49 protein-coding genes and 2 pseudogenes (1 of these 51 running past the window's edge) are annotated in these 57,671 nt (G+C 64.0%); 30 read left to right on the top strand and 21 right to left on the bottom strand.

The window, feature by feature from the left end; translation table 11 throughout:
* Positions 1-294: 294 nt before the first annotated feature.
* Together C7I55_RS26650 and C7I55_RS26655 are read right to left on the bottom strand one after the other, a co-directional pair.
* Positions 295-924: a cupin domain-containing protein gene (locus C7I55_RS26650; protein ID WP_106516102.1), complete on the bottom strand. Its 630-nt coding sequence runs from the start codon at positions 922-924 to the stop codon at positions 295-297.
* Positions 925-1,199: 275 nt separating this feature from the next.
* Entirely contained in the window at positions 1,200-1,442 is a 243-nt protein-coding gene (locus tag C7I55_RS26655; protein ID WP_106516103.1) for a DUF4279 domain-containing protein, read from the bottom strand.
* A gap of 142 nt (positions 1,443-1,584) precedes the next feature.
* On the opposite strand from C7I55_RS26655, the gene C7I55_RS29370 reads away from it, so the two are divergent.
* From C7I55_RS29370 to C7I55_RS26685, 7 genes are all read left to right on the top strand, one after another.
* Positions 1,585-1,797: an Arm DNA-binding domain-containing protein gene (locus C7I55_RS29370; RefSeq protein ID WP_332888444.1), complete on the top strand. Its 213-nt coding sequence runs from the start codon at positions 1,585-1,587 to the stop codon at positions 1,795-1,797.
* A gap of 54 nt (positions 1,798-1,851) precedes the next feature.
* Entirely contained in the window at positions 1,852-2,730 is an 879-nt protein-coding gene (locus C7I55_RS29375) for a tyrosine-type recombinase/integrase (protein ID WP_408640643.1), read from the top strand.
* 13 nt (positions 2,731-2,743) lie between these two features.
* Positions 2,744-3,676, top strand: coding sequence for a HEPN domain-containing protein (locus tag C7I55_RS26665; RefSeq protein ID WP_106516104.1), 933 nt, complete (start codon positions 2,744-2,746; stop codon positions 3,674-3,676).
* A 40-nt stretch (positions 3,677-3,716) separates the two neighbouring features.
* Complete coding sequence (locus tag C7I55_RS26670) at positions 3,717-4,232, top strand: hypothetical protein (protein ID WP_146151162.1); 516 nt, start codon at positions 3,717-3,719, stop codon at positions 4,230-4,232.
* A gap of 26 nt (positions 4,233-4,258) precedes the next feature.
* Positions 4,259-5,263 carry a hypothetical protein gene (locus tag C7I55_RS26675; protein WP_106516106.1) on the top strand — a complete coding sequence of 335 codons (1,005 nt, stop codon included), beginning with the start codon at positions 4,259-4,261 and terminating at the stop codon, positions 5,261-5,263.
* Between the two features lie 153 nt (positions 5,264-5,416).
* A complete protein-coding gene (locus C7I55_RS29530; RefSeq protein WP_106516107.1) occupies positions 5,417-5,728 on the top strand; it encodes a DUF4160 domain-containing protein in 312 nt (103 codons plus the stop codon).
* A complete protein-coding gene (locus C7I55_RS26685) occupies positions 5,721-6,023 on the top strand; it encodes a hypothetical protein (RefSeq protein WP_106516108.1) in 303 nt (100 codons plus the stop codon). The genes C7I55_RS29530 and C7I55_RS26685 overlap by 8 nt, the downstream gene beginning before the upstream one ends.
* Positions 6,024-6,117: 94 nt before the next feature.
* On the opposite strand, the gene C7I55_RS26690 is transcribed toward C7I55_RS26685, so the two are convergent.
* The 5 genes from C7I55_RS26690 to C7I55_RS26710 all read right to left on the bottom strand — a co-directional run bounded on the left by C7I55_RS26690 (position 6,118) and on the right by C7I55_RS26710 (position 10,732).
* Positions 6,118-6,978 carry a hypothetical protein gene (locus C7I55_RS26690; protein ID WP_106516109.1) on the bottom strand — a complete coding sequence of 287 codons (861 nt, stop codon included), beginning with the start codon at positions 6,976-6,978 and terminating at the stop codon, positions 6,118-6,120.
* Between the two features lie 102 nt (positions 6,979-7,080).
* Positions 7,081-7,851, bottom strand: a complete 771-nt coding sequence (locus tag C7I55_RS26695; RefSeq protein WP_106516110.1) for a hypothetical protein — start codon at positions 7,849-7,851, stop codon at positions 7,081-7,083.
* On the bottom strand, positions 7,848-8,672 hold the full coding sequence (locus C7I55_RS26700) for a TIGR04255 family protein (RefSeq protein ID WP_106516111.1): 825 nt from the start codon (positions 8,670-8,672) through the stop codon (positions 7,848-7,850). The genes C7I55_RS26695 and C7I55_RS26700 overlap by 4 nt, the downstream gene beginning before the upstream one ends.
* Positions 8,673-8,731: 59 nt before the next feature.
* Positions 8,732-9,655 (bottom strand): SDH family Clp fold serine proteinase, encoded by a 924-nt coding sequence (locus C7I55_RS26705; protein WP_199193095.1) that lies wholly within the window; start codon positions 9,653-9,655, stop codon positions 8,732-8,734.
* Positions 9,656-10,015: 360 nt separating this feature from the next.
* Positions 10,016-10,732: a hypothetical protein gene (locus C7I55_RS26710; RefSeq protein WP_106516113.1), complete on the bottom strand. Its 717-nt coding sequence runs from the start codon at positions 10,730-10,732 to the stop codon at positions 10,016-10,018.
* 982 nt (positions 10,733-11,714) lie between these two features.
* Between C7I55_RS26710 and C7I55_RS26715 the strand changes: the two genes are divergently transcribed.
* The 5 genes and pseudogenes from C7I55_RS26715 to C7I55_RS29100 form a co-directional block, all read left to right on the top strand.
* Positions 11,715-12,917: a VOC family protein gene (locus tag C7I55_RS26715; protein ID WP_106516114.1), complete on the top strand. Its 1,203-nt coding sequence runs from the start codon at positions 11,715-11,717 to the stop codon at positions 12,915-12,917.
* Positions 12,918-13,005: 88 nt separating this feature from the next.
* The gene (locus C7I55_RS26720; RefSeq protein WP_146151163.1) at positions 13,006-15,468 is read left to right on the top strand and encodes a pyruvate formate lyase family protein; all 2,463 of its coding nucleotides are present in this window, start codon (positions 13,006-13,008) and stop codon (positions 15,466-15,468) included.
* The gene (locus C7I55_RS26725) at positions 15,461-16,651 is read left to right on the top strand and encodes a Dyp-type peroxidase (RefSeq protein ID WP_158266614.1); all 1,191 of its coding nucleotides are present in this window, start codon (positions 15,461-15,463) and stop codon (positions 16,649-16,651) included. Before C7I55_RS26720 ends, C7I55_RS26725 begins: the two co-directional genes overlap by 8 nt.
* 24 nt (positions 16,652-16,675) lie before the next feature.
* Positions 16,676-18,529, top strand: coding sequence for a phospholipase D-like domain-containing protein (locus C7I55_RS26730; RefSeq protein ID WP_106516117.1), 1,854 nt, complete (start codon positions 16,676-16,678; stop codon positions 18,527-18,529).
* A 35-nt stretch (positions 18,530-18,564) separates the two neighbouring features.
* Positions 18,565-18,642, top strand: a pseudogene (locus C7I55_RS29100) (recombinase family protein); the annotation flags it as partial.
* A gap of 161 nt (positions 18,643-18,803) precedes the next feature.
* On the opposite strand, the gene C7I55_RS26740 reads toward C7I55_RS29100, so the two are convergent.
* The 3 genes and pseudogenes from C7I55_RS26740 to C7I55_RS26750 all read right to left on the bottom strand — a co-directional run bounded on the left by C7I55_RS26740 (position 18,804) and on the right by C7I55_RS26750 (position 23,824).
* Positions 18,804-19,256, bottom strand: a complete 453-nt coding sequence (locus tag C7I55_RS26740; protein ID WP_106516118.1) for a DUF1810 domain-containing protein — start codon at positions 19,254-19,256, stop codon at positions 18,804-18,806.
* 252 nt (positions 19,257-19,508) lie between these two features.
* Entirely contained in the window at positions 19,509-22,400 is a 2,892-nt protein-coding gene (locus tag C7I55_RS26745; protein WP_158266615.1) for a KAP family P-loop NTPase fold protein, read from the bottom strand.
* A 259-nt stretch (positions 22,401-22,659) separates the two neighbouring features.
* A pseudogene (locus tag C7I55_RS26750) lies at positions 22,660-23,824 on the bottom strand (IS3 family transposase).
* 230 nt (positions 23,825-24,054) lie between these two features.
* Here C7I55_RS26750 and C7I55_RS28400 point away from each other — a divergent pair.
* The 15 genes from C7I55_RS28400 (at position 24,055) to C7I55_RS26820 (ending at position 37,944) form a co-directional block, all read left to right on the top strand.
* Positions 24,055-24,213, top strand: a complete 159-nt coding sequence (locus tag C7I55_RS28400) for a hypothetical protein (RefSeq protein ID WP_158266616.1) — start codon at positions 24,055-24,057, stop codon at positions 24,211-24,213.
* A 543-nt stretch (positions 24,214-24,756) separates the two neighbouring features.
* On the top strand, positions 24,757-25,713 hold the full coding sequence (locus tag C7I55_RS26755; protein ID WP_332888446.1) for a nucleotidyltransferase and HEPN domain-containing protein: 957 nt from the start codon (positions 24,757-24,759) through the stop codon (positions 25,711-25,713).
* Positions 25,714-25,845: 132 nt separating this feature from the next.
* Positions 25,846-27,870: a conjugal transfer protein TraG gene (locus C7I55_RS26760; protein WP_106516121.1), complete on the top strand. Its 2,025-nt coding sequence runs from the start codon at positions 25,846-25,848 to the stop codon at positions 27,868-27,870.
* A gap of 7 nt (positions 27,871-27,877) precedes the next feature.
* Positions 27,878-28,282: a CopG family transcriptional regulator gene (locus C7I55_RS26765; RefSeq protein ID WP_106516122.1), complete on the top strand. Its 405-nt coding sequence runs from the start codon at positions 27,878-27,880 to the stop codon at positions 28,280-28,282.
* On the top strand, positions 28,279-29,280 hold the full coding sequence (trbB, locus tag C7I55_RS26770; RefSeq protein ID WP_106516123.1) for a P-type conjugative transfer ATPase TrbB: 1,002 nt from the start codon (positions 28,279-28,281) through the stop codon (positions 29,278-29,280). Before C7I55_RS26765 ends, trbB begins: the two co-directional genes overlap by 4 nt.
* A 2-nt stretch (positions 29,281-29,282) precedes the next feature.
* Positions 29,283-29,618, top strand: coding sequence for a TrbC/VirB2 family protein (locus tag C7I55_RS26775; protein ID WP_106516124.1), 336 nt, complete (start codon positions 29,283-29,285; stop codon positions 29,616-29,618).
* Positions 29,615-29,875, top strand: coding sequence for a VirB3 family type IV secretion system protein (locus C7I55_RS26780; RefSeq protein WP_106516125.1), 261 nt, complete (start codon positions 29,615-29,617; stop codon positions 29,873-29,875). The genes C7I55_RS26775 and C7I55_RS26780 overlap by 4 nt, the downstream gene beginning before the upstream one ends.
* On the top strand, positions 29,869-32,307 hold the full coding sequence (gene trbE, locus C7I55_RS26785) for a conjugal transfer protein TrbE (protein ID WP_106516126.1): 2,439 nt from the start codon (positions 29,869-29,871) through the stop codon (positions 32,305-32,307). The genes C7I55_RS26780 and trbE overlap by 7 nt, the downstream gene beginning before the upstream one ends.
* A 5-nt stretch (positions 32,308-32,312) precedes the next feature.
* Positions 32,313-33,059 (top strand): P-type conjugative transfer protein TrbJ, encoded by a 747-nt coding sequence (gene trbJ, locus C7I55_RS26790; RefSeq protein ID WP_106516127.1) that lies wholly within the window; start codon positions 32,313-32,315, stop codon positions 33,057-33,059.
* Positions 33,060-33,170: 111 nt separating this feature from the next.
* Positions 33,171-34,478, top strand: a complete 1,308-nt coding sequence (trbL, locus tag C7I55_RS26795) for a P-type conjugative transfer protein TrbL (protein WP_106516128.1) — start codon at positions 33,171-33,173, stop codon at positions 34,476-34,478.
* Positions 34,478-35,275: a conjugal transfer protein TrbF gene (gene trbF, locus C7I55_RS26800; protein WP_106516129.1), complete on the top strand. Its 798-nt coding sequence runs from the start codon at positions 34,478-34,480 to the stop codon at positions 35,273-35,275. The genes trbL and trbF overlap by 1 nt, the downstream gene beginning before the upstream one ends.
* 158 nt (positions 35,276-35,433) lie before the next feature.
* Positions 35,434-36,120 carry a P-type conjugative transfer protein TrbG gene (trbG, locus tag C7I55_RS26805; RefSeq protein WP_408640642.1) on the top strand — a complete coding sequence of 229 codons (687 nt, stop codon included), beginning with the start codon at positions 35,434-35,436 and terminating at the stop codon, positions 36,118-36,120.
* Entirely contained in the window at positions 36,117-37,337 is a 1,221-nt protein-coding gene (locus C7I55_RS26810; RefSeq protein ID WP_106516131.1) for a TrbI/VirB10 family protein, read from the top strand. Before trbG ends, C7I55_RS26810 begins: the two co-directional genes overlap by 4 nt.
* A gap of 3 nt (positions 37,338-37,340) precedes the next feature.
* The gene (locus C7I55_RS26815; protein WP_106516132.1) at positions 37,341-37,568 is read left to right on the top strand and encodes a DUF2274 domain-containing protein; all 228 of its coding nucleotides are present in this window, start codon (positions 37,341-37,343) and stop codon (positions 37,566-37,568) included.
* Between the two features lie 142 nt (positions 37,569-37,710).
* Positions 37,711-37,944 carry a helix-turn-helix transcriptional regulator gene (locus tag C7I55_RS26820; protein WP_106516133.1) on the top strand — a complete coding sequence of 78 codons (234 nt, stop codon included), beginning with the start codon at positions 37,711-37,713 and terminating at the stop codon, positions 37,942-37,944.
* A gap of 296 nt (positions 37,945-38,240) precedes the next feature.
* Here C7I55_RS26820 and C7I55_RS26825 read toward each other — a convergent pair whose 3' ends face one another.
* From C7I55_RS26825 to C7I55_RS26840, 4 genes are all read right to left on the bottom strand, one after another.
* A complete protein-coding gene (locus tag C7I55_RS26825; RefSeq protein WP_106516134.1) occupies positions 38,241-38,636 on the bottom strand; it encodes a response regulator transcription factor in 396 nt (131 codons plus the stop codon).
* A gap of 615 nt (positions 38,637-39,251) precedes the next feature.
* Positions 39,252-41,552, bottom strand: coding sequence for a hybrid sensor histidine kinase/response regulator (locus C7I55_RS26830; RefSeq protein WP_106516135.1), 2,301 nt, complete (start codon positions 41,550-41,552; stop codon positions 39,252-39,254).
* Positions 41,553-41,956: 404 nt separating this feature from the next.
* Positions 41,957-44,491 (bottom strand): PAS domain-containing protein, encoded by a 2,535-nt coding sequence (locus C7I55_RS29105; RefSeq protein ID WP_233222440.1) that lies wholly within the window; start codon positions 44,489-44,491, stop codon positions 41,957-41,959.
* 790 nt (positions 44,492-45,281) lie between these two features.
* Positions 45,282-46,151 (bottom strand): sensor histidine kinase, encoded by an 870-nt coding sequence (locus C7I55_RS26840; RefSeq protein WP_233222435.1) that lies wholly within the window; start codon positions 46,149-46,151, stop codon positions 45,282-45,284.
* A 119-nt stretch (positions 46,152-46,270) separates the two neighbouring features.
* Between C7I55_RS26840 and C7I55_RS29110 the strand changes: the two genes are divergently transcribed.
* On the top strand, positions 46,271-46,408 hold the full coding sequence (locus C7I55_RS29110; RefSeq protein ID WP_233222441.1) for a helix-turn-helix domain-containing protein: 138 nt from the start codon (positions 46,271-46,273) through the stop codon (positions 46,406-46,408).
* On the opposite strand, the gene C7I55_RS26850 is transcribed toward C7I55_RS29110, so the two are convergent.
* The 7 genes from C7I55_RS26850 to C7I55_RS26880 all read right to left on the bottom strand — a co-directional run bounded on the left by C7I55_RS26850 (position 46,376) and on the right by C7I55_RS26880 (position 54,607).
* Positions 46,376-46,828 (bottom strand): DUF1810 domain-containing protein, encoded by a 453-nt coding sequence (locus C7I55_RS26850; protein WP_106516137.1) that lies wholly within the window; start codon positions 46,826-46,828, stop codon positions 46,376-46,378. The two genes, C7I55_RS29110 and C7I55_RS26850, sit on opposite strands and share 33 nt — an antisense overlap.
* 999 nt (positions 46,829-47,827) lie before the next feature.
* The gene (locus tag C7I55_RS26855) at positions 47,828-48,184 is read right to left on the bottom strand and encodes a hypothetical protein (protein ID WP_106516138.1); all 357 of its coding nucleotides are present in this window, start codon (positions 48,182-48,184) and stop codon (positions 47,828-47,830) included.
* Positions 48,185-48,420: 236 nt separating this feature from the next.
* Positions 48,421-48,717 carry a thioredoxin domain-containing protein gene (locus tag C7I55_RS26860; RefSeq protein ID WP_106516139.1) on the bottom strand — a complete coding sequence of 99 codons (297 nt, stop codon included), beginning with the start codon at positions 48,715-48,717 and terminating at the stop codon, positions 48,421-48,423.
* Between the two features lie 153 nt (positions 48,718-48,870).
* Positions 48,871-51,024: a TonB-dependent receptor gene (locus tag C7I55_RS26865; protein WP_106516140.1), complete on the bottom strand. Its 2,154-nt coding sequence runs from the start codon at positions 51,022-51,024 to the stop codon at positions 48,871-48,873.
* Positions 51,025-51,187: 163 nt separating this feature from the next.
* The gene (locus C7I55_RS26870) at positions 51,188-51,541 is read right to left on the bottom strand and encodes a hypothetical protein (RefSeq protein ID WP_146151165.1); all 354 of its coding nucleotides are present in this window, start codon (positions 51,539-51,541) and stop codon (positions 51,188-51,190) included.
* 349 nt (positions 51,542-51,890) lie between these two features.
* A complete protein-coding gene (locus C7I55_RS29340; RefSeq protein WP_106516142.1) occupies positions 51,891-54,056 on the bottom strand; it encodes a M10 family metallopeptidase C-terminal domain-containing protein in 2,166 nt (721 codons plus the stop codon).
* A gap of 29 nt (positions 54,057-54,085) precedes the next feature.
* Positions 54,086-54,607, bottom strand: a complete 522-nt coding sequence (locus C7I55_RS26880) for a hypothetical protein (protein WP_146151166.1) — start codon at positions 54,605-54,607, stop codon at positions 54,086-54,088.
* Positions 54,608-55,283: 676 nt separating this feature from the next.
* On the opposite strand from C7I55_RS26880, the gene C7I55_RS26885 reads away from it, so the two are divergent.
* Positions 55,284-57,365 (top strand): TonB-dependent siderophore receptor, encoded by a 2,082-nt coding sequence (locus C7I55_RS26885; protein ID WP_233222436.1) that lies wholly within the window; start codon positions 55,284-55,286, stop codon positions 57,363-57,365.
* A 163-nt stretch (positions 57,366-57,528) separates the two neighbouring features.
* On the top strand, positions 57,529-57,671 hold the start of the coding sequence (locus tag C7I55_RS26890; RefSeq protein WP_106516144.1) for a M14 family metallopeptidase. The gene runs 1,666 nt beyond the window's last position; only the first 143 of its 1,809 coding nucleotides appear in the window; its start codon is at positions 57,529-57,531; the stop codon falls past the right edge of the window.

A 57,671-nucleotide genomic window follows, 5' to 3' on the forward strand; every position in this document is an offset into this window, starting at 1 on the left:
ACCTGCTTTGCCAGATCCAGCCCAATCGTAGTAACATCGCCCATGGACGCCTCCCTCAAGTGGCAGTTTGACACTCCACTTTGGCACATAGATGCCGTCGGGGGGCGTCCACCCCATCACCCTCCCCGGCTGTTGCCGGCGCGACCGCCGGGGACGGTGGCGAATGTCAGCTCTCGCGCGGCAGGCTGACCTTGGCAGTGTGCATGCGCCAGATCGGGAGCTACGACGTGCTCCGACCCAAACCGGACTTTGGATTACCGCTCGCTAAGAGGCGCATCAGTTGTGCGCGAAAGCTTATTGGCAGAAGTCGGTGCCCGCCCAGTCGCTCGTCAGCTTCATCCACGGCTCCCCTTCTGGTGCCAAGATCACAACAAGGCTGCGCCTCCCCTTGGGCGCGGCCTGCAGGTGTGCACCTTTCGGAACTATGTAGCTCTCACCCGCCTGGATCTTTTGCCGATCAGTTGGCGTCTCCGTGCATTGCTCGCCGTCGATCACGTAGAAGGCTTCCGGGCCCGAGTGGCTGTGAGCTCGCGTTCGCATACCGGGAGTGAACCAGGATTCCATGAACCGAGCGACGATCGGCCTTCCAGGTGCCATTGTGAACGGCCCTGCAACGTGGTGCGGAGGTAAGGCCGCCTCGTTCTTCTCTGACGATAGGATGTAAAGCCACCAGCGGCCGTGGGCTCGAACGGTGGCACTCCACGGACGCCCATTAGCGCTCGCGTTCGCCGCGTCTTCGCTCGCAGCGGGCACGATATGCCAGTAAAGCGTTGCTGGAGGCTTATCGATTGTCACCTGCGTCGTGAAGAAGCAGCCGGACTTACCGACATTCTCCCGAGCAGGCGCGGTGCATGCGCCGGGGACAGGAGGCGTCCCCTGTAGGGCGAGAACCGCGAGCACGCCAAAACCTGCACCCAGCATCATGGTCCCTCCAGCTCAGCGAGAGCAACATCTCATCGATACCCGACGCCCGCAACGCCTGATCTCACGAACTCACCCCCAAGCGGCTACGACCGCTTCTCCTTGCGATTCAGCTGTCTCCAACACTCAGCGGAGCTGCAACGACGAAGGTCAGTTTTCGTGCGACGGTATGACGTTGGCGCCGCCGCGTGTTCAGATCGGGACGGTGGTCCGGGTCCGACCCAAGTCGGACGTCGGGACGCCGCCCGGGACAGCGACAGGCGTCCAGCAGCGGACGCTTAGGCAGGCTCGTCCAAACCGTAGATGTCGAGATCAAGAAGAAGGCCACGGTCACCAAGGCGCGCCAGCGTTTCGGAACGCAGGGTCAAGCCCTCGTTCCCGCTGGCCAGGAACAATCCACAGAAAACCCGCCCACGAAACCGCTGTGAAAATGAGCGCCACGCGGGAAGGTCGAAAGATAAGCTGTCGAGGAGATCGGTGATCTGGCGGTCCAGATCACCAGGCTGACGCCGCTCCGCCATTTTGCCCCTCAGGGGGCATAGCCAAAACCCACCTAACCTGCTATAAAGTAGCGGAAATTAGCGGATTTCTTGTCCCGCAGCGTCCCGCGAAATTCCAGCAGACCCCACACAAAGTGTGGGGTAAAGTGTGGGGTAAAATGGCATGGGGAAACTCACAGCACTGAGGGTGAAGGCGGCTTCAGCCCCGGGCCGTTATGCGGATGGGGACGGACTCTTTCTTGAAGTCTCCGAATCTGGCTCTCGTCGCTGGATGTTGCGGGTGCAAGCCAATGGCAGGCGACGCGATATCGGACTGGGTTCCTTGAAGGGCGTGTCCTTGGCCGCTGCCCGCGGCGTTGCCGCGACCATGCGCTAGAAAATTGCGGACGGGATCGACCCCGTCGCTGAGCGGAGGCAGGAGCGCCTGATTATCCCGACGTTCAAGGAAGCCGCTACGCTCGTCTTTGAAGAACACAAGCCCGGCTGGAAAAACGGGAAGCACCAAGCGCAGTGGTTCTCGACGCTTGAGAATTACGCTTTCCCCAAGCTGGGGCGCCGGCTCGTTAGCGACATAGAGGGGCCGGTCATCCGTGACGTGCTGGCGCCTATCTGGCTCAGCAAGCCTGAGACCGCGCGCCGTGTCCGCCAGCGAATCGCCACGGTTCTCGACTGGTCGTACGCGAAAGGGTTCAGGGCCACGGAGGCGCCGATCCGGTCGCTTGCCAAGGGCCTCCCTCGCCAGCCGAAGAAGGGAAACCACTTCGCGGCCATGCCATATGAGCAGGTCCCCGAATTCATTGCACGCCTGCGGGAGCGCGAATCCGTAGGTCGCGTTGCCCTTGAAGCGCTGATCCTTACGGCCGCTCGATCTGGAGAGATCCGGTGTGCAGTATGGGACGAGTTGGATCTCGCCGAGGGACTTTGGACCGTTCCTGGTTCGCGGATGAAAATGGGCCGCCAGCATGTCGTCCCCCTTGCACCGCAAGCGATCGACGCCTTTCGGCGGGCGCGGGGCTACGCCAGCGCAGCGAGCGATCTAGTCTTTCCTGGGCAAAGGCGGAAGAGGCCGCTGTCCGATATGACGCTGTTGAAGATCCTGCGCGATATGGAACTGGACGTCACCGTGCACGGGTTTCGTTCAGCGTTCCGGGACTGGGTGGCCGAGCAGACGAACTATCCGGGCGAGATCGCGGAAGTCGCTCTGGCTCACTCCGTTGCTAACAAAGTTGAGGCGGCCTATCGGCGCACCGACTTTCTTCGGAAGCGAACGCTTCTGATGAACGACTGGGCTGCATATTGCTACGGGTAGTCCGCTCAGAAACGTGGAGCAGTCCGCCATCTACGGCAACCGTTGCCTGCCGGAGACGCCCGCTGCGGGGTATCTCTCCGGTGAAGGTATCATCGTTCATTCGATCGACGAGGTGAACCAGGCGCTGAAGCGCTGCGAGTATTTGTGGGTGGACATCGCCCGCGACGGGATCGCGCTGTACGAGCTTCCGAAGCGCGAGCTTGCGACCCCGATGCCGGCTTCACCGCAAGACGCATATGAGATGGCCAGCGGATTTTTCAGTGCTCAGCTCGCGGCAACTGATCGCTGGCCTAAGCTTGCCGACGTCTCCCTCGCTGAGCAGAAAGCGGACGCCGAATGGGCTAAAGCCGCCGCGTTCAATCTTCATCAAGCGGCGGAAACGGCCTGCGCTTGCTTCCTCTTGGTGCGGACGTTGTACTTCCCACGCTCGCACAACATCAAGTTTCTGCGGTCGCTGGCGGAAGACGGTGAGCCGCGCCTTATCAAGGCATGGCCGCGCGCAACGAAGCTGGATCGGCGCAGGTTCGGGATGGTGAAGCGTGCCTATGTCGAGGCGCGATATTCGGCGAACGATGAGATCGGGCGCGACGATCTTGAAGCGCTGAGCGATTGCGTGCGGCGGTTGCGTGACCTAGTGGAGGAGGTGTCGTGCGCTCGATTGGAAGGTCTATGGAATGCGGCAGATCCTGGCGCAGTCCTCCCGGAGCGCAGCTGGCATGTCTGGAAGCGACAGCGAAAGCGGCGACGTCCTGCCTTCTTGGGGCATCTGGATCGATGTGGAGGGCTTCAGCAATCTGTGGTCCGCCGGCGATCTCGCGCTGCGAGGCCTCCAGCATCTGACGCGCATGATCTTCGCGATCGGGACTCGCTGCTATCCCGAGGATCCCGACCGGCTTTTCGCGCACCAGATCGGGGACGGCTTCTATATCGCCAGCGACTTCCATGAGGCTTCGCTTGATCGGTGCGCCGCTATTGCGGTTGCGCTGATGCGCGGCATGACCGCGGCAGGCTGCGTTGCGCGCGCGGCGATCGCCGAGGGCGACCTCGCGGACTATTCAGGCTGCCGTCCGCCCGAGGTGCAGAAGCAGGCGGTCCGCGACGGTGACGACGACGTCATCTCCCTAGGCGAGGGCATCATGACTCTCCAGGCAGTCATGGGCCAGGGCATCATCAATGCGGTGACGCTGGACAAGCTCACGGACACCAAGGGCGCCATCCTGACCATTGCTGCCGCCAAGAAGGCGCGGCTCTCGCCCGCATTTCGCACCGCGCCGCTCGAGGCAAATTCGGAGGTTCTGGCGATCGATTGGGTGCATTCGAGCGCTCCGCTGATCGACCGCGTCGCGTCTCAGTCCGGGCTCGGAACGATCGATCCAGCGGTCTTGGAGGATCGTCTTCGAACCTACGTGGCCACGCACCGCCTGAAGAGCAGCTGGAGCACTCCGACCTTCCGGTACGCAGGTCTTAGGGAGAAGGCGGCATCTGAACCGGAGATTTCATAACGGTATTTTTTTTTTGGGGGGGGGCAATGATGAAGGCATTGGAGAAGGGCAGCGAAGTTACCGCCATGCTGGGTGCATGGAAGCGCGCTTTCGCAACGGGGGCCGAGGTCATTGGAACGATGGGTGGCCAGAAGGTATTCTGGCACGAAGCGTTCGGTATTTGGGGCATGTTCGGAACGACAGGCGGGAAAGAGAATATCGTACGCCCCTGGAACGCGTTCGGGCAGAAGCCGCATGATTTCCGTGGCAACATCATCGTCGAGATCAACATGCCGCCCCGTGGGATTGATCAGAATCTCCAGGCGATGTTCGCGCAAGACAGCGCGGGCCGCCGTTGGCTTTTGCATCAGGGACGCATGAGCGTTGCCGGGGCGCGGGTCACTGAGGCCGATTTCATTGCGGCGACGGGGCTCAAACCAACCAAGGTCACATTCAGCGACGGCACGTCGGGCGCCTACCACAAGATCGCCAATCTGAGCGCTTCAGCCATAATCATCCAGGAGCAGATTGCAGCTTTCATCGCGCATTGCTCCAGGGCGCGGCTCGTCAAGCTGGCGAAGGGTGAAGCCGTGGCCGACCTGACACAGGTTGAGGCCTGGGAGCGAGGCCTGAGCCCGGAATTGGTTGGCACCTTCGCGTTCGCGCCGCGGGCGGGCGGAACCGGGCGCCGCGTTCATGGCGAAATCTGGCGGGCACTTGCGGCCGAACTGAAGCGCCGCAAGACGCCGCATTCGAACGATCGGGTCTCGCAATACGGCCCGGACCTTTACACCTATGCCAGAGGGCCGAAAGTCCTGTTCGAGATCAAATCGGGATGCGGCGCGAACGACATCTTCGAAGCTGTTGGGCAGCTCCACATCTACGACCGCCTGCTGGGAGGTGGATACCGCAAGGTGCTGGTGGTGCCGGAAGGCATGGGCAAGGCACTGCATGGGCCGCTTGCCAGCTTGGCGATCGCCACGGTCGAGTTTCAGCGGAGTAGCGGAAAGATCATTCTCGCCCAGAAACCGCTGGACAAATGCCTTGCCTGATCCTTGAGCTTCGATTGCGGGAAACTGCATACGAACCCATTTCAAGGCCTCGGAGGGTAAGTTCCTTGACCTGCATAATTCCCGTTTCCACTGGCCGCCGAGCTCGAAGAGAGCCTTAACGCGGGGCCGATCATCGATGACCTCGGCCGGCGCATGCTGACGGAGGAGCAGTTCGCGCGCTTTAGTGGGCTGTCGATCCAAATCTATTCCGACGAGCACCCGCCGCCACATTTCCACGTGCGCCACGCGGGTGCCAATGTGTCGTATGCTCTCGACACCGGGTGCCGCCTCCCCGAGATGAAGGGGCTGGAGAAATTCGACTGTAACATCTCCAGGTGGTGGGAGGATCATAAGTGCGAGCTAATCTTGATGTGGAACCGACTGCGGCCTTCCGATTGCCCGGTTGGTCCCGTTCACGTGCCTAAGGAATGCCTCACAAATTTGAAGGAAGGTCACGATGATTGAACTGCCCGAACTCGCCCGCGCGGCCATAGAAATCCTAGCTGCCAATCCGGCGCAGAGGGACGTTGAAATCGATACTGCCGCCTTCACTCGTGCTCAGGTTTCCGAGTTGATCGATACGGTGTTCGAGGAGGGCGCCGCCGCTGGCATCGCGATCAAGGGGGTGGTGGTTGATCCAATGCAAGTTCCGCTGCCGGGCGATGCGGAGTTCATCAACGCATTTCGTCGCGACGGTCGGCTGGTCTTCCTCGACATCAATGTCGACGACAAGGTGATCGTTAAACGAGCAAAGCCGTGATCGGATCCGACGCCAAAGTAGCGGAAGGCGGCGAAACTTACGCCCGCCGGCAGCCCGCGGGCGATGATCGTACTAGCTAAGGCTGGGCACCCCGTCATTCACCCTGCGATGGCCTGTCGCTCGACGATGAAAGGTGATCGAAGTCTAAGGAGTCGGTCTCACGGTAGCGCGCGGCCGTCATGGTGTCGTAAGCCACTGCTTGGCCCCGCAGGTTCTTGAATGCGCCCGTAGGCACAAACCTATCGATCAACTCGTCAACGAGCTTTTGTGCATTATCTGGAATGGCTGCAGCCTCCGGGAAAACGAAGAGGATCAGGACGTTGGGCTCGGCTGCGTCCCAGTCGGGGCTGTAGGCACGGATATCATCCGTGAGGCCAAGGAAGTTACCCATGGGGCTGTCTTTGCCATGGCGCTTGGTCACTTGCTGAGAAATCCGCGCCAGCGCCTTGTTGAAGTCGTCCGGGAACGCAAAGCGAAGGTGCTTCCTTGCGAGGGCTTCGGCGAATCGGCGGCGATCGTCCTCGCTGGGACATCCTATGATCCGTGCCTCCGGCGGGAGCGCAGCCAGCAGAGGCTTCTCAATGACCATCACACGATCGAGGTCTGCGACTAGGCCATGTGCTTCGAGCGCGGGCACGTACGCCCTGTGGGTGCTCTTACGAAACGCCGCCGGATTGCTGGTGTCGGAGGCGATGAGGGGCGCTACTTCGACATAGGGTCGCCGCTCTGAGTCTCGAACGATGTCGCACGTTTGGCTCAACACTGCGAAGCCAGGGACATCGGTCATCACATCTAGGAGGAAGTCAGTTTGGTCAGCTCCCTCTGCTTGTAGTCGCGCGTCTCTCGACACCGGGGTGGCGGAATGGGCGAACGAGACGAATGGAACCGCCAAGCCAAGGACCACATCCCCTTGCCGCCAATCCTTCATCTTAGCATCGACATCTTCCAGCCGCATGCCGCCCCCGTCCGGCCGGAAGGTTGTTCCGGTCGGGAGCGGCTTTGAGGCTTCGTCAGAACCCTCGTCTGGTGCGGTGGCTGAGATGTCCTGCGCTCCCGTTTACGGACGGCTCCGCCTCAGCCGGCGCGCGCTGGGCGTGCCGACGGGCAGGGCCTCAATATCCGGGGCAGGTGACAGCCGCGCAACGATGTCATCGCGAAGCCCGCCCGGGTTTGGCTTGTACTTGGATTTACCTTTTACGCCTGTCGCCATCGCGACGGCAGCCTCAAATCGCTCCTCTGCCAGCAGATCGTAGGCACTGACGGTGCCAGTCTGCCGATCAAGAAGGCGGCGGCGCGTGGTCTGCTCATCGCCGGTGGCAATACGGTCAACGACATCCGCAAGGCTGCGCAACCGGCGCTCGTTGCCGCTGCTGATGGCATCCCCCGCCCGCCATTTGTGTAGTGCGCGACGGCTGATCTGAAGAAGTGGTGCGATTTCCTCGAACGTCAGGCCAGACCGAGACCGGATACGATCAACAAGATCTTGCGCAGCAGTGCGCACGTGATCGTTGTCGGCGCGCGTCACCTGCGCCTCAGATGCCTCAACCGTGACTTCGGCTCGAAAGACATTTCCCCGGGCTGCCGCAACTCCGTCGTCGCCCGATCGTGACCTAGATGTCCGTGCCGTGTCAGTGTAGTTGCGCAGGCGCGCATCCGTGAAGCTGATCAGCGGAGACGTTGAACCTGTTCCGCTCCCCCCCTGAACCAAGATGCCTTGGAGGTGGCGGCGGATCGATCCCATTTGATTGAGCATCAGTTCTGGCGACGGAGTTGTTGCATTTGCGGAGAATGCGATGGCGTCGCCGAATACGCCAGTGGTCGTCTTCATGGTTGTCCTCCGTAGAGGGTTAAAAACTCGTCGGTGACCATGTACCGGAACACCGAATAAGCTCGCTCAGCGAGCATATTGAAGCGGTCGGCCATATCCTGCGCATCAAACGGATGATACCCCGCTGTCGACACGTCAATATCCAACACCCAGCTGGGTTCTCCCACGGGTTCAAGGACGACGGGATCAAAAGTCCCTTGGGGTGGCAGCATGCCCCAGCGAGCGATCACTGCGCTGTCCTCGGCGCTCATCGAGGCCTCGCTGATCGCGTGAGTTACATACTCGCGCAGGGGGGGTATCGCGACTCCCATGAGGTTTGGCTGCACGATCTCATGCAGCCTCTCGTAACCATCTCCCACCACCCGTGTTACGTATCGAATACCTAACCTCTCACCTACGCCAGGTTCGAAATGGCGCTCAACGGCGTCCAGTACTCTAGAGAAGCGAGCGATGAAATCCGACCGCTGATCGTATTGGCGTGTTTCCAGAGTGACAGCATCAGGAGAGAGGGTCACGGTCCAGCCTCCACTCACGTCAGTGAACCGCCATACCGTCACCGCGTTCGCTTGTACGTTCGGTCCATTCGGGGCCATTTCAATGTGGAAGGCCCTACCTTCGTCCTGCCTGAAGACGGGATACTCGGCCCGAAGGTCCGCCTGAAACGGGGCCACATGTGCCTTGTCCTCGATGAAGAGGACGTAAGGAAACTTCACCTGGGCGAGGACCCGGGCAAGGGGGGCGCGCACGAGCAGGACCTCCGAAGGTGGAGGTCCGCCGAGCGGCGTGGGCAAATTGTGGATAACTGGCTCCATCGGCTTCATGTGAACTATAGTGTGAACTGAAGGTTCCTGCAAGGGTCCGACCTAGTTCACATCAAAATTCACACTGGCTTGGTGACTGGCTCGATCTCCAATCGCCCATTGGCGCGCAAGGCGTTGCTGAGCTTACGACCCTCGAAAACCTTCACAAGCTGCTGATTGCGCAGGTCGTGGGCATACATGCAGCGTAGCAGCCAGATGCATTGCCAGAGATGATCATCGAGAGGGAGGAGCTTGATGCGTAGCCCCAAGGCGGTCGCCTCCTCCGCATCGATGACTGAACCATGCGAGTGGAAGTGATCGCGTCCAGCAAGTTTGTCGACTATCTCGCTGATTTCCGCGTCCGGTCGGCCCCGCAACATGCCGGTCTCCAGAAGGGTGGTTGCGAGCTTTTTAGTTTGCGCGATTGCGTCCTCGGCGGTCCGACGCAGGAGGGGGTCCACATCATCTCCCACCAGAAGATGAGCCGAGAAGCGCATTTGCGGGGAAACCGTGAGAATGGGATCGATCGGCCCCAGCTCCGAGGTGATGCCCATCAGGACCTCGGCCGACGCGAGGGCTAGGAGCGTGCCATTGCTCTTGGCGCGCCTCGGAACGATCACGCGCAGGTCGGGCGCACAACTGCGTAGCAGTGCCACCAGTTTCTCGGTTGCGTCCGTCGAGCCGCCGTCCGTTTCCAGAAGCAGATCGGTCGGCTCCGGCGCGCTCGAGCCTAGAAGCTCGGCCAGATACGCGTCGTCCGACGAGGTGATTTGGACACCCTGATCGCCACTTTCGCAGTCCGCGAAATAGACCAGCAACCGTCGACCGGTGAGCTCCTCGATGTCCCGGATGAGCAGCTGACGAAGATAACGATCCTTCTCCGCCACCCAGAAAAGCGGTGATTGCTGTGGCAGCCGCCTACCACGGGGAAAATAATCTCCGTTCGAGCGCAGCCCCTGATTGTCTGGCGCGCTCTCACCGCCCGGACCCGCTGGGTCGTTCACGAACCTGCTTACCTCTGGCCGCTTCTTATTCCGATGATTTGTGCTGCTGCGCGCAGGTCCATCGGAGCGAATGAGGGCTGGCTGCGAACGTGCGGATCGTGCCTCACGATGGTGGAGCGGGAATCCACCAGGCACGAGTAGTCGACCAAGACCCATTTTCCGCTTGGCGGCGGGCCCTTCTTGATCTCCATGCTGTCCTCCGCTGCTCCCTCGCCCCATACTCGGATCAATGCTAAAACCGGGTAAAGAGCGATCCCCTCTTCGTGTTCCACGCTGAGTGCGCCAGATGCGGTGCCCGGTCAAGAGTCCGACACATCTCGCTCCGATAGGGATCGATCTTCGTATGCACCTCAGAGAAGTCTATTCCTCAAGGTCTCCACCGTTCATCTCCGCGACGATCATTCGGGGCCCGTCTTCCCACAGCCGAAAATCGCCATCGGCTGACGCCGTCAGCGTCGCCACGAGCTTACGAGCACCTCCCCTTGGGACACGAGTGCGAGGGACATGAGGCTCCAGACCGTTGGTGACTTGACGGAAAACGTCGCTGACCACCTGAAGGACGTGGTCAGCAGTGGGCCCTCCATTCTGCTCTACGAACGCGTGGAAGTCGGGCAGCGTGCTTGCCAGCCAGTCCACGTCCAACCGGATCACGTCGGAGATGCCGTTCGAATTTAGGGAAGAGAATGGTAGGCCATCGGCGGCAGTCGGATCGAAGGTGCAGCTGCCCTGAGCCTCAAGAAGGTCCTTCAAGCCGGTTTCGAATTCCTTGGCATCATACCGCGTTTCAAATAGGTACTCGGCGAGAACGTCCCAGTCTCCGGCAAGCAGCAGCGGGTCGCTGACCAATTCGTATTTGACGAGGTCGTCCTGTTTGCGCTCCTGCAGGAAACCATTGTTCAACGACGAGATCCTGTCCTGGATGGCAAGCGGGTTCGCGTTCGAGAAGCCGATCTTTGCGATATAGTGCTGCCCAACGGAGTGCGCCCATCGGTTCGCGTCCTTGCTAAACGCTAGATAGACAAGTGGCCACCCGCCTCTGGTGAGCGTCCGAACTGCATTAGCGTCATCCACCTTCATCGCATGCTCCTCAGGGATCGAGACCGAGGCACTGGTGGCGCCGATCTGCGGCAGGAGCTCTCATTATAGCGGAAGAAACCAGAGCTAGGTCGCCGATCAGGACCACGCTGCGGCGTGGCTGGGCATGCTGCACTCCGCTGCTGAATGACCGATTGGGTGCCGAACGGCACCCGGAAAGTCGCGAACAGCCGGGCGATGCCGGTGCGCGGCTGCTTGAGTCCCCCGAGGGAAGGCGATTCGGGGTGAATAACCCGCTAAAAACCATCTAGCACGAGGGCGGTTTCCGGCATTATCGTCCCAAAGCCTCCCGGACTGGCTCGCCCACTCGCCTTGGATGAAGGTTGCGCGGTAGGCCAGCCGAATGAGCGAGCATCAACACCTACACCGCGCAGCGCTGATCACGGTCGGGGAGTTTGCTGAGCTAGCTAGGCTATCTCGGAGGCAAATCGATCGCCTCCGCAGCGGGCGGCCAACGGGTTTCCCTCGCGAGTACGAGCTTGGCAGCGGCGACAGCAAGAATCGCCGTTGCCCCCGCTTCAAACTGTCTGATGTCGAGGCATGGCTTGAGAGCCGCGCACTTTGGTAGGCCGTCATCGGCTCCGGCGGTCGTCCGGGGAGGGCGTTGGCACCCCGCTTCCGCGGCCGTGGGAGTGCACAAAGATGTGGCCACATGTGTCGGTGATCGAGGGTAACGTCCGGTTTCAAAGACCGGCGCAATTGCGGCATCCGACGGCCCTGAATGGGACTTACCCCTCATTCACATGCCGGGAGCGAGCGCCAGCTCCGCGACGAACCGATCCTCAGAGGTGCTTCGGTGCGGTAAGACTCCTGATTCTCGGGCGACTGACCCTGCAGAATGAACTTAGAAGGAGCATGATCGCGTTCAACCATTTTTTGAAAGCAGAAATACTTTGCATTATGGGCAAAACGCGATAGGCTAACCGGTGAATCGATACACGCTTCGATTTACCCGGGGGGGACTATGGCAAACGGTGGCGATCAAAGCTTCTATTTCTTCGACATAGACGACAATCTGCTGTTCCTGCCGACCAGTATCTACCTATGGAATGCAGAGACCAAGACCGAAAAGGTCGTTGGCTCGGGAGAGTTTGCCGCGATTCAGAATTCGCTTGGGAGGCCCGGCCCGTGGCAGTCTTGGTCAATATTTGATGGCACTTTCCGCGATTTCCGGGATGATCCCGCGCTGCCCGTCGAGCAACAGACGTTCATCCGCGATCTTCGCGCTGCGCTGGACGGCGTAGCACCATGGCAGGGGCCATCTTGGCCGCTGCTGGTGCACGCCGCGAACAAGAACCGCGCCATCGCGATGGTTACGGCGCGGGGTCATGCTCCAGCGACGATCGAAGCCGGCCTTGCCCTCTTGGTCGCCCGTGGCTTGCTTGTTGCAGTCCCGCCGATCCTCGGTATCTACACAGTCTCCAATCCTGACGTACGCAAATTGCTTGGAGCCGATGATCCAGCGATGACTGTGCCGTCGGTCAAGAAGCGGGCGATCAGACACGCGGTCGGTCTCGCGCTCGAGCGTTATGGTCCGGACCTTCCGCACCGCTTCGGGATGTCCGACGACGATCCGAATAATGTCGTGTTGGCGATTTCGGCAATGCGCGATTGCAAGCAGGACTATCCAGACAAACGCTTCTTCGTCATCAACAGCAATCACGACGAATATGTGAAGCTAGAGATCTTCCCGATGGCACACCCCGTGACGGGGCCCGCCGCAGGTCAAGCGCTTCTTGGGGGCACTCCTGAAACGCACGCGCCTTTGGCGCCAAGCCTGGGGGGCAACGCTTCAATCTACGTTACGGATATGGATCGGGCGGTCGACTTCTACACGAGAAAGCTCGGTTTCCCGCTCAAGGTTCGCGTCGGAACGGAATGGGCCGAAATCGACGCGGGCAAAGGTTTGGTGATCGGAATTCATCGCGCGCGTCCGCCTGAGACCGTCGCCGCGGGCACGCGCGGAGCGATCAATATCGAGCTCGCAGTGACCCGGTCGCTCGACGACATCGTCGGCGACCTCAAGGCACGTGGCGTCACCTTCAAGGGCGAAATCCTGAACTATCCGGCAGTGCGGATAGCGACCGTGCTCGATCCCGACAACAACGAGATCCTGCTCGGCCAAGTGCTCGACGCAGGCAAAACGGTGCAACCCAGTGCATCATAGTGATGTCGCCTATTGGCGCTATTTGCAGTCGCTTCCGCGTGGCCACGAGGATCTGCCTTCGCCACGCGCGTGCAAGTTGCTCCTGCGGATGTTTGAGCGCTGGAAGGGCCGGCCGGGCTGGCTTGTCGAGGAGCAGGTCGGCCATCTCTTCCGGGGACGCGACGACCTGCCGGAAGCGGATCGCGAGGCGCTGGCAGCCCAACCTGTTATCATCCGCAAGGCACTTGCCGTGCAGCGCATGCTCGAGATCATACTCGACCCTGAGATCGCGGCCTCGTCCGGATCGTCAGAGATCCTCGCCGACGAACTCATCATCGGCACTCTCCCGCCTTTCGCAGTTGGCCAGGGCAAGGAGTTCGTCCGGTATCTGACCAAAGATGAAGAACTGCGTGGCGCGCTCACCTTCCTCAACGAGCTCTCCCCGATGGGACATATCGTCCCCAATCATAAGCTCGTTCTCGACCGGGGACTCGATGCGATGGCGGCGGATGCCCGGGCGCGCGCGGCGAACGATGGCGCATCCGAGCGGGAGCGCGCTTTCCACGAGGCCGTGGCGATCACGCTCGAAAGCGTGGGCGCCTATGCAGCGCAACATGCTAAGATGGCGCGCGAGGCCGCGGCGAAACTGGCGGGCGGCGATCCACGGCGCGAAAGCCTCGAGCGCGTCGCTTCGTGCCTTTACGTCGCGCCGCGCGGGCCTGCCCAAAGCTTCCACCAGGCGCTCCAAGCAATCTATATTCTCCATTGCGCGCTGCACTGGACCGTCGAGATCGTGCCGATCGGCCGCCTCGACCAGCTGCTCGATCCCTATCTGCAGCGCGACCTCGACGACGGCGCTCTGACTCTTGAGGACGCACAGGAGCTGATCGACTGTTTCTGGATCAAGCTCGACGAACGCGTGATCCTCGACAACCGGCATGCGGAAAATCGCTTCACAGCGTCGGATGGCGTGCTGACTGGGTATCTCGGATCGTCTAACTACGACCAGGGCGGCTTGCTCAACCAGTGGATGCAGCAGGTCACCATTGGTGGACTGCTGCCGCAGGATGGTGCGCCCGTCGACGCCTGCAACGCAGTGACGCGCCTGTGTCTGGAAGCGGCCCGTCGCCTGCCGCTCAACAGCCCGACTCTCGATCTGCGCGTCCATTCCGGGACGCCACGTGACGTGCTCGATCTCGCTGCGAGAGCTTTGATGAGCGGTGGCGCGCATCCGGTGCTGCTGAACGACGACATCATCGTTCCTGCGCTGGCCGAGAATAGTGCTGCCCCTATCCCGCTGGCCGCCGCGCGCAACTATGCCTGTGATGGCTGTTATGAGACCATGATAGCGGGTGAGAGCGAGTTCAGCTTCGGGTTTGTCTCTGCGCTCGACCTGATCGAGAAGGCGCTCAACCGCGGCGCCGGTCTCGCGGGCGCGGGGCCGGTCAATCTGCGCGGCACCAAGGACAGTTGGCGCAGCAAGCCCGCCGCGCTGATCGCCGATATGGTCGAGTTCCGCGCGATCATGCGTGAGCATCTGATGCTCGCCTGTCACCGCTACTTCACGAGCCTGACCAGCCTCTATGGCAACAAGGCCGATTTTGCGCCTTCGCCCTTGCTCTCCGCGCTGATCAGCGGCTGTGTCGAAAAAGGCCGCGATCTGACCGAGGGAGGATCAAACTATCACATCTTCTCGCCGCTCCTCGTCGGGGTCAGCAACGCGGCGGACTCGCTGTACGCGATCGAACGGCTGGTCTTCGTCGAGAAGGCCTTCACGCTCGAGGAGCTGACCACCTGTCTGGTTACCGATTGGGGGCACAGCATGCTCGCCCAGGCCGGGCGCGTCACGCCCGCATTCGGCCCCAACCTGAGCGTTGAACGGATCGAGCAGATCCGGCAGACCTGTCTTGCGCTTCCGAAATTCGGCAATGGAACCGATGCGGTCGACAGGCATGCCTGGTGGCTCATGGAAACCTTCGTCTCCTGTATCGATGAAGCGCGCACGCATCCGCTGCAGGCCGCCAACATCGCGCGCCTCGCCGAAAAATACGGCACCGCCGACCATCCGTTCGTGATGAATATCGCGCCGGGCGTCGGCACGTTCGAACAATATGTTGGAGTCGGCTCTTGGAGCGGCGCGACGCCTGATGGACGGCGTTCCAGGGCGCCGGTCGCCTCCGATCTGTCGGCGGCACCGGTCCCCAATGATCTCCCCTCATGTGTCGGCGGCGACAAGATTGAACATGCGCGGCAGTTCAGCCTGGCTGACAGCATGCGCAGTTATCGTCACGAGGTGATGACCCGCTTCGGCGATGGCGCACCCGCGGACTATGTGCTGCCGGAAGATTATCCGGCGGATAAGCTGGGGAATGTGCTCGCGGCTTTCGCGGGCGGCACAGGCGGGTCGATCTGCACCTTCACCGTCGCCGATCCGGCGACCTTCGCCGCTGCGCAGGCGAACCCCGAGCGCTACAATCTGGTCCGCGTCAGGATGGGCGGCTGGACGGAGTTCTTCGTCGCATTGTTCCCCGACCATCAAGAGCAGCACAAGAGGCGGCCGATCTATGGCTGAAACCATCCTAACCCCGCCGCTGCCCGATTATGGGGGACCGCATCAGCCCGGCATCACTGACCCGGTCTGGCCGGCTACTGCGCCGGAAGGCGTGGGAGAGGCGCAGTATGATGCGCTTTATGCCGGTCAGCTTGAGCGGCAGCGCCATCTTCACGTCATAACGGCAGACGTGGCGTCACGCACGCGCGAGGACCTGTCCGACCTGCTCTGCGAGCTGACCAAGTTCGCCAAGCGTCAGATGGCCAAGCTCCCACCCAAGGATACCCAGCGCCCCTATGACGCGCCCGTCGTAACCCGGCGTGTGACGGTGACGGTCGGGTTCGGCGCAACCTTGTTCACGACTCTTGCCGGCGATGATCGGTTCAATTTGGCGGCGCGCCGGCCCGCGTCGCTCAAGGTAATGCCCCAGATCGACGGAGACGAGGGCTTCCATCCGCGCGACCACGCCACCGATCTCGTGATCCTGGTCTCAAGCGACGATTATTATGTAAACGAGTATATCTTCGGCCGGCTCTATTATCGCGGCGTCCATCCGGACATTCGCGTTCGCAGCGTCGAGCGCGGCTATGCCCGTCCTGACAGCCGAGAACCTTCCGGCTTCGAGGACGGAATCACCAATCCACGGGACTGCACCGCGCCATCGTCCATGCACGACGTCGTCTATGTCCGCGCGGAGGACAGCGAGCCAGACTGGTGCGCGGGCGGCACCTACCTCGCTTATCGTAAGATCCGGCGCCGGATGAAGCGCTTCTTCGACCTGTCGCCCACGGCGCAGGAGTCGGTCTTCGGCGTCGAGAAGAAGTCGGGCACCCGCCTGGAGCCTCTCGACGCGCATTCACATGTTGCCAAGATCAACCCGCGCCGGACCAACCATCTCGATCTCTTCGACATGGACGACCTCGAGCGCCGCTTTCTGCGCCGGCCCTATTTCTTCGACGACGGGCTGGACGCGGCGGGCGAAGAACTGCGCGGGCTCCATCATCTGAGCTTCGCCCGGAATTTGGGAGCACAATATGAATGGCCAGTGCTGATGTGGCAGACCAATCCTGACTTCCCGGTTCCAGGCGCGGGGATTGATAATCTCTACGGGACTGGCGGCGCGTCCAATATCGCTGGCGGCTACTATTTTATGCCCGCTGCGGCGAGCGGAGACGATCATTTGGGCACACGACTGGGGCTTTAAGCGCGAACACGGGGGCGACATACGATGCGGTTCAAGTCTGACAAAGTCGGCGATTTCCAGGTTTATGCTGTCTCCGGGACCAACACGGTTTCTTTTGGCATCGATTTCGATTCAGATAAGATTGCCGACCTAATGGGATTCGCGGTCGAGCGGCACGACCTGGAGAATGACGAACGTTATTACATGTACGGCTTCAAGGTCTTCGAGTCGATCTACCCGCACCCTGATGAGGCCTTGGTCGTAACCACCTTCGACCAACCCGTGCAAAGCTTCGTGTGGGACGATTTCACCGCCAAGGATGGTCAGGAATACGTCTATTATTTTCATCCTCTGAAGGGGTCATCCAAGAAATTGGACCGCTCGCTTCCGCCGATCCCGATCAGGATCGAGACCGAAAAGACTTTTACGAACGGCACGCATGACGTTTTCTTCAACCGCGGGGTCGCTAGCAGCCAGGCTTATGCGCGCAGGTTCGACAACAAGACCCCGGAGCAGCTCAAGGGCCAGAAGCGCGAAGAGGCCCTGCAATGGCTGAGCCGAAATCTCGACGAAGCGCTCCACGAGTTCATCAAACAGGCCAAGAAGGGCGACACGATCCTCGGCGCCTTCTACGAGTTCCGCTATCCGAATGCCGCCAAGTGGCTCAAGGAAGCGGTCGACCGTGGTGTCAACGTCCAGTTGGTGATCGACGCCAAGAAGAATGGCGGCCGGATCGACAAGAAGACAGGGAAGCCCGCTCCCGATTTCCCCCGGACGGACAACAAGCAGACGGTCAAGAACGCCCAGCTACCGGCGTCGGCAATCGCGTGCTGGCGTGAGAAGAATGTCGGCGACATTGCTCACAACAAGTTTATGGTTCTACTGAAGGGCTCGGCAAAAAAGCCAGTCCAAGTCTGGACGGGTTCTACCAATCTGTCCAACGGTGGCATCCATGGGCAAACCAATGTGGGTCATTGGGTCCGCGACGCTGCCGTTGCTGAACGGTTTCAGGCCTATTGGCAATTGCTTTCGAAGGACCCCGGAAAGTCGCCGACCGACACGTTCGCGCAATCAAAGGCTGCGATGGGGAGTTTCCGCAGCGACGTGGCCGGCTTGTTGGAGGCACCAACGGACTGGACGACGATCCAGCAAGGAACGACGCCGGTTTTCAGTCCTCGGGCGGGGAGCGCGGTGCTCGACATGTACGCCGATATGCTGGACCGTTCGAGCACCCTCGGCTGCATCACGCTCGCATTCGGAATCAGCGAGGTGTTCAAAAAGCGACTGGTTACGCATACCGCCACTTCCCCGCTGACCTTCCTCATGCTGGAAAAGCGCGATGCGCCACGCAAGGCCAAGCCGGGGACCGCGCCCAAGCCGTTCATAGATCTGAACTGGGAGCACAACATCTACTCCGCCTCGGGGGCTTACATCGAGGACCCGCTCTATCGCTGGACGCGGGAAACCAACGCCAAGAAGCTGCAGCTCAACCAGCATGTGAGCTACATTCACTCGAAATTCCTGCTTCAGGACCCGCTCGGGCCCGATCCGATCGTCGTGACAGGCTCCGCCAATTTCTCAGACGATTCCACCAACAACAATGACGAGAACATGCTGCTGATCCGAGGCGAGAGGCGGGTAGCCGACATCTATTTCACCGAGTTCAATCGGCTGTTCTTTCACTATTATTTTCGCTCCGTGCGTGAGGCAATCAGTGAGCACAAGAAGAAGGGTGAGATCGGTGTTGCCGCGATCTCGACTTCGGATAAGTCGAGCCTGTTCCTTGCGGAAAGGCCGTCCGACTGGACCTCGAAATACAAGCCTAACAGCCTGAAGACGAAACGCGTGAAGATGTTCACGGACATGTCGGGCGCGAGCAATCGGCCCGTCGCACCGTAGCGCTCAAGGCTACCGAGCAGTCGGTCGACACCGACACTGCTGCTAGAAAGGCGTTCCTCGACATGCTCGGCGTCTTTGCCGAGTTCGAGACCAACCTGAGGAAAGAGCGTTAGGCCGAAGGCATCCAGGCCGCAAAGGCGAGGGGTTCTACAAAGGTGGCAAGCACCGGATAGACGCGCAGTCAGTACGGAAGCTTGCGGCTGAAGGGGGCAAGCTAGCCCATATCGACCGCCAGCTGGAAATTTCGCGGGGAACGGTGAACCGGTTCCTGCCTTCAGCTAGCGGAGCCGCCGGGCCAGCGGACTGGGTCCAGCACTCGCAAGGTGGCCTGATCTCGGGAGCCTCCAAACCATCGATCAAGCGTAGCGGTGAAGAGGGGCAAGGGCTGGGCCACCTCGAAAAGGGTCAGTGACGATCGCAGCTTCACCGCATCAACCTCGCCGAACACCGCAACCGGATCGCTGATTGCAAGATTCTGGAGAGCAGCGACGCACTCCAGGTAACGAGGGCCGAGGAGCGGATGCTCAAGGTACGCTCGAGCCTCGTCAATCGAGCGGATGCCGTAGAACTCGGCAAGCTGGCTACGGCCAAGGCCTTCTAGCTGCGGGAAGACGAACCACATCCAGTGGGATCGTTTGACGCCGCGTCGGATCTCCGCCAGCGCGTCGGCGTAGATTGGGGCCTGAGCTTCGACGAAGCGAACGAGGGTCTTAGAGTCAGCAATCATCTTACAATCCCCCTCGGGAAGGCTGATAGAGGGTATTGACCCTATCTCGGCTGCGCTCTCTTGCGATCAAGCCATCCACTGCGGAAACCGTGGATGTTCGATTTGCTCCGCGTTGTGAATGCGCATCGCGCGCGTCATGTTGTGCCCGCCCCCGCCGCGGGAGCATTCGTTATCCGTCGCCGAACCCGTTGAACCGGCCGCTCGGTTCGGCGAGCAGGCTCATGTGGTCGAAAATAATCAGCCGTTTCCTGATCACCAGAACCCGCGCTCGGCGGCGTCGGACAGGCGTTCGCCGCGCGGTTGATTGACCTCGTCGACGAAGAACTCGAACAATTTCGCGTCGCGCGACCAGTTGCTTTCGCTATCGGTCGGCAAGCTCAACTCCTCTTTGAGCGCGTTGCGCCACGCTGCCGGCGCTTCGGCCCGTTCGGCATGAGCCTCGAGTGCGCGCAGCCGCCTGACGATCAACGGGACGCCGAGTTCCTCCGGCGGCCAACGCGCCTCGTCGGCGCCCCATTGCAGCCAGCGCAACATGTCGGGCCAGCGCAGCGTGAGCGCGATCCACCGCGCATACTGGCCGGCATTGGGCGGGTGCCAGGCCGGCTCCTTGACGCTGCGTGCGGCGCGCAGCGTCAGATAAAAGCGGGCGAGGTTAACCATGCGCTTCATCTCGCGCGGGTTCCCCACCGAAAATTGCGCGATCCGCCGGATGATCGCCCCAACATTGCGGCTTTCGGTGAACGTGGCGATCGTCTCTGGCTCGGGTGCTGGTTGGAGCGGTGTGTCCGCCGAGGGGCCGTCCGCGATTTCGCGGATCACGCTTTCAATCGTGTGATCGGCCGCTGGCGGGACGCTGGGTTGCGGCATCGCCTCGGACCGGGTGGCGGCGATCGCGGGAGCGGGGCTCGCGACGCCCGCCAGCCAGTCGACATACGCGGTGAACGCGCCCGTCTCGCTCGGCGGCAGCGTGAATGGCAACTGCACGAACTTGTCCATGAACCGCCAGCCCAGTGGTACCGCGCGCTCATAGCTTGGCAGCTTCTGGCGGACATCCTCATGCGCCTTTTCGAGTGCGGCGGCGACCATCTGCGGGTCCATGCCGATCACGAAGATGCAGCGATATTCGTCGGTGGCAAGCAGCATGCTGACCCCCTCGACGACGCTGGCGACCTTGCCGGGCGAGCAGCGGTCGAGATCGTCGATGAAGATCACCAGTGGCGCGGAATCGCCGTCCTCGCCCTTGTGCGGCACCAACTCGAGCACGCGCTTCAAATCGGCATGGACATGGTGCAACTCGCCGACGCCTTTGTCATAATCGGGCACCTTGATGACGTCGGCAAGGCTGAACGAGGCGGGCTCCTTCTTGGTCTTGAAGCTGCTGGCTGCGAAACTGATCAGGAACCCGAGTGTCAGGATCGCCTGTACAATCAGCATGTAGATGAAGCCGCTTCCGGACCACAGGCCAACCGCGCGTTGAAGCGCCGGATCGAGCTCCGGCTTCGCCGCGGCGAGGCCGAACAGGCTGAGCATAATCGATCCCGCCGCAACCGCCCAAACCTTGGCCTTTCGCCACCATAGATTGACGATACGGTCGTAGATCCGCTTGCGAACGATCCCGTCATCGATCCGGGCTAGCTGGAGCTTGAGCAGGAATTTCTCGCGTTCGAGTGGCGAGAGGCGCTGCGCGATCTGGCTGACGATTGCGTCCACCAACCCGGCCCAGAGCTGTTCAGTGGTCTCATATTTCCAAGCGTTGAACCAGACGGTCCAACGGCGCTTGGAACGCGCCGCCTGTTCGTCCGGCGTAACCAAGATTTCCTCGCGGGCCTCGAGCAGTTCGGTGACCTTGCCGAGCAGCAGCTTGGGCAGCTTGCGCAGCTCGGCAAGCGGCATCTGCTTATACTTGCCACGCACCTCCTGCGGGTCGAGCGCTTCGCGCACGAGGTGCATCAGCGTCGATTTCCCCCCACCCCATGGTGCCTGAACGCTTATGCTGAGTGGCGCGCGCGTATCCTTGTCGGTCAGGAAGGCACGGATCGCGGTCGCATAGCGCGCATAGTCGAGCTGGTCGTCGCTATTGGCCACATCGTTTTGGAACCGGGTCGCGACCCGACCCAGCCGCGCATCACGATACTCAGCCAGCAGCGCCTCGGGCACGATGCCGGCGTCCTCAAGCAGGTTTCGCAACCTGGTATCTTGGTGTTCGAGTAGCGCGCCGATGACGTGGTCGATTTGAATGGCATGGTCATCGCCGCCAGCGCGGGCATGGGCTTCGACCAGAACCGCGGCGACGTTGTCGGTTGGCGGTAGGATCGTATCGGCGACTCCGCTCGGCCGCCTAGTGTCGCCGAAATAGTGCTTCCATGCGGTATCATATTGATCGGCATACAGTTCCTCGAGCGTGAGCGTGAAGAATTCGGCAGCACCGTCGCGGAATAACGCGGTCTCGGTCACCGGGCCGTGACCTTCGCCAAGCGCGAAGAACAACAGGCTGGTCGAGACGCCCGAGCGTTTCACCATCGGCGCGAAGGTCGAGGCCAGCTCGAGCAGGTCTGTGACCGCCGCTGAACGCGGCATGCGATACGGATTGATTATATTGGCATGTTCGGGGCGGCGCTTATGCGCCAGTGCATCTAGGTCGTCGGCCACGATCACCCGTCCGAGCTTACGCGCGAGAGCCGCGAAGGTCTTGCGCACCGCGCCATCGAGGTCTGGCGGCAATGCGATCACAGTGCGGGCTTTGCCGTTCTGGATCGTTGGCTGCGCCTGCAGGATGGCGGCGGTGATCGCGAAACTCTCTTCGTGGCTGAGGCCGCCAGCGCCAGTGCCCATCAATGGCACCCAATAGGATGCGGCGGACGCAACCTGCGGATCGCTGAAGGCCAGCCCCAAATTGTGTTCGAGCGCCTCGTTGGTCGGGCGGCCGTCTATCGTGACGACATAGCAGATTAGGCCGACACGAGAGTTGCGCAACGCATAGCCCTGAGCGAGTTCGTCGCCGCTCGGGAGCGCCATCGGCAGGTTAAGCTGCGTGAGGATCTGCGAATTGAGCGCGCCGGGCGTGCCGGCCGAATCTGTTGACAGGAAGATCACTTCGGCGTCGGGCGGCGCGTTGGCGATCGCCTGAACGCTATGTTCCCGCATTCCCCGCGGGCTGCTCGCGCGCGCCATCAGTGCCGAAGTCCCCGCTGTGACGCATGCGCCGAAGCTTCCGGCAGCGGCCGGACCGCGTGTCGCGGCGTGCGAATTTGATTGCGCATGATGTGCCTCCCCACGGACCATCTACCAGCATGGCCGTGCGGCGGGAACCGGGGGGCTGCGCGCAGGATGGCTTATAGATCCTAGCCCGCGACCAAATAGCTGGCCTACCTAGCTTCGTTCCGTCTGACGTGACCCCCAACTTTCATCCAGCTGGAACCAGAGACCGGCGGTTGTGATCGCGCATTCGCGAGTGTGAAGCAACGGCCTGCACGCGTGCAGGCCGTTGCTTCTCGATGCCGGCGGCGAAGGCTGCCGGTGTGGCGTAGCCGAGCCAGGAGTGCGGCCGCTCGGTGTTGTAGTCGTCGGTCCATCGGGCGATCACCTCGCGGGCATGACCGAGGCTGAGGAACAGTGTCTCGTTCAGCAGCTCATCGCGCATGCGGCCGTTGAAGCTCTCCACGTAGCCGTTCTGCATCGGCCTGCCGGCTGGATGTAATGCCAGTCGATCCGGGCCTCGCCGCACCAGCTCAGCACCGCGTTCGATGTCAGCTCCGTCCCGTTGTCGCTGACGATCAGCTTGGGGGCACCGCGTTCCGCAACCAGGTCGGCCAGCTCGCGCACCACCCGTTTGCCCGAGATCGAGGTGTCAGCCACGGCGCGCAGGCACTCGCCGGTAATATCGTCGACGATGTTGAGAACGCGGAACCGGCGCCCGGTGGCGAGCTGGTCGTGCACGAAGTCGAGGCTCCAGCGCTCGTTGGGAAGCGCAAGCACCGGCGCCGGTGCCCGCGCGCCAACGGCGCGCCTTCGTCCTCGTCGTCGCCGCACGGTCAGCCCTTCTTCGCGATAGAGGCGTTGCGTCTTCTTGCGGTTGATCACGATGCCATCGCGGCGAAGCAGGACGTGCAGCCGTCGGTAGCCGAACCGCCGTCGTTCCGCCGCCAACTCCCGAAGACGGCCGCGGATCTCGCCGTCGTCAGCGCGACGCGCCTGATAGCGGACACTCGTCCGATCCGCGCCGATCACCGCACACGCTCGCCGCTCGCTCATTTTGAATGCCGTTCTGAGATGCGCGACCGCCTCACGCTTCGCGGCCGCGCTCACCACTTTTTTGAGAGCAGGTCCCTCAGACCTGCATTGTCCAACATCGCATCGGCGAGCAGCCGCTTCAGCCTCGCATTCTCATCCTCGAGCGCCTTCAGCCGCCGAGCCTCCGAGACATCGAGGCCGCCGTACTTGGCCTTCCACGCATAAAAGGTCGGACCCGACATGCCGTACTTGCGGCACAGCTCCGTCACCACCGCACCCGCCTCGGCCTCCTTCAGGATGCCGATGATATGCTCTTCCGAAAATCGCTTCTGCTTCATCTATCCGTTCCTTTGGTGGGCCGGACTCTAACTCAAATTGGAGGAGAAAGTGGGGGTCACGTCAGCGGCACGGAACGGCTTGAGGTGGGTCGATGCTAGTCACCATGGAACCTCGGCTCCGTTAAGCTTAACGATGGTGGCAGCGGCATCATGACAGCCGCATGGAGGACTAGATGCATCTGACTGTGACATTGGATAGCGAAACTTCGGAGCGTGCAGGAGCGGGCGGGATGTTTCAGATCGAGTCGATCTCGGACGAAGAAGGTAACGATCTCTCGAAGGAGGTCGATCAAGGAGTTCACTATCCTAACCTCGACGCTCTGGAGGAGGATCTGAAGTCGATCTTCGGCGAGGACGTGACGTTCGAGGTTGAAGGTTACGACGACTGATCGAACGTGTGCGCGGCGGACGTCCCTCGCCGCGCACACGTATTCTCAATGCTCGTTTAAGAGGTGCGTGCCGAACCCTCTTGATGAACGAACGTCCGGTGCGGAGCCGTTAGCAGCTCGTGTGGCCCCGAGTGAGTGTCCGCTTCCAGCAATGAGCCGCCAAAGGCCGCCGGTCTGCGATCCGGCCCCAACCTTGTCGCTCGGTGCAAGCTTGGCGATCACTTAAACGTCAGGTCTCGGGGAGAGCTGCCGTTTGATGGGAGATCTGGGAACGGCGGCAATGTCCCAAACTCTGCCGCTTCCTCAGCGCGCAGCTGGACGATCGCGCTGCAGCTTCCACGCGCAACAGGTCTGCAAGTAGACATTCGAGGCGCCTCTGGACGGTTTGTCGGTCGGAGGAGAGGCCAGCGTGGGCGATCGACGGGGCTGTCCGGCGGCCCCGGAAGTTGAGAAACGCGCTTGAGAACGCGTGCCGTGAACGGCCATTCGACGCCGCCGAACATATCATAGCTACTGCGCCGCCGGGCGGTTGGGCAACAGCGCTTGCCAAGCTGGAGCAGCTGGTCAAGGATTCCTCTGATGAGAACGGATGCTGATCACCTGCCTGCGGTTCAACAGCGTGAGCTGGAGCGTATCCAGCGCGTGCTGATGGAGGAGTTCGCGGAAGCGATCTCCAAGGCAACCACGCCCAGCCGCAGGAACGGCAAGATCCTCAAGATCATCCTGTTCGGCTCCTATGCGCGAAACGATTGGGTCGACGAACCGGAGAACGGCTACCAGTCCGACTTCGATCTCCTGGTGGTGGTGAACCACGAGGATCTTACCGACATCGCCCATTATTGGTACGTCGCCGAGGATCGCATCCTGCGGGACGCCGAGGTCGCGCGGCCCGTCAACATCATCGTTCACTCCCTCGACGAGGTGAACCAGGCGCTGAAGCGTGGGGAGTATTTCTGGGTCGACATCGCGCGGGACGGAATCATCCTGTACGAGCTGCCTTGCCACCCGTTGGCAACGCCTATGCCGCTCACCCCGACGAACGCCTGCGAGATGGCGTCGGATTACTTTGCCGAGTGGCTACCGGCAATAGACCGGGCGCTTTCGACAGCCAGCGAGCAGGCGCGGAAGGGAACAAACGAGCGAGGGTGGCGCAAAGATGCCGCTTTCTCCCTCCATCAGGCCACAGAACGCGCGTACATCTGCTTCCTGCTCGTGCGGACGCTCTATTTTCCGCGCTCGCACAATATCAAGTTCCTGCGGTCGCTGGCGGAGGATAGCGAGCCGCGATTGATTGAGGCCTGGCCTCGGGAGCGTCGGCTGGACCGGCGGCGCTTCCAGCTGCTCAAGCGTGCTTATGTCGAGGCGCGCTATTCGGCGGCCTACGAGATCTCGGTCGAGGAGTTGACGGCGATCCTGGACAGCGTCCGCAGCCTGCGCGATGTGGTTGAGCACGTGTCACGCGAGCGGCTGGAGGCGATGCGGAGTTCGGCCGGGCTGTAGTCTTTGCGTGCGCGGCCCGATCTTGCCCGTTCTGCCCCGCCATGCCCCCATCTGCTCCATTCCGTTTCGGGCCGCGTAGGCGGAGTCTGAGCCCGTCCGGACCGACACCCGTCGGCCGGCGGGAGCCGCCACGTGACGCCAACCAGATTCCTCCTTGGGCAGATCCTGATCGTGTTCGCGATCGTGGTGCTCGGCGTGTGGGCAGCGACGCAATGGGCCGCCGCCATGCTCCGCTATCAGCCGGAGCTCGGCAGGCCCTGGCTGTGGGCGGGCGGCGTACCGGTCTATCGTCCCTGGGACCTGTTCGCCTGGTGGTACCATTACGACGCCTACGCGCCTGAAATCTTCGACAAGGCCGGAATGCTTGCCGGCGGCAGCGGCTTTCTCGGCTGCGCCGCGGCGATCTTCGGATCCTTGTGGCGGGCGCGGCAGTCTGCGAACCTCACCACCTACGGTTCCGCCCGCTGGGCGAGCCCGCGCGAGATCGCACGTGCCGGGCTGCATGGCGACGCGGGCGTCATGCTCGGCCTGCTTCGGGGCCGCTACCTGCGTCATGACGGGCCCGAGCATGTCATGGCGTTCGCGCCGACCCGCTCGGGCAAGGGCGTCGGTCTGGTGGTGCCGACCTTGCTGTCCTGGACCGGCTCCGCCGTCGTGCACGACATCAAGGGCGAGAACTGGTCGCTGACCGCCGGCTGGCGCTCGCGTTTCTCGCACTGCCTGCTGTTCAATCCGACGGACATCGCCTCTGCCCGGTACAATCCGCTGCTCGAGGTGCGGCGCGGGGCGGACGAAGTCCGCGACGTGCAGAATATCGCGGACATCCTCGTCGACCCGGAAGGAGCCCTGGAGCGGCGGAACCATTGGGAGAAGACCAGCCATTCGCTGCTGGTCGGCACGATCCTCCACATCCTCTATGCGGAAGAGGAGAAGACCCTCGCCCGCGTCGCGACCTTCCTGTCCGATCCGCAGCGCAGCTTCGTGTCGACGCTCGGCCGGATGATGACCACCAATCATCTGGGGGACGAGGAGCATCCCATCGTCCATCCGGTGGTCGCCTCGGCCGCGCGCGAGCTCCTCAACAAGAGCGAGAACGAGCGCTCGGGCGTGCTGTCGACGGCGATGTCCTTCCTCGGCCTCTATCGCGACCCTACCGTTGCCGAGGTGACGTCGCGCTGCGACTGGCGGATCGCCGACCTCATCGAGGCGGAGCGGCCGCTCTCGCTCTATTTGGTGATCCCGCCGTCCGACATCAGCCGAACCAAGCCGCTGGTGCGCCTCGTGCTCAACCAGATCGGGCGCCGCCTCACTGAGCGGCTGGAGGCGCCGGAGACGCCGGCACGACGCCACCAGCTGCTGATGATGCTCGACGAGTTCCCGGCGCTTGGGCGCCTCGATTTCTTCGAGACCAGCCTCGCCTTCATGGCGGGCTACGGGATCCGTGCCTTCCTGATCGCCCAGAGCCTCAACCAGATCGACAAGGCTTATGGCGAGCACAATGCGATCCTCGACAATTGTCACGTCCGGGTGGCGTTCGCCACCAATGACGAGCGCACGGCGAGGCGCATCTCGGATGCGCTCGGCACCGCGACCGAGCAGCGGGCGATGCGCAATTATGCCGGCCACCGGCTCGCCCCCTGGCTCGCCCATGTCATGGTCAGCCGGCAGGAGACCGCACGCCAGCTGCTGACGCCGGGCGAGGTGATGCAATTGTCCCCTGACGAGGAGCTCGTGCTGGTCTCCGGCCTGGCGCCGGTCCGGGCACGCAAGCTGCGCTATTTCAAGGACCGCAACTTCATCGCGCGGATGGCGCCGGCGCCGCAGCTGGCCTCTGGCCCCTATTCCGATTGCCCGACCCTGCGTGCCGACGACTGGTCCGGGAAGGTCTGCGGCCGGGACGATCGGCTTAGCACGGCGGAGATTGCGGAGCCGAGCCAGGACGAGGGCGGCTTGCAGCAGCAGCGCCACCCCGGACTACCCGATCAGGGGGGCAAGCCGGACGAGGTCGACGCCGCGCGCGAACCGCAGCTGGTGGCCGACGACGACGATGTGGCGGCGGACAAGAAGGTGATGGACCAGGCGAGGGGGCTGAGCGCCGTCGCCCGCGGCTATGCGATCAATGAGGGCGCGAAACGCGACCTCGTGCCGGGGATGTGAGGCCGAGATGAAGGTCCGTCAGAACCTCTATATCGATCGGGAGCTCAGCCAGGCCCTGGAGGCGCTCGCCGCAGGCTCGCGGGGCAACAAGAGCCATATCGTCAACGACGCCCTCAAGGCCTGGCTCGCCCGACGCGGCGCCAGAGAGGTGGACGAGCTTTTGAAGCCGCGCCTCGACCGGATGTCGCGCGAAATTGCCGGCGCGCGGCGCGACATCGACGTGCTGCTCGAAAGCCTGTCGCTGTTCGTGCGCTACCAGTTGATGGTGACTGCGCCGCTGCCGGAGGCGGATGCCGCCGCCCGCGCGGTCGGCCGCGACCGGTTCGAGGCGTTCGTTGCCCAGGTCGGCCGCCAGATCGCCGCCGGCAGGCGCACGCTCGGTCCGGCAGACGGGGAGGGCGGCGGGTCATGAGCGATTTCTCTCCGGGAACGGCCTCGACCGAGCGGCGCCGCGCGATGCTGCGCACCGCCATGGGTCCCGCGATCGCGGCTGCGCTCGGCGACCCGCGGGTGGTCGAAGTGATGGTCAATCCGGACGGTGCCCTCCGCATCGACGTACTCGGCGAAGGACGGCTCGACACGGGGCTCCGTCTCGAGCCGGCCGAGGTCGAGCGGATCATCCGGCTGGTGGCGTCCCATGCGCGGGCCGAAGTCCATGGCGAGCGGCCGATCGTGTCGTCGGAGCTGCCGCCGCACGGCGACGGCGCTGGCGAACGGTTCGAGGGCATCTTGCCGCCGGTGTCGGTCGGGCCGTGCTTCTCGATCCGCAAACCCGCGGCCCGCATCTACACTCTGCTGGATTATGTCGGCGACGGCATCATGTCGGCCGCTGCCGCCCGTCTGCTGTCGTTGGCCGTCGTCGACCGCATGAACATCCTCGTCGCGGGCGGCACCAGCTCGGGCAAGACGACGCTCGCCGATGCCCTCCTCGCCGAAATGGCGCATCTCGACGAGCGGGTGATCCTGATCGAGGACACGCGCGAGCTGCGATCGCCCGCCGCCGACACGGTCGCGCTGCGGGTGCGGGCGGGCAGCGTGACGATGGCGGACCTGGTGCGATCGACGCTGCGCCTCCGGCCCGACCGGATCATCGTCGGTGAGGTGCGCGGCGGCGAGGCCCTCGACATGCTCAAGGCCTGGAACACCGGCCATCCCGGCGGGATCGCGACCGTTCACGCCAACAGCGCGGCCGCCGCCCTCTACCGGATCGAGCAGCTCATCCAGGAGGCCGTGGTCGCCGTGCCGCGCCGGCTGATCGCCGAAGCGATCGACATGATCGTGTTCATCGCCGGTCGCGGCACCGCCCGCCGCGTCGAGACGATCGCCCGTGTCGCCGGCCTCGATGCGGAGGGCGGCTACGCCCTCGTCGATCTCACCCCATCGCTCACCCTTGAACCCGAAGGAGACTGATCATGTCGAAGCATCGCAATATCCGCCCATGCCGCTTTGCCGCGTCCGTGGTGGCGATCGGCGTGTCGCTCGCGCTGGCCAGCGCGGCACAGGCGAGCGGCTCCGACATGCCGTGGGAGGAGCCGCTCCAGCAGGTGCTGGAGTCGGTGCAGGGACCGGTCGCGAAGATCGTCGCGGTGATCATCATCATCACCACCGGCCTGACATTGGCGTTCGGGGAGACCGCCGGCGGCTTTCGGCGGCTGATCCAGATCGTCTTCGGCCTGTCGATCGCGTTCGCGGCCTCCTCCTTCTTCCTGTCCTTCTTCAGCTTCGCCGGCGGAGCCCTCGTCGCATGAGCCATATCGAAGGCTTCGAGGCGCCGATCCACGCCAGTCTCGGTCAGGCCATCCTGCTCGGCGGTGCGCCGCGCGGCATAGCCATCCTGAACGGCACGGTCGCCGCGGCGGTGGGGCTGGGGCTGCAGCAATGGCTGGTCGGCATCGCCCTGTGGGCGGGCGGCCACAGCATCGCCGTGTTCGCCGCCCGCCGCGATCCGGATTTCGCGCCCGTCCTGCTGCGCCACCTGCGCCAGAAAGGCTATCTCGCATGCTGAACCTCGCCGAATACCGGCGGCGTGCCGACCGCCTCGCGGACCATCTGCCCTGGGCGGCTTTGGTCGCGCCGGGCGTGGTGCTCAACAAGGACGGCAGCTTCCAGCGCAGCTTCGCCCTTCGCGGCCCGGATCTCGAAAGCGCCACCGAGGCGGAACTGGTCTCGGCCTGCGCCCGCGCCAACAATGTGCTGAAGCGGCTCGGGTCGGGATGGGCTTTGTTCTTCGAGGCCGAGCGGCGCGAAGCGCTCGGCTATCCGATGAGCAGCTTCCCGGACGCCGCCTCCTGGCTGGTCGACCAGGAGCGGCGCGCCGGGTTCGAGGCTGCGGGCCGCCACTTCGAGAGCATCTATCATGGTACTTTGCTGTGGTTGCCGCCGGCGGACAGCAAAGACGCGGCCGGACGCACGCTGGTCGATCGGCCGGGCGAGGGGCAGGGCCGCGATTGGCGGGCGAGCCTCGCCGAGTTCGTCGCCGAGACCGACCGGGTGCTCGACCTTCTCGCCGGCTTCATGCCGGAGCTGCGGCCGCTCGGGGACGCCGAGACGCTGACCTACCTGCACGGTACGATCTCGGACCGCCGGCACGTCGTCGGGGTGCCCGAGACCCCCGTCTATCTCGATGCCGTGCTCGCGGACACGCCGCTCATCGGCGGTCTCGAGCCGAAGCTCGGAAGCCTCCACCTGCGCACCCTGACCCTGCTCGGCTTTCCGAACCTCAGCCGCCCGGGCGTGCTCGATGCCCTTAACCACCAAGATTTCGGCTATCGCTGGGTCACTCGCTTCATCGCGCTCGACAATACCGAGGCCACCAGGGCGCTGACCCGGATCCGGCGGCAATGGTTCAACAAGCGCAAGTCGGTCACTGCCCTGCTGCGCGAGGTGATGTACAATCAGCCGGCACAGCTTCTCGACACCGACGCTGACAACAAGGTCGTCGATGCCGATCTTGCCCTGCAGGTGCTCGGCGCCGACCACGTGGCCTTCGGCTATCTGACCACCACCATCACGCTTGCCGACAGTGAACGCGCGGGCGTCGAGGACAAGGTTCGTGCGGTTGAGCGGGTCGTCAACGGCCTCGGCTTCACCTGCGTGCGCGAGAGCGTCAACGCCGTCGAGGCATGGCTGTCGTCGCTGCCGGGCCAGGTCTACGCCAACGTGCGCCAGCCGCTGGTCCACACACTCAACCTTGCCCACCTGATGCCGCTGTCGGCGGTGTGGGCCGGACCCGACTCGAACCGGCATCTGGGCGGGCCGCCCTTGTTCTACGCCCATAGCAGCGGATCGACGCCGTTCCGGCTGTCGACCCATGTCGGCGATGTCGGCCACATGCTCGTCGTCGGCCCGACCGGCGCCGGCAAGTCGGTGCTGCTGGCGCTGATCGCGCTCCAGTTCCGGCGCTACGCCGGATCGCAGGTCTACATCTTCGACAAGGGCTATTCGGCGCGTGCGGCGGTGCTGGCGATGGGCGGCGCCCATCATGCGCTCGGGCAGGAGCGGGACGGCGCCGAAGAGCTCGCCTTCCAGCCACTCCGCGCGATCGACGAGCCGGGGGAGCGGAGCTGGGCGGCGGAATGGATCGCAGCATTGCTCGCCCACGAGACTGTCACGGTCACGCCCGAGGTCAAGGACGCACTCTGGTCGGCGCTCGGCAGCCTTGCGTCTGCGCCGCGGGAGGAGCGGACGCTGACCGGGCTGGTCATGCTGCTCCAGTCCAACATGCTCCGGACCGCACTTGCCGCCTACACGCTTGACGGTCCGTTCGGCCGGCTGCTCGATGCCTCGGAGCAGACACTCGCGCTCGGCGACGTGGAATGCTTCGAGACCGAGGCGCTGATGGGCCGGACAGGGGTGGTCGCCCCGGTGCTGACTTATCTGTTCCACCGCCTCGAGGAGCGGTTCGACGGGCGCCCGACCCTACTGGTGCTCGACGAAGCCTGGATCTTCCTCGACCATCCCCTGTTCGCCGCCCGTATCCGCGAGTGGCTGAAGACGCTGCGCAAGAAGAATGTCGCGGTGCTGTTCGCCACCCAGAGTCTTGCCGACATCGCCCAGAGCGCGATCGCACCGGCCATTCTCGAAAGCTGTCCGCAGCGCATCTTCCTGCCCAATGACAGGGCGATCGAGCCGCAGTCGCGCGAGGCCTATGCCCGGTTCGGGCTCAACGACCTGCAGATCGAACTGGTCAGCCGCGCCACGCCCAAGCGCCATTATTATCTGCAGTCCGCCCGCGGCAACCGCCTGTTCGAGCTCGGCCTCGGGCCGATCGCGCTGGCGCTCTGCGGCGCATCCGATCCGGCGAGCCAGGCGCGCATCGACGCGCTGCTCGCCGAGCATGGGCCGGAGGGATTTGCAGCCCGCTTCCTCGAGAGCGCCGGCCTCGACTGGGCCGCCGACCTTCTCGCCGATTTTCCAACCGCCCAAGCCAAGGAGTAGATGCAATGCGCCTTTCCACCCGCAAATATCTCGTCGCGTCGGCGCTCGGTCTCGTCGCGCTCGGCTCGCTCGCCTGTGCGATCGCAGTGCCGGGAACGCCCGCCCGCGCACAGCTCAAGGTGTTCGATCCCACCAATTACAGCCAGAACCTGCTCACCGCAGCGCGGACGCTGCAGCAGATCAACAACCAGATCCGCTCGCTGCAGAACGAAGCGCAGATGCTGACCAACCAGTCGAAGAACCTGTCCCGGATCGCCTTTCCGGAGCTCCGGGCCCTGACGGAAAATTTGAAGGCGATCGATCGGCTGATGGCGCAGGCGCAAGGCCTGGATTTTCGTGTCGACGGCCTCGACCAGCAATTCGGGCGGCTGTTTCCGGAGGAGCTCGACCAAGCGCTCGGGACCAACCAGCGCGTGGTCGAGGCGAGGGCTCGCCTGGAGGCCGCGAAAGCGGGGTTCCGCCAGGCCATGGGCGTGCAGTCGCAGATCGTCGCGACCCTGAATGCCGACGCCGACGTGCTGAACGGCATCGTCGGCAGGAGCCAGGGCGCCGAAGGCGCGCTGCAGGCGCAGCAGGCAACCAACCAGCTGCTCGCGCTGACCGCCAAGCAGCAATTCCAGATCCAGAATTTGATGGCAGCCCAATATCGCGCCGAGGCAACGGAAGCGGCGCGTCGCGTCCAGGCCGAGGCGGAAGGGCGCGCCGCCACCAGGAAGTTCCTCGGGTCGGGCTCCGCCTACACCCCCCATTAGGTGCGCGCCGGATCCGGTGCGGCGAGCAGGCCTCGTGCTCGCCGCAGCCGCCGCGGGGCGCGCCGGCATCCCACAACGCGCTTCGCCTCACCCTCCTGATGGACGAGACACGTGACCGATCTCAACGTCATCGACCGCTTCCTGCAGGCCTTCATCCGCTACATCGACAGCGGGTTCGGGCTGCTCGGCAGCGACGTCCAGTTTCTCACCGCGACCCTGATCGGCATCGACATCACTCTCGCCGGTCTGTTCTGGGCGATGGGCGGCGAGGACAATGTCATCGGCCGCTTCCTCAGGAAGATCCTTTATATCGGCGCCTTCGCGCTGATCCTGAACAGCTTCTCCCTGCTCGCCGACATCATCTTCCGGTCGTTCGCGCAGGCCGGGCTGACCGCCGGGGGAGGGACCTTGTCCGCCGAGGATCTGCTGCGGCCCGGACGTGTCGCAGCCACCGGCTATGCCGCCGCCTGGCCACTGCTCGAGCAGGCCTCGGGCATGATGGGGTTCGTCAGCTTCTTCGAGAATTTCCTCACCATCTCGGTGCTGCTCTTCTCCTGGGCGATCGTCATCCTCGCCTTCTTCATCCTCGCCGTGCAGATGTTCGTGACGATCATCGAGTTCAAGCTGACCAGCCTCGCCGGCTTCATCCTCGTGCCGTTCGCACTCTGGAACCGCACCGGCTTCCTTGCCGAGCGGGTGCTCGGAAATGTGGTCTCTTCGGGCATCAAGGTGATGGTGCTGGCGGTAATCGTCGGCATCGGCTCCAACTTCTTCGCCGAGTTCACGACCTCGATGCAGGGCCAGGAACCCAACCTCGGCGCCGCCATGAGCCTGGCGCTCGGCGCGCTGTCGCTGTTCGGCCTCGGCATCTTCGGACCGGGCATCGCCTCCGGCCTCGTCGCCGGAGCGCCGCAGCTCGGTGCCGGTGCGGCGCTCGGTACTGTGGCCGGCGCGACCGGGATCACCATGCTTGCAGGCGGCGCCACGGCGGGCGCAGCGCGCGCCATCGGCGGGACTGCGCTCGGCGCCGTTCGTGCCGGCACATCGATGGGCGCTGCGGCATCGACCGCCTACGGCCTCGGCAAGGAAACCGCCTCGTCTCCGACCGTTGGCGCGGGGCTCGGCGGCGTTGCGCGGGCTGCCGGTAATGCGATTCGTGACCGCGCGTCCGGCGCGCTCGGGCTCGCCGATGCCGCATCGAGGGGCCGTGCTGCTGCCTGGGACGCGCTCAATCGCAACGGCTCCGGCGGGGCATCTTCCGGGGGCGCTGCGGCAGCCAGCGAGGCCCCGGCATGGGCGCAGGCGATGCGCAGCCGGCAGTCTGCCCGCCACCACCAGCAAGCCGCCTTGCACGCACTCCAGCAAGGCGACCGTGGCGGCGCATCCGCCCACCCCGACATCAAGGAAAGGGACGATTGATGATCTTCAGACGTGCCGTCCAGCGTTACGGACGAACGCCCGAACCGGAGACGCCTTACCAGCGCGCCAGCCAGGTCTGGGACGAGCGGATCGGCGCCGCGCGCGTGCAGGCGCGCAACTGGCGGCTGATGGCGTTCGGGACGCTTGCCCTCGCGTGCGGGACCTCCGCCGCGATCGTCTGGCAGTCCCTCCAGAGCAGGGTCACGCCCTATGTCGTCGAGGTCGACCGCCTCGGCGAGGCGAGGGCGGTGAGCGAAGCCGAGGCCGGCTACAGCCCGGGCGACGCGCAGATTGCGTGGCACCTCGCCAAGTTCATCGAGAATGTCCGCGGCGTCTCGCTCGATCCGGTGCTGATGCGCCGCGCCTGGCTGTCCGCCTATGACTTCGCCACCGAGCGCGGCGCGCGCTTCCTCAACGATTATGCGCGCGCCGCCGATCCGTTCGCCGGCCTCGGCGAGCGGACGGTGTCGGTGCAGGTCACCAGCGTCGTCCGAGCCTCGGAGACGTCGTTCCAGGTGAAATGGACCGAGACGGCCTACGAACGCGGCAGCGAGGCAGGATCGTCGCACTGGACCGGGATGGTGACGATCGTGACCACGGCGCCGAGATCGGCCGACACGCTCCGCGCCAATCCGCTCGGAATCTATGTCGATGCGATCGACTGGACCCGCGAACTCGACCCACCCGCCGCGGCGACGCCGGTCGGCAGGCCGGCGCCTCAGCCGATGCCGCTCGGCTCTCCGCTCGATCCGAACCTTGCCCCTCAGCCGAATAGCCAATCGGAGGTCCAGCCATGATCCGCTCCCTTCAAGCACCGCTTCTACTCACTGCCTGCCTTGCTTTGGTACCTGGAGATGCCTGCGCGGTACCTCGCCGGGCAGCGCAGGACGGCGCACCGGCTGCGGCCAGGGAGAGCGCACCACGCGCACCGGGGGGGCGAGGATCCGCCGGTGCCGTGCAGGTCTATCCGTTCACGGACCGGACGACCTATTACCTCATCACCGCACCCGAACGGGTGACGGACATCATGCTCCAGCCGGGCGAGGCGCTGGTGGCGGTGGCGAGCGGCGACACCGCGCGCTGGGTGATCGGCGATACGACCAGCGGATCCGGCGCGGACAAGCGGACGCATGTGCTGGTCAAGCCATTCGGTCCTGGCCTGTCCACCAACCTCGTCATCACCACCGACAGGCGCAGCTATCATGTCGCGCTGACCAGCGTGTCGAGAGTGGCGATGACGTCCTTGTCATGGACCTATCCGCAGGATGCGCTGATCGCGCTGAAGCGGGCGGCCGCGGAGGCCGAAGCTGCCGCCCCGGTTGCTGCAGGGCTCGAGATCGAGCAGCTGCGCTTCAACTATTCCATCTCGGGGGATCGCCCCTCCTGGCGGCCGCTGCGCGCCTTCGACGATGGACGGCGTACCTTCATCGAGTTCCCCGAGACCGTGGCCGTCGGCGAGGCGCCGCCAATCTTCCTGCTCGGGCCGGACGGCGAGGCCCAGTTGGTCAACTACCGGGTCAAGGGCCGCTTCTATGTGGTCGACCGCATCTTCGAGGCCGCCGAGCTTCGGCTCGGCACCAGCAAGCAGGCGAAGGTGCGCATCCGTCGGCAGGAGGGCGCAGCGGCGCGGAGCGGATCATGACCGCCCCCGTCGAACAACCGTCCGAGGCCGAGGAGCGCCCCGCGCCGGTGAAATCGGACCCGGAGTCGCTCGCGCTGCGCGCACAACCGCCGCGCGCGATCCGCTTCAGGCGGAGCGTGGTCATCGCAATCGCGGCGCTTGGCTCGGTCGGGCTGGCCGCCACCGGATGGATGGCGTTCGGCTCGTCATCGCTCCGCTTCTCGGCGCCGCAAGACGACCGCGAGGTCGCGGCGAAGCCGGCGGCGGACGCCGTAAGCGGGCTGCCCCGCAGCTATGGCGATGTTCCCAAATTGGGGCCGCCGCTGCCCGGAGATCTCGGCAGACCGATACTCGAGCACCAGCGCAAGATGCTGAGCGAGCCTCCGGCGCAACAGGCGGATCCCGCAAGAGAGGCTGCGGAGATGGAACGGGAGCGCCGCGCCGCCGAGCTGCGCGCCGCGCGGGAGTCGGGATTGCTCGCGGGTTCCGGCATCCGCTCCGGCCAGCCTGGCGGCGGCGAGGCGACTCCGGTCGCGGTGTCGGAGCCGCCGGTCGGGGCGTCACGAGCTCCCATCGATCCTGGCAATGATACCAACGGTCAGCAGCGCAAGGCGGACTTCATCGCGTCTCGCGACGATGGCGACGATGTGAACGTCCACCGGCTTACACCGCCCGCTTCCCCCGACATGCTGTCTGCGGGAAGCGTGATCGCCGCCAGCCTGATTACGGGGCTCAGGTCCGACCTGCCCGGGCTGGTCACCGCGCAGGTCACCGAGCGCGTGTTCGACAGCGCCACCGGAACGCGTCTCTTGATCCCGCAGGGCGCGCGGCTGGTCGGGCGCTACGACAGCGTCGTCGCCTTCGGCCAGCGCCGGGCACTGATCGTCTGGCAGCGGATCATCATGCCGGATGGAAGCTCCGTGCGGCTCGACAATGTGCCGGCAACCGATCCTTCCGGCTATGCCGGTCTCGCCGACCATGTCGATTTCCACACCTGGACCTTGCTCAAGGGCGTCGCGATTTCGACGATCCTCGGCGTTGGCTCGAACCTGACCTTCTCCGGCGAGAGCGACCTCGTTCGGGCGGTTCGGGAATCGACGCAGCAGAATGCGTCCCGCGCCGGAGACCAGCTCGCAGCCCGCAACCTGCAGATCCAGCCGACGATCACCATCCGACCCGGCGCGCCGGTCCGGATGGTCGTGCATCGCGATCTCGTCCTCGCGCCCTGGAAGGAGTGAGACATGCCGGAACTCAAGCTTGCCAGATTGCCGGATCGGACTCCAATCAAGCTGACGATCTCCGTGCTTCCGGACCTTCACCAGGCGCTGCAGGATTACGCCCGCATCTACGCCGAGGCCTATGCGCGGGAAGAGCCGATCGTAGAGTTGATACCGGCAATCCTGACGAGCTTTCTCGACAGCGACCGCGGCTTCGCCCGCGCACGCGAGGCCTTGGGGAAAGGGAATTGACTTCTCCGTTCGCGGCTGTTCCCTTCCCAGGAATCTGCCGCCGCTCGGCAGAGCGTTGTCGGCGAGCGTGCCAGGGAGGGATGACCCCCAATCCCTCTTCCGGCGGCAGCCTCATTCCCGATCCATGGCGAAGAGCAGGCCGATGACCGGCAACGCCGTCAGTGATCCGCTTGGCCGGGCACGGTTGATCACGGTCGAGGAATTCGCCGAACTCGCCCGTCTGTCGCGCCGGCAGATCGATCGCCTGCGGCAGCGCCGGCCGGTCGGCTTCCCGCGAGAATATGAGCTTGGCAGCGGCGGATGCAAATATCGCCGTTGTCCTCGCTTCAAGCTGTCAGACGTCGAGAAATGGCTGGATTCACGTGCCTTATGGTGACGGAGCATCGCTCCCCTTCATTTCCCCGTCGCTTGGGTGCACTTGCCGGCCTGTGTCCAATCCTTCCACGACCTCACCTGAAGGTCGCCGGTCAAGCTCAGGCTGGTTTGCAGCCAATCTTCCGATGCGCTTGGGACCACCGGATCAGCGGGCGTGACCACAGTGCGGAGACAAAGTCTCGGCGCTGACCTGTACAGGCGCTCCGTGGAAGCGGTTCCCGAGCGCTGCTGCCTCAGCAGGACACTGCAATCTGGATCGTGGTTCGCCGCGCGAGCGGAGGGGCTACGCGCCGTTGATCAAGGAACGGCCAGATTTTCGTCCATGATCTCCTGCTCGAGCCGCTTCAATTCCGAAAGCAACGATCCCAGGGAAAATGGCTTCTCGACAATGGAGCGGGCACCGAGCTGCAGAGCCTCCGCTGCGATCGCTTCCTCCTGATAGCCGGTCATCATGATCACCGGCCATGCGTAGCCGCGTTCACGGAGCTCCTTGAGAGCCTCTATGCCGTCGCGTCCCGGCAGATCGTAATCCATGAGGATAGAGCCTTCGGGCAACGCATGGACCTGCGACAGGAATTCGTCTGCGGAGTCGAATATAAGCGCTTGATAATGGTGCGTCTGAAGCAGGATCGACAGGGAGCGCGCCACCATCTCATCGTCTTCGATAACGTAGACGCAGCGGGGAAAGGCCATTGAGCACTCCCTATTCACGTGCGGACCAGCCTGGGACCGTTTCCACAGCAAATCAATGCACTTGCGATGCCTGGATGACCTTGCAGCAAGACGGAGGTCGCCGGTGCGGAGTTACCCCGTTCACGCCGGCTCGGGACGCAGCTCGCTAACGAGAGCGTCGCTGTGTGACGGACGATGACATCGAAAACGTAAGGGGATCAGATCGGAACTGTCCTGCCTCCTGGCAGCGGGCCTTGGTCGGAGCAGGCCGGCCGGGCAGCGGCAGGTGTCGGTGGCGACGGCCCAGATGGTAAGATCGGCGTTCCGCCCGAGGCTTCGAAGGGCGCACACCTCCTCGCCGTCACTAGAGCCGGTGACTGCGAGCACATTCAGGTGTTCGCCGCCATGTCCGCATTGGCTTTGCCGCCCGTGGCTGGAGTTGCGAGCGGTCATGGCCCACGCTCACCTCGGGTTGGAATCCCGGCACGTCTCCGGACCACCTAGGTGGTCCGGAGCGGCAGTTCGGTTCGTTCGCTCGAGAGGCGCTGAGGGGAGCAGCGCTGCGCTCCCAACGTCCATTTCCCGGATGGTTTCCGATCGGCCGGTCGAAACGGATGTAGGAAGCGGATGGCAACCTCACGCAACGCGCTGTGCGGAGGTGACAAGCTGATTGATGGCCGCTGCCAGTGTCTCGAGCTTGTAGGGTTTGCGCAGGATCGGAAACTCGCGCTGATCCTTGGGAATGAACTGCTTGCTGCTGTACCCGCTGGCGAGGAGCAACGGCAGGCTGGCTCGAGCTTCTCGAATCCTCTGGGCGAGATCGAGCCCGCTCATGCCCGGCATAACAATATCGGAAAAGACGAGGTCGACCTCGCTCTGTTCGAGTCGGTCAAGAGCCTCGCTGCCGTTCGCAGCCTCCACGACGTCGCAGCCCAGGTCGTGGAGCAGCTGGCGCGCGAAGTAGCGCACGTGATCGCTGTCCTCGACCAGGAGCACCTTCAACCCCTGAGGGATCGCCGTGTTCTCTTCTGCGATCTCCTTCCTCAGAGCTTCCTTGCTCGTACGAGGAAGCCGGATCTCGACGGTGGTACCGCGCCCTACCTGGGACTCGATCTTCGCAGTTCCGCCAGACTGAACGGCGTAGCCATGGATCTGGGAGAGGCCGAGTCCGGTGCCTTTGCCGGTGGGTTTGGTGGTGAAGAACGGCTCGAACACGCGCTGGAGTCGTTCGGGGGGAATACCTTCGCCCGTGTCGCTGACGGAGAGCGCGACGCCTTCGCCTTCCGGATCGGAGACATTCCGGGTCGAGATCGTGATTTGGCCGCCATCGGGCATCGCGTCACGGGCGTTGACGACGGCGTTCAGCAGCGCCGCTTCGAGTCCGGCAGGATCGATCTCGACGAGCCACAACGCGGGGGCGAGATCGAGCTTGAGATCGTAGAGGCTGCCAAGTGTCCGCTGGAGCATCTCCGCGAGGGCGTCCAGCCGGAGGCTCAAGTCGATGACCTCAGGCTCGAGCGGCTGACGCCGCGCAAAGGCGAGCAGCTGTGAGGTCAGGCTGGTCGCGCGCTCGGCGGTCTCCAGCATGACGTGCAGGTAACGATTGCGCTTCTCGAGCGGCAGATCCGGCTGCCTCAGCAGGAAATCCGCGGACCCACGCATGACCGTCATGAGGTTGTTGAAGTCATGGGCGATCCCGCCGGCAAGTTCGCCCAGAGCCTGCAACTTCTGCGACTGGAGGAGTGCTTCCTGAGTGACGCGAAGCTCCTGCTCAGAGTGCTTCTTCTCGCTGACATCACGGGTGATCTTGGCGAAGCCGACATGCTCGCCGGCTTCATTATAGATGGGGTCGATCACGACATGCGCCCAGAAGAGGGAGCCGTCCTTGCGTACCCTTTGAGCTTCGGCCTCGAACTTCCCGTCCCGCAGGGCCGCGTCGAGGGCAGCTCCGGGCGCGCCGCGAGCGCGATCCTCCTCCGTGTAGAAACGGGAGAAATGTTCCCCGAGCACCTCCTCCTCGTCATAGCCCTTGATGGCACGCGCGCCGGAGTTCCAGCTGGTGATGCGCCCTGTGGTGTCGAGCATGTAGATGGCGTAATCCCGAACGCCCTGCACGAGCAGCCGGAATTGCAGACCACTTGCAAATGTCGACTCTTCCAGGCGCCGTTTCTCGGTGATGTCTCTCGTGATCTTGGCGAACCCGACGAGGGCTCCTTCCTCGTCGTGGATGGCATCGACCACGACATGGGCCAGGAACCTGGTGCCGTCCTTGCGAAGCCGCCAGCCTTCCATTTCGAAGCGCTTCTGCTCGGAAGCGGTCTTCAGGATCCGTGAAGGAAGCCCGTCGCGACGGTCCTCGGGAAGGAAGAATTTCGAGAAATGCTCGCCGATGATCTCGTTGGCCTCGTAGCCCTTGAAGCGGCGGGCGCCCGCATTCCAGGTTGTGATGAGCCCGTGGGGGTCCAGCATGTAGATGGCATAATCCTCGACCGAACCGACGAGCAGCTGGAACCGGCGCTCGCTCTCACGAAGAGCACGTTCCTGCTCCTTCCGCTCGCTGATGTCCCGGGTGATCTTGGCAAAGCCGATGAGCGTGCCGTCGTCGGCGCGGATCGGATCGAGGATCGCATGTGCCCAGAAACGAGTGCCGTCCTTGCGGATGCGCCAACCCTCTGCCTCGAACCGACCCTCCCGAGCAGCGATCCGAAGCGCGCGGGCGGGCAGCTCCGCTTCCTGATCCTCGCGGGTAAAGAAGCGAGAGAAATGCTCTCCGATCACCTCGTCAGCGCTGTACCCCTTGAAGCGCTCGGCTCCCGAGTTCCAGGTTACGATCCGCCCTTCCGGATCGAGCATGTAGATTGCGTAATCCGTAACCGACTGCACCAGCAGCTCGAACTTTCGATCGGTGAGGTGCTCCTCGAAAGTCGATTGCGCCATCCAGAGTCCTCATTCCAACCTTGTTGCCAACGCCTTGGCGGGTCCCGAACGGCCGATCAAGGTACAAAGGCGGTATCAGGGGGACGGGCAGCCATCCCGCGGAATGCCGGCAGTCACGAACCCCGCAGGCTTGGCACCTGCTTCCTGAAGCCATTGGCGTCCGGGCGTCGAGAGGCGGCATCCAAGACCTATTCAACACCGCCGATGAACCAGGCGTTGCGAACGCTGACTGCCGGAAGCTTGGGGATCACGCGTGCCCGCTGCCACACCGTCATGCCGCTTCGAAGCTGGCGAACAGAATGCGTCGTGGCTTTAGGCCCTCCTCGTCCCGTGGGAGATCGCCGACGCTGCCAGCAATGAGGCTGCCGCCAACGGCGTCTCGTGCTTCCAAACAGCTTCCGCTGCTAGTCTGCCGCCGGCGAGAGTGCCGCCAGGCTGGTCGCCAACTCCGCGTTTCGAAACGGCTTCGTAAGCCTCGGAAGGTCCGGCGCGATCCCTTCGCTTTCTGCGTAACCCGAGACGATCAGCACCGCGAGGGCAGGCCGCCGAGCTCTCAAAGCGCTTGCGAGCTCGCCGCCCGTCATGCCGGGCATAAGATGGTCCGTGACTACGATGTCGGGTGTCAGCCCGTCGTCCACCATCATGAGCGCCTGTTCGGCCGAACTCGCCTCGACGACCTCGTAGCCGATGTCCATCAGCATGTCGGCCGTGCTCATCCGAACGAGCTCTTCGTCATCCACCAACAAGGCTGTCCCGAGCCGCCGCTTCAGCCCGCCCGTGCGGGCGACTGGTTTCTCGTCATCACCCATCGCGTCCGAGCTGATCGGCAGCCAGAACTCGACAAGCGTGCCCTTGCCGGGTTCGCTGGCGATCGCCAGCTCACCGTCCAGCTGCAGTGCCAGTCCATGGACCATCGACAGGCCGAGACCAGTGCCACGGCCGATCCCCTTGGTCGAGAAGAACGGCTCGACGGCGCGGGCGAGCGTTGCCTCGTCCATGCCGATGCCCGTGTCGGATACGGACAGCCTGACATAGTGGCCCTGGCGAAGCTTGGACCTGTGGCCGATACGCACCGACTCCCTGGCCGCATCGATCGTCAGCACGCCGCCCCCCGGCATGGCGTCGCGCGCGTTCACCGCGAGGTTCAGCACCGCCATCTCGAGCTGATTGGCATCGGCCCTGACCGGCGGCAAGTGCGGCTCCAGCTTCAGCTGTACGCTGATCTGCGGGCCGACCGTGCTGTCGATCATACCGGTAATGCCGTTGAGGAGACCCTCCAGGTTCACGGCTACCGGTTGCAAAGGCTGGCGGCGGGCAAAGGCGAGCAGGCGCTGGACGAGCGTCTTCGCACGCTCGGCTGACTGGAGAGCGCCGTCGATCAGGCGCCGTTCGCGCTCGTTCCCCAAACCCCGACGCAGCAGCATGTCGAGCGAGCCCATGATGGGAGTCAGCAGGTTATTGAAGTCATGCGCGACGCCGCCTGTGAGCTGGCCCATGGCTTCCATTTTCTGGCTTTGGCGGAGCGCCTCCTGCGCCTCGACCAGTTGCGCCTGCTCGCGCAGGCGCTGGGTGACGTCTGCGACAAACTGGTACGCGCCGATCCGCTCGCCGACCTCGTTCTTCAGCGGGCGAAACTTGACTTCGTAATAAGGTCGTGTGCGCCCAGGATCGCCGAAGTCCTCCACGAACGAGACCTCTTCTCCGGCCAAGCCTCGGTCCCAGCCCGCACGAACCTGCGCCTGGTGCTCCGGCTGGTCGGCGAGCAGTCCCAGAAGGTTGTCGCCGGCGCGGGGCCGGACACCGTAGATGCGCTCGAACTCGTCCGCGTTCGACTTGTTGATAGCCAGTATCTTGTAATCGAAGTCGCGCGCCATGACGAAGACATCGGTGATCTCCACAAGCGTGGCGAGCACGTTGCGCTCCGCGAGGCCATCGGCGACGCGCTGTTCGAGCGTTGCGTTCAGCTCACGCAATGCCGCTTCGCTTCGTTTGCGCTCCGTGATGTCGTTGAACAGGATGGCGACCCGGCGCTGTTCGGGTGTGCCGACGCGTAGCGCATGCACCTCGAACCACCGGCCAAGTGCTTCCGAGCTGCTCTCGAAACGCGCCGAGTTGCCGGTCCTGACGATCTCGCCGTAAATGTCGAACCAGTGCTGCTCGTGTTCCGGAAGGATTTCACGCGCGGTCCGCCCGAGCGCGTCCTCGAGCCCGCTTTGCCGCTCGAATGCGGGGTTGGTCTCGACGAACCGATGATCGACCGGGCGGCCTGCGTCGTCGAAGATCACTTCGACGACGCAGAAGGCAGCGTCGATATTCTCGAACAAGGTGCGGTACCGCTCCTCGCTTTGACGAAGCGCTTCGTTCCCGCGGTAGAGCTCTGTCGTCTCGTATCCGCCTACAAAGACCCCCGTGACGACGCCATCGTCGTCGCGGATCGGCTCCAGGACGAAGTCGACATACTGCGTTTCTTCCCGGCCGTGCAGCCGCAACTCCATTCCCCGCGTGACCACGCCTTCCCCAGAGTGGAACACGCTCTCGAACAGCTTGTGGAAGCCCTGGCCCTCGATGTCGGCGAAGACGTCGCGGAAACGGCGGCCGATGAACTCGGTGCGCTCCGAGATCGCCACATAGGCGTCATTGACATAGGTAAAGACGAGATCCGGACCGGAAAGCATTCCGACGAAGCCCGGCATCTGCTGGAGCATGTGTCGTTGGCGCTGCTGCACTTCCGTAAGGCGCCGCTCCGCGACCACCTTGTCGGTCGTCTCGAACGCGGTAACGAAAACGCCCGCGACCGCGCCGTCAGCATGCAGGGGCGCGAAGGAGTAAATCCAGTAGGTGTCCTCAAGGCGTCCGTTCCGACGGATCCGAAGGAGTGGGTGGTCCGTCGAGAAGCCCCGGCCTGTCTCCATGACCGAGGCGTACTGGGGGGCGAGCACGTCCAAGACTTCCGGCCAGACCCTGCTCAGCGGTTGTCCGAGTGCGTGGGGGTTGGCGATCTGCCAGGACCGGAGCATAGGCATCGTTGTAGAACGTGAGGAGCTCCGGCCCCCAATGCACCGCCCCGACGATCGGCGTGTCGAGGCAAAGCTGCAACGCTGCACGAAGCTCATGGGGCCAACTGGGAGGATCACCCAGCGACGACGCCGACCAGTCGCGGTCTCGCAGCAGCCTTCCCATCTCTCCGCCAGCTATTGGAAAGGCGAGTGGTAAAAGCTCGGCCCGTTCGTTGGCCATGCGAGCTCCTTTGCTCGTGGGTAGGTTCAGTTCGATCGCGCCGCGCACGTGCCCGAACAGGCATCGCCTGGCAAACCGTCGAGACCTTCGAGGCAAGATAATCAGCTACCCGCAACGAGTCGGCCCATCTCGAATGCAGGCGAAGCGCTGCCGATCGGGCAGGAACGCGCTTGCATGTGGCATTCTGACCCTTACCTGATCATGCGACCATATTGAGGCGTCCGGTGCGCCTAGACGCGCTCTGCGACGCAAGCTTCGGCTTCGCGAAGCCGCTGCAATATCGCTTTGACGATCACTGCGGGCACCGCCCGCCCGTTACCGACGAGTTCGTCCACGTCGGCTAACTCTCTGTCACTGATGTTGTTATTCATAAAAACGATATGGGCATCTCGTGCAACTGGGCAACTAGGCTTTGTACCCATGGACGGATCATTGCCTCCAGCGCCGTGGAGGGACGGCCATGGCGATTTCGGCCATCGCAGGCTACGTCACTCAGCCCGGCGGCTGGACGTTGGCAGCGCTGGCCGACGAGCTGGACGCAGGAGAAAGTGGCATGGTGAAGGTGAAGCGTGTCTCCTCTTCGGACGAGCCGACCTCCATCGTGCCGCCATGGGCCTGCGCAATTTCATTGACGATGAACAGTCCGAGGCCGAGCCCCTCCTGTCTGCGCTGAACCGCCCCTCGGAAGAAAGGTTGGAATAGCCGCTCACGGGCGGCGGACGGGATCGGAGCGCCGCCATTAACGACAGAAAAGACGAGCCTGCCATCGGCAGATCTCGCTTCAACCTCGATGGGGATGACCGAAGCACCATGCGTCACGGCATTGGCGATCAAATTCGAAGCGAGCTGCGCGATCCTGCTCGGGTCGCAGTCGATCGAGAAATGCGCGGTGATCTCGCGATCCGGCGCGATCGCTCGGATCTCGCTGACAACCTGCTCGAGAACAGGTGCCAAATACGTCCGGGTGCGGGCGAGGGTGAGGCCGTCGCCGAGCCGGCCGCGCGCGAAGTCGAGAACATTCTCGATCAGCGACTGGGCGCGGGAGACGCTCGCGCGCATCTCCTTGGCCACCAACTCGCCACGCTCGCTCAGCGTCTCCTTTTCGGAGATCATATGAATCCCGGCGGCCAAAGCCGCCAGCGGATTTCTGAGATCATGCCCGTGCACTGCAATGAACTGCTCGCGCAGGACCGACGAATCGTGTTCGGCTGCGGCTGCGGCGTCGGCGTGCGTCCTGGCAGCCACGAGGCTGCGCTCGTACGTCCGCCGGTCGACGGCCTTGAACATCGTCAGCCGCGTAAACACCTGCTCGCCATCCAGTCCTCGCTTTTCGGCGGCATTGGCGATTACCGCTGCGGGCAAGGCGTTCCTCGACATACTCGGCGTCTTCGCCGAGTTCGAGACCAACCTGGAGAGAGCGGCAGGCAGAAGGCATCCAGGCCGCGAAGGCGAGGGGGGTCTACAAGGGTGGCAAGCAGCGAATTGATCCCGAGTCAGTACGGAAGCTTGCGGCTGACGGGGTCAAGCCAGCCCATATTGCCCGTCAGCTCGGAATTTCGCGGGGAACGGTGTACCGGTTCCTGCCTTCAGCTAGCGGAGCCGCCGGGCCGGGCGAGTGAGTCCAGCATGCGCAATGTGGCCTGATCTCGCGAGCCTGCGAACCATCGATTAAGCGCAGCGGTGAAGAGGGGCAACGGCTGGGCCAGCTCGAAAAGGGTCAGTGATGATCGCAGCTTCACCGCATCAACCTCGCCTAACACCGCAACCGGATCGCTGGTTGTAAGATCCTGGAGAGTCGTGACACACTCAAGGTAATGCGGGCCGAGGAGAGGATGCTCAAGGTACGCTCTAGCTTCGTCTATCGAGCGGATGCCGTAGAATGTGGCTGCCGGACTGCGGTCAAGGCCCTCTAGCTGCGGGAAGACGAACCACATCCAGTGGGATCGTTTGACGCCACGTCGGATCTCGGCCAGCGCGCCGGCGTAGACCGGGGCCTGAGCTTCGACGAAGCGCTCGAGCGTCTTGGCGGGGGAAGTCATCAGAAGCATCCTTGCAGGCTTGTCGGTGGGAATTGGCCTGATCTCGGTTGCGCTCTAGCCATGCTCGAGCTGCTGCGCGAGGATCCCGACGACGCAGAGCTTTTCGAGCATCGCTGAGCGGCGGAGCGGCAGGGCGCTCTGCTCTGACCATGGGCGGCATCCTGCCGTCAGGGGCCGCCCATTGCGGATCCGCAGGGAGCGGCACACTGGGAGGTTCCTACCGCTGCGCACGCTAGCGAACCACCGCTGCTGTGGGCCAATGAGTGTAATAGAGCACAAGCCAGCGTCCGGCCTCAGTGTACCTGACAGGCCCTGCAAACGCCTTCGACCTCGGCCGAGACATCTCTGGGTATGAAGCCACGCTCGGCCAACCTGGTGTTCAGACTCACAACCTGCGACGTCAGGTCGACGGGAAGATGGGAGCGGCAGCTCTTGCAGAGCAGCAAACCCCAGCACACTGTGGAGGGATCGGGCGAGATCACGAAACGCTTCCAAGTTATTACTGGTAACACGAGGCGCGCGTGCTGGAATGCGTGGAGACACCGATAGACGACCGTCGGGTGTTTCGGGCCCCTGCCAGTGCCGAGAATATGGGCGATTTCATAGGCGCCCATCGGCCGATTTGCATTCCAGAGGGCGCGCAGCACGTTTTCTCGATGGGGGCTCCAACGAATTCCGCCTGACTCCCCGTGAAACAGATATGCCTCGAAGGGCAACGCACGCATCGGGGGCCGATCGCGATCTTTGATGTCGGGACGGCTGGGAGGCCCAAAGGGCTCCAGGGTCGCGGACCCTTGCGAGTGAGCCTGGGGTGCGCCGGTGCTCCCGGCAAAGTATTCGTGACGCATGAGCTGGAATCCTTTGCGATCGCGCGCGACGGCAAGCGTTCGGTGACGCACCCGCGCGGCGGTTTCAGCAGGGCAGCCCGAGGGAGATCGAGGTCGAGCGCGTCAGAGCTCGATCTCGCAAGGACCTGACGGCGTGCCGAGCGGCACCCGGTCAGGCAAGAGGCGGTGGCTTGAGCAGCGGGGGTTCGGACCGCCCGGCGAGGATCGCGACACCCATCGGGGCCGGGGGCGCCGTTGCGCAGAACAGACGGAAGGGCGCTTCCGGCGCACGCGGGAGGATACACCCGGCCAGCGCAGCGGCGGCGCTGTCCGGCGTCGCTTCATGGCGCGAGACGCTCTTGCCCGCGACTTCCTCCGCAAGCGCGGCGCGGGTAGCCATGCCGTCGCCGCCTTCGCGCGCGCTGACATGCGCGGCGACATCGGCGTGCGCGCACATGGCGGCGGCCATGGCGGGGCCGTTGGCAAGCGCGAGCGCCAGCATCAGCACCAGGATCACAAGGCGGCGCATCGGCTCGGCCCTCCTACTCTGCGCGGGCCGCGGAGCGACCGGCGCACGGCTCGCGCCTCCTGAGGAGCGTCGCCCAACTGCCGCTGCGGCCCGGCATCAGGCCGTGCCGGATCGGATGGCAATAGGCGGCCTTACAGGCGCGCTCGTCGGCAAGCGGCCAGGCAGCCGCCGCGGGCGACCGCAGCCTTCCTTCACACGGGAAGGAGAACAGGCTCGCGGCTCGCGGGCTTGCGGGGTCACGGCCCGGTCCGGCTCACGACCCGCCCCGAGCGCGCGTCGACGTCGATCCAGATGACCTGCCCGTTGCGGATGAACTTGAGCCGGTAGATGGCCGCCTCCTCGTCGAACTCGGGGCCGAGATACTGGCTTCCCCGCATCTTCGGGAGGATCCTTTGTTCGATGGCGGAAAGCGGGATCAGGACACCGGATTCGACCGCCCGGTGCAGCGGCCCGTGCTCGCGGGGCCGCGCCTCCGCCGGCGCGGGGAGGCCGAGCGCGCAGGCGGCAAGCAGCACGGCGAGAGTAAGGCCCATGCCACTCACCAAGGACGCCTCGCCAGGGCAACCGGACGGCGCCCTGGCTGAGGACCTGCGCAAAGCGTTGTGCTCAGCCCCCGGCGGAACGAGATGGTCGCGGAGGCTTCGCAGGATCGAGGGGCTTGCGATCGGCACGGCGCATCTCCGCGCTCAGAAGCTCACGCGCGCGCTGACCCGGATGTCGCGACCGGCGAGCGGCACGAACTCCTTGGTGAAGGAGGCATGGCGGCGTGCATCGACGTCGAAGATGTTGTTGGCGGAGAGGATGAGGGTCGTCTCGCGGGCGCTCCACGGCCGCCATGCGAGGGAGGCGTTGACCAGGGTGAACCCGTCCGTGGGCGTCTCGAGCTCCGCCACCCGGTCCTGGTCGTCCACCCACTCGACCTCGGCACGCGCGGTCAGCGTGTCCGATCCGGCCTCGAGCCCGCCGAGCAGGCGCAGCGGCGGGATGCGCGGGACAGGTCCGCCGGCGTCGACGGTCGCGCGGACATAATCGGCGACGGCGTCGGCGCGGATGGTGAAATCGCCCGCCTTGAACAGGTCCGCCGAAGCCTCCGCTTCGAAGCCGAAATAGCGCGCGTCCCGCTGGAAATATTGGAAGACCGGAAGCTCGTCCTGTTCCTCGCCGGTTGCCGTCTGGAAGATGTAGTCGTCGAACCAATTGGCATAGACGCTGGCGCGCAGGCGCAGCGGGCCGGCCTGTGCCCGGACATAGGCCTCAAGTCCCCAGCTCTTCTCCTTGGCGAGCGTTGGATCGCCGATCTCGAACGCCTGGGTGGCGACGTGCGGACCGTTGGACAGCAATTCCTCGGCGGCGGGCGCGCGCTCCGCCCGCGACAGGTTCACGCCGAAGCGGAATGCCTCGCTGGGCGCGTAGGCCGCACCGAAAGCCGCGGAGAAGGCATCGAAACTGCGATCGACGTCGACCACGTTCGAGCGCACCTTGGTATGCTCGTAGCGGCCGGCGGCCTCGAGCTCGATCCCGCCGAGCTTGAACTCCTGGAGGGTGAACAGGCCGAACTGGCTGGTCTCGTTGGCGGGGACGAACGCCTCGGCGCCGATCGCTTCGAAGTCGCGCTGGAAGAACTGGGCGCCGCTGGCGCCGCGCCAGCCGTTGCGATCGGCCTGGACGAGCTCGAAGCGCCCTTCCATGCCCTGGGTGTTGAAGACGGTGCCGACCTCGTCGCCTTCGAACTCGGTGTGCTTGTAGTCGGCCGCGCCGAGCCGGACGCGGATCTGATCGAGGAAAGATCCGCCGACATTCACCTGCGCGCGCAGATCGGCACGCACCTGCTCCAGGCCGATGGTGACGGCTTCCTCGCCATGCTCCGCTTCCTCCGCCTCTTCGCCGCCTTCTTCGCCCTCGTGATGATGGTGGCCGGCACCCGGCGCGGTCGGAACGCCGTAATCGCTGTCGAACCAGCTGACCGACACGCCGAGGCTGCCGCCGTCGCGGATGAGGGCAAAGCCGCCGGCGAGCGTCTTCTGCTCGGTACCGCTGTTGGGGATCCTGCCGCGGCGATTGGCATTCTCGGTGGCTTCGGCAGCCTCGTCGAGATGGCCTTCCTCGGCCTCTTCCGCGGCGATCTCCAGCTGCTCGGCGCGGATCGCGGGGGAGAGCACGTAGCCGCCGGCGCGAAGATCATCGGTCTTGCGCCAGGTGCCGTCTAGGTGGAGGACGAGGCCTTCTCCGACGGCGACGTCGGCGCCGGCGCCGATGCTGCGCTCATCGGCGGCCGAGCCGTAGGCGCCGATCACGTCGACATGGGCGCCGTTTTCCGGGAGAGCGCGCGGTATCCTGCGGTCGAGAACGTTGACCGCGCCGCCGATCGCCTGGCTACCGAACAGCAATACGGCGGGGCCGTGCAGCACCTCGATCCGCTCGGCGGTGAGCGGATCGATGGTGACGGCGTGGTCCGCGGACGTGTTGGATACGTCGATCGATCCGATGCCGTCGGTGAGCACCCGGATCCGCTCGCCCTGAAAGCCGCGCAGGACGGGCCGCGAGGCACCCGGGCTGAACGAGGTGGAGGAGACGCCCGCCTGGCGCGCCAAGGTGTCGCCGAGCTGCGGACGGACGTCGCGCAGCAGCTCGGTCCCGGTCAGCACCGAGGCGCCCGAAAGCAGGCTGAGTTCGCGGACGTAATTGCCGGTGACGATGATCTCCTGCGATTCCTCGTGCTGCTCGCTGCCGGGCGCCGCTTGGGCGGCGTCGGCGGCCGGCGCGAGGTTGCTGGTCTGGGCGAAAGCAGGCTGGGAAACGAGCGCGGCGGCGGTGCCGGCAAGGAGGGTGAGGCGAAGCATGAGGTACATCCGATTGGCTGGCTGCCGCTGGGCAGCGAATTGGCGCAGCAAGGCACCATGATGTGCGAAGAGCGGGTGGGTGGCCGTGCCGCACGGCCTTCCGAAGCGTGTCGGACGGCTGGCGCGCGGGGACAGGCATGACGCGCCGGACGGCACGCCGGGGTCAGCCGAGCGGCGGCTCCGCGAGCGGCGCAAGCGTCCTGCCGTGGAGGATGGCGGACTCCGCAGGCACGCCGCGCAGCATTTGCGGCCGATGCGCGCTCAGCTGGAACGTCTCGGGCGGAAGCGCATAGGCCGCGAGCGACACGGCGGCGGCGTCCGCGAGCGAACCCTTCTTCGATATCGACTTGGCGGACGTCTCTTCGGCCAGCGCCGCTTGCACGATCGCCACGTCCTCGCTTCCGCGGGCGGCAGCATGCGCCTGTGCGTCGGCGTGCGAGCAGACGACGCTGGCGATCGCCGCGCTGTTGGTCACGGCGAGCGAAAACAGCAGGAGAAGGGCCAAAAGGCGCGACATCGGCGATGAGATAACATTAGGGCGTCGCGGGCGGCAACCCGATCCGTGAAAGGGGAGCAGGTTCTCCACGAGCCGTGCAAAAGAGCAACAGTCTCGAGAAGGTCTGTCTCCCCGTGGTCAGCCGAGTTGCCAGCTCATTAGAAGCCGGGCTGATCGCACGCACCGCGGCGTTCGTTCCGCCTGACGCGCAACTCCTAGAACGCTCCAGGCGCTTTCCGGACGTTTGACGATGAGCCCGCGAAAGACGGTGCCGGTGGGTTCAGGCCTCAGTACGATGCCACGTGCGCGGCTGCTTTGCGCGCGCTCGAAGGCCTGGCTTGCCAGCGGGCGAGCCAGGCCTCGTACTGGCTCAGCCGAACAGAATGTCCGCTTGTATCACCTGAACATTGGTTTGGATGATGAAGTCGGCAGCGCCATCGCCGTCCACGTCTCCGGCAAGGAAGAAGGCTCCTCCGGAGGAGTAGGAGCGGAGCTGGCCCGCCGTGTTGCCGAATGCTGACGATCCGATCCAGGAGAAGGCATCGGGCTCGCCGCCGGCAATCGCATCAAGCCCGCTCAGATCGAAGATATCCTGCCCGCGTCGGAAATCCGTCACGATGTCGGTCTCGCCGAGATCCTTGAACCCGAAGATGTCCTGACCGTTGCCGCCGGTCAGCGTGTCCCTGCCGGCACCCGCATCGAGCACATCATTGCCGTTGCCGCCCTGGAGGGTGTCGTCCCCGCCGCCGCCCATCAGCGTGTCGTCATCGTTCCCGCCGCGCAGCAGATCGCGCCCGTCGCCACCCTGCAGCGTGTCGAGGCCGTTGTCGCCGTCGAGGGTGTCGTCGCCGGCGCTACCCTCCAGGGTATCGTTGTCGTTGCCGCCGCGCACGGCGTCATTGCCGCCACCGCCGTTCAAGGAGTCTGCTCCGTTACCGCCGCCAAGGATGTCGTTGCCGTTGCCGCCATTCAGAGTCTCGTTGCCGGTGCCGCCGATCAGCGTGTCGTCGAACGCGCTGCCTTCCAGACCCTCGATGTTCACGTAGCGGTCGCCGGCGGCGTCGCCGGCTGTGCCTCGCAACGCTGCCAGTGAGGCGACGACGCCGGTCGCTGCGTCCCGATAGCTGACGATGTCGATGCCCGCGCCCCCATCGAGGAGGTTGGCGACTGCATTGGCGATGAGGCGATCGTTGCCGCTGCCGCCGACCGCGTTCTCGATGATCGCACCATAAGCGATGCCGACATTGTCGGTGAGGCGGCCGAGCAGGTTGTTCGCCGCCAGAGCCGCGATGTTGGCATCGTAGGTCGCTCGAGCGATCGGCGGATATCCCTGCGCAGCCCTGTTCGCATTGACCTGCTCGAAGGACAGCCGCTCGAGTGCCTCGGCATAAGTGACTCCGCCGATGCTGCTGAGCGAGCCGGGATTGAGATTGATCTCCTGATCGGTACGGTACCCCGAGACATCCAGGGTGTCGTTGCCGCCGGCATCCCAGATCGTAACCGTCGGTGCCACGTTCACCGTGAAGTCGAACACCGTCTTGCCGGCATTGCTGTTGAAGCCGTACACCGTGTCGCCGGTGCGCGTCGTCGCGTCGACCCCATACATCTTCTGCACGGCCAGGATGTCGTGGATCATCGGCGTCGCGCCATAGGCAAGGGCCATGCTGTTCCAGTTGTAATCACGCGCCCCAATATCACGCGGATTCCAGTACGACATGATCGTGTAGTTGCGGGCGTCCTGGTAATATTCGGCGCCGTTGGCGTAGGTCACCGCAAAGCCGGGGCCGAAATTGTAATTGCCCGGGTGGGACAGGCCGATGGCGTGGCCGATCTCGTGAGTCAGCGTGTTGAGCCCATAGCCGCCAGGAGTCAGCTGGAAGTTGCTCGCCTGGCTGGCGGACACCCAAACGTCGCCGACGATGTCACGCACCTGATCGTTCAGCGCTGGGTTGCCCGCAACGACGGTGCCGAAGGGGAGCCGGGCATATGCCTGGGTATTGGGGGCATTGGCGAGGTTGCCGAAAGCAATGTCCGCGTCGTTGATCGCGGCCTCGCGGAACGTGACCGATACCACATCGTCCCAGTAGCCCATCGCGTCCCGTGCGGCGGCGCGCTGTCCGCTGTTGAACGCGGCAAAGTTGAAATATTCCGAGAGTGCGAAATAGTCGGTTCCGTTCTCCGTGTAGACATATCCGTTGTCTTCCAGCGTTTGCTGGCTTTCATGGAATCCGAAGGTAATCTCCCGCAGGTTGTCGTCGCCTTGCACGGCAGGATCTCTGCCGCCGATCCAGCTGGCGCCGCTGCGGTTGAGGTGATCGGCGATCTGGTCGGGCGACCAGATCGGCTTTCCGTTGGCCGCCGTGGTTCCAGCCAGCCGATCGACGGAAGCGTCTGTGTTCGGGACGAACGCACCGGGGTCGGTGATGACGAGCCCGATATTGGGGTCGAGACCGCCGGTGCACATCGGGCAGGCACAGTCGAATTGCGACGTGTGCAGGGTTGGCTGGCTTGGCTTGGCGGCAATCTTTGAAAGCATGTTCTTCTCTTGTCCTTCCCTGAGGCAGTCTATTCTTGTTTCGTTTTCGGTCTATTCGGTAGCGGCCTCGAGCCGTGTTGATCAGCGGCCTGCCACGGCAGCGTCTCCGCCAGAATTGCGCGGATTGCCGCATCGAGGGCGGCGTTGTCGTCGGCTGCTACTACCTGGGGCGCCGCGCCGAAGAACTGGCCCGCATCGCTGGCATTGCGGAACGGGCGTACGGACAACGCTATCAGGGGCTGCCCGCGAACTTCGGTGAGGGTGGCATGAACCAGCAGCGTGACCCGGCCCTGCGCCAGTGCCTCTCCGCCCAATTCGACGACCTGGACCGGAACGGGCGAGCCCGGTGCGACGCGGCCGCGAACTGCCTCGCACAGCCGCGCATGAATGGCGCCATTGTCCACGCCGCCCGGTGTCTGCACCAGGCAGGTGACACCAATGCTCGAGACGTCGCGCCAAAGTGATGGAATTTGCTGCGCCCTAGAAACGGCGGGGCTGGCGACGGCTCCGGCCGCGGCGAGCAGCAGAGAAGTCGCCGTTATCAGCCTCACTCCGCTTCACCTTCAGCCCACTGACAAGCCATCCCGCCTCGTACTCTGCCCTTTGTTCGAGGATGTTGCACGCCGGTATCTGGACGTCAACTATGCGTAAACGAAGTACATTTGTTTATCTGAAACCATCAGGTGCCTGACCGCCGGCGATGCGCACGCGATGGCGCCGGAGCTCTGACCCGGCGCCATCGAGCACGATCTGGGGCACCGTCGCGCGGGTGACGTGCATGAGGCCGTACTCTGGCCGCCGCGGCGGCATTGAATCTGCGCCGTAGAAGGGGTCGTGACTACCTCGACCACCGTGTCTCAAGGAGGGAATGGCAACCGCAGCATGAAGAGGCGAGCCTTTCCCAACTTACTTGCTTTGGCCGATCAGCCGTGCTGAATTCCTCCCGACGCGATCTGTCCCGTTCGCGTTTTCTCCGCATCGGAGCGGATCCTCGCCGGGGCGGGAATCTCCCCGGCGAGGATCCTTGCACTTGGTATACGCTGACGATGCCAAGCCGCCGCTCGCGCGAAACCTGGGGCTTCGGCGGGTCTTCATCACCTGATCCAAGATGCCGATTCCAGCGCAGCGACTCTGTTGCGTTGCAGCGGGATAACTCTATGGGATGTTGCAACATATCGCGTGACCGTTCCAAGCCGGGGTGGGTCCGATTACAGCCATGGAGTGCTCATGTCCGTCGTTGCCAGCTTCACCACGCGAATGCGGTCGTCCGCTTTGGGACTGGCGCTCGTGGTCGGGGCAGCACCTGCCAGCGCCCAGGATGGCGCTGATCCGGCCGGAGCTGTCGCCGAAGGCTCCATCGTGGTGATCGGCACACGCCACGTGGTGGATCGCACCCTGTCGTCCGACCGCGTCACAGAGCGTATGTCCCAGTCGAGCCGATCGCTGGAGCGAGACATTCTCGACGCTGCCGGAACCTACCGGCTCAGCGACGCTCTGGAACTGGTGAGCGGGTTCAGCCAGCAGAACAATCGCGGCGGCGTCATCGACAATTTCGCCGTCCGTGGGTTCCTTGGCACGCCGGACGGCGGCGCGGAATATTATGTGAACGGCTTCCTGGCGAACCGCGGAATGGCACCCCCACGCGATCCCGCCACGACCGAACGCATCGAGGTGCTCAAGGGCCCGGCCGGAGCGCTGTTCGGCGATGTCGATCCTGGTGGGCGGGTGAACATCGTGACGAAGGTGCCGCGGTTTGCGCCTCACGCCAATGCAATGGTCAGCTACGGCTCGTTCGACACGCGCCGGATGGAGATCGATGCAACGGGACCGCTGACGCGCACGCTGGCCGCGCGGATTGTCGTTGCGGCGGAGGACAGCGACGGCTGGCGGGACACGGTGTCGATCCGACGCCGCATCGTTTCGCCTTCACTCACCTGGCAGCCGAGCGACGCCTTTCGGCTGACCTACACCGGTGAGTTCAGCCAGTTCGACACACCATTTGATCGCGGGATTCCAGCGATAGACGGCGACGCCAACGCTTTGCCGCGCGCCAATTATTATGGCGAGCCATCGAACGGCATCACCAGGTCCCGGAACAACCAGCATCAGGTCACTGCGCTGGCCGAACTCGGCGGTGGCTGGACTTTGAACGGTGGTCTGGTCTGGCGTGAGGGCACGCTGAAGGGATTGTCGGCGGACCAGTCGCGGATCGTCGGGACGTCGCTCTGGCGGCAGCGCCGGTCGCGCGACTTCAGCGTGGACGATCTTTCGGCACGGCTGGAGCTTGCCGGACAGATTGGGCGGCATCGGGTAAGCGTCGGGCTGAAGGGCTACCGCTTCCTGTACGGAGAGCGCTGGATGCGTATCAACCCATCCGCAGCCGCGCCCTACGCCGTCGACCTGTTCGATCCCGAGTACGGATCAGTGGCCGCGCCGCTTCGTCCGTTCACCAACAATGACGAGAGCCGCTGGGCAGGAACGATCTATGTTCAGGACATGTGGGAGGTCACCGACCGGCTGACGCTGGTCGGTGGCGCTCGGCTCGATTCCTATCGGCAGAAGATCGTCAACAACAACACCGGTGGCACCGGGCGCAACATCGACGAGCCGGTGACCTTCCGCGTCGGCGGGCGGTACCGCGTCACCGACATGTTCGCGGTGCACGCCAATTGGGGCGAGAACTTCTCGCTGAATACCGGCACTGATCGCAACGGCTCCGGCTTCGGACCGGAAACGGGCCGGGGTTACGAGGTCGGGGTTGCCGCCAACCTGCCCGGTATCGACGTAGCGGCGACCTGGTTTGACATTCGCAAGCAGGACATCCTCACCACCGATCCGGTCGATCCGAACTTCCTTGCCCCGGTTGGAAGTCTCGTCAGCCGCGGGATCGAATTCGACGCGTCGGCACGGCTCGGCGATCGCTGGCAGATCGTCGCCAACTATGCCTGGGTCGATGCGAAGGCGGATGACGCGGCGTTCCCGACGCCTGACGTGCTGAACGTGGCGGAGCATTCGGGCACGCTGCTGGCCGTGCATAGTATCCCGACAGCGCGCGGCGACTGGCAGTTGAGCGGCGGTGTTGCTTACGTGGGCGACCGCGCCGGATCGCTGACGGCAACGCCTGTGATCTTGCCGGACTATGTGAAGGTGAAGGCGGCGATCGAAGCGCCTCTGGCCAAAGGTTTGCGGTTCCGTCTTGAGGCGGACAATCTGTTCGATAAGCGCTACGCCGCGAGCTCGTACAGTGCCTTGTGGATCTATCCGGGCGCACCGCGAACAATACGCGCCTCGCTTCGCTACGCGCTGTAAGGTTCTCCTTTTGTGCGGCGGGCTTGCGATAAGAGTCTGAAGCATAGCGCCGGGTCTTCTCGCCTTGAATGGACGGAGGGTGCGGTCCTGCACCAGATCTCCTTTTGTCTGCCGACCTCTCGTCCGACGGTTGGTCTATCTCCCGAAGCCCAGGACACGTAACATGCACATCCTGCGTTCGATGCTGCTACCGCCTGCGGCGGCTGCGGTGCTCCTTTCCTCTCTCGCTAAGGCGCAATCGCCTGCGAACGTGACAGCACTCCCGGCCGCAGTGCTGCCACCCGCGCTGCCCTGGTCAGGAGCTAG

Origin of the sequence: Allosphingosinicella deserti (assembly GCF_003012735.1) — a bacterium.
Taxonomy (GTDB): Bacteria; Pseudomonadota; Alphaproteobacteria; order Sphingomonadales; family Sphingomonadaceae; genus Allosphingosinicella; species Allosphingosinicella deserti.

Bases quoted from the DNA above. Each gene is read 5' to 3' on its own strand.
- C7I55_RS26650 (WP_106516102.1), bottom strand. From the start codon at position 924: ATGATGCTGGGTGCAGGTTTTGGCGTGCTCGCGGTTCTCGCCCTACAG.
- C7I55_RS26655 (WP_106516103.1), bottom strand. From the start codon at position 1,442: ATGGCGGAGCGGCGTCAGCCTGGTGATCTGGACCGCCAGATCACCGAT.
- C7I55_RS29370 (WP_332888444.1), top strand. From the start codon at position 1,585: ATGGGGAAACTCACAGCACTGAGGGTGAAGGCGGCTTCAGCCCCGGGC.
- C7I55_RS26670 (WP_146151162.1), top strand. From the start codon at position 3,717: ATGCGCGGCATGACCGCGGCAGGCTGCGTTGCGCGCGCGGCGATCGCC.
- C7I55_RS26675 (WP_106516106.1), top strand. From the start codon at position 4,259: ATGATGAAGGCATTGGAGAAGGGCAGCGAAGTTACCGCCATGCTGGGT.
- C7I55_RS29530 (WP_106516107.1), top strand. From the start codon at position 5,417: ATGCTGACGGAGGAGCAGTTCGCGCGCTTTAGTGGGCTGTCGATCCAA.
- C7I55_RS26685 (WP_106516108.1), top strand. From the start codon at position 5,721: ATGATTGAACTGCCCGAACTCGCCCGCGCGGCCATAGAAATCCTAGCT.
- C7I55_RS26690 (WP_106516109.1), bottom strand. From the start codon at position 6,978: ATGCGGCTGGAAGATGTCGATGCTAAGATGAAGGATTGGCGGCAAGGG.
- C7I55_RS26695 (WP_106516110.1), bottom strand. From the start codon at position 7,851: ATGAAGACGACCACTGGCGTATTCGGCGACGCCATCGCATTCTCCGCA.
- C7I55_RS26700 (WP_106516111.1), bottom strand. From the start codon at position 8,672: ATGAAGCCGATGGAGCCAGTTATCCACAATTTGCCCACGCCGCTCGGC.
- C7I55_RS26710 (WP_106516113.1), bottom strand. From the start codon at position 10,732: ATGAAGGTGGATGACGCTAATGCAGTTCGGACGCTCACCAGAGGCGGG.
- C7I55_RS26715 (WP_106516114.1), top strand. From the start codon at position 11,715: ATGGCAAACGGTGGCGATCAAAGCTTCTATTTCTTCGACATAGACGAC.
- C7I55_RS26720 (WP_146151163.1), top strand. From the start codon at position 13,006: ATGTTTGAGCGCTGGAAGGGCCGGCCGGGCTGGCTTGTCGAGGAGCAG.
- C7I55_RS26725 (WP_158266614.1), top strand. From the start codon at position 15,461: ATGGCTGAAACCATCCTAACCCCGCCGCTGCCCGATTATGGGGGACCG.
- C7I55_RS26730 (WP_106516117.1), top strand. From the start codon at position 16,676: ATGCGGTTCAAGTCTGACAAAGTCGGCGATTTCCAGGTTTATGCTGTC.
- C7I55_RS26740 (WP_106516118.1), bottom strand. From the start codon at position 19,256: ATGATTGCTGACTCTAAGACCCTCGTTCGCTTCGTCGAAGCTCAGGCC.
- C7I55_RS26745 (WP_158266615.1), bottom strand. From the start codon at position 22,400: ATGCGGGAACATAGCGTTCAGGCGATCGCCAACGCGCCGCCCGACGCC.
- C7I55_RS28400 (WP_158266616.1), top strand. From the start codon at position 24,055: ATGTTTCAGATCGAGTCGATCTCGGACGAAGAAGGTAACGATCTCTCG.
- C7I55_RS26765 (WP_106516122.1), top strand. From the start codon at position 27,878: ATGAAGGTCCGTCAGAACCTCTATATCGATCGGGAGCTCAGCCAGGCC.
- trbB (WP_106516123.1), top strand. From the start codon at position 28,279: ATGAGCGATTTCTCTCCGGGAACGGCCTCGACCGAGCGGCGCCGCGCG.
- C7I55_RS26775 (WP_106516124.1), top strand. From the start codon at position 29,283: ATGTCGAAGCATCGCAATATCCGCCCATGCCGCTTTGCCGCGTCCGTG.
- C7I55_RS26780 (WP_106516125.1), top strand. From the start codon at position 29,615: ATGAGCCATATCGAAGGCTTCGAGGCGCCGATCCACGCCAGTCTCGGT.
- trbE (WP_106516126.1), top strand. From the start codon at position 29,869: ATGCTGAACCTCGCCGAATACCGGCGGCGTGCCGACCGCCTCGCGGAC.
- trbJ (WP_106516127.1), top strand. From the start codon at position 32,313: ATGCGCCTTTCCACCCGCAAATATCTCGTCGCGTCGGCGCTCGGTCTC.
- trbF (WP_106516129.1), top strand. From the start codon at position 34,478: ATGATCTTCAGACGTGCCGTCCAGCGTTACGGACGAACGCCCGAACCG.
- C7I55_RS26810 (WP_106516131.1), top strand. From the start codon at position 36,117: ATGACCGCCCCCGTCGAACAACCGTCCGAGGCCGAGGAGCGCCCCGCG.
- C7I55_RS26815 (WP_106516132.1), top strand. From the start codon at position 37,341: ATGCCGGAACTCAAGCTTGCCAGATTGCCGGATCGGACTCCAATCAAG.
- C7I55_RS26820 (WP_106516133.1), top strand. From the start codon at position 37,711: ATGACCGGCAACGCCGTCAGTGATCCGCTTGGCCGGGCACGGTTGATC.
- C7I55_RS26825 (WP_106516134.1), bottom strand. From the start codon at position 38,636: ATGGCCTTTCCCCGCTGCGTCTACGTTATCGAAGACGATGAGATGGTG.
- C7I55_RS26830 (WP_106516135.1), bottom strand. From the start codon at position 41,552: ATGGCGCAATCGACTTTCGAGGAGCACCTCACCGATCGAAAGTTCGAG.
- C7I55_RS26850 (WP_106516137.1), bottom strand. From the start codon at position 46,828: ATGACTTCCCCCGCCAAGACGCTCGAGCGCTTCGTCGAAGCTCAGGCC.
- C7I55_RS26855 (WP_106516138.1), bottom strand. From the start codon at position 48,184: ATGCGCCGCCTTGTGATCCTGGTGCTGATGCTGGCGCTCGCGCTTGCC.
- C7I55_RS26860 (WP_106516139.1), bottom strand. From the start codon at position 48,717: ATGGGCCTTACTCTCGCCGTGCTGCTTGCCGCCTGCGCGCTCGGCCTC.
- C7I55_RS26865 (WP_106516140.1), bottom strand. From the start codon at position 51,024: ATGCTTCGCCTCACCCTCCTTGCCGGCACCGCCGCCGCGCTCGTTTCC.
- C7I55_RS26870 (WP_146151165.1), bottom strand. From the start codon at position 51,541: ATGTCGCGCCTTTTGGCCCTTCTCCTGCTGTTTTCGCTCGCCGTGACC.
- C7I55_RS29340 (WP_106516142.1), bottom strand. From the start codon at position 54,056: ATGCTTTCAAAGATTGCCGCCAAGCCAAGCCAGCCAACCCTGCACACG.
- C7I55_RS26885 (WP_233222436.1), top strand. From the start codon at position 55,284: ATGTCCGTCGTTGCCAGCTTCACCACGCGAATGCGGTCGTCCGCTTTG.